The sequence below is a fragment of the uncultured Clostridium sp. genome (assembly GCF_963527835.1).
Classification (GTDB): Bacteria; Bacillota; Clostridia; order Clostridiales; family Clostridiaceae; genus Clostridium.
Genome location: NZ_CAURTC010000005.1, coordinates 115343 through 169122, shown reverse-complemented (window position 1 = coordinate 169122; position 53780 = coordinate 115343). Strand labels below are relative to the sequence as shown.

Sequence of the window (53780 nt, the reverse complement as noted above, 5' to 3'; positions counted from 1 at the left end):
CCCATTACGGACTTTCACCGATTAGTACGTGCCCATGCTGGGCACACAACAAAAAGCAGATAAGATTTTAAGTCTTATCTGCTTTTTCAAAATTTCATACCTAATGGTGTGAATTCATCTCATACTACCAAATTTTTAATCTATCTTGTGGACTTACATACATCTCATCACTTTCTTTAATTCCATATATTTCATAGAATTTATCAAATTGTGATAAAACTACATTTGCTCTTACCTTATTAGGTGAATGTACATCATTTTGAAGTTTAAGTTCTTCATATTCCTTTGTACTAATTTCACGCCATACATTAGCATTACTTTCGAAGAAATCCTTGTAATTTGCATTTGGCATTTTATTTAACATATCTAATGCACAAGCTATTCCTCCAATATCAGCTATGTTTTCTCCTACAGTAAGATCTCCATTTACGTTTTTGCCATTATTTAATTTTACATTATTATAAAAGCTTCTTACTTTATTAGTTTTCTCTTCAAACTTTTTATAATCTTCAGTGCTCCACCAACTATTTAAGTTACCATCACCATCAAATTTAGCTCCAGTATTATCAAAAGCATGACTAATTTCATGACCTATAACAGCACCAATAGCACCTAAGTTATGTTCTTTTGTAGCATTTACATCATAAAATTGTTGTTGAAGAATTCCTGCTGGAACTGTGATTGAATTAGCTGTTGGATTATAGAATGCATTTACCATTTGTGGTGGACATGCAAATTGTGATTTATCTACATGTTCATTTAATACACTTAATTGCTTTTCTTCTGCAAATTTACCTAAGTTCATTAGATTTTCCCAAAGTGAACCGCCTTCTTCATATGATCTTATCTTTAATGAAGAGTAATCTTCCCATTTTTCAGGATATCCAATTTGAACACTTATTTTGTTTAGTTTTTCTTTAGCACTCTTTTTAGTTGAATCACTCATCCAATCTAAATTTTCTATTCTCTTTTCGTAAGTTTTAATTATTTCATCTGTCATATCTTTAACATCATTTTTAGTCTTTTTTGAAAAATATTTTTCAACATATATCTTACCAAATGGCATTGATAATGCTGAATTAACTATATTTATAGCTTCTTCATCTTTTGGAGTTTCTCCACTTGAACCTAAATAAGCATTAGTAAATTCTTGTGCTGCTTTTTGAAAATCATCACCTAAACAACCTGCTGCACCTGCTAAATTTCTAATTTCTATATAGTCCTTAATAAGTGGTACATTTTCTTCAGTATAAATATCATTCATTGCTTTTAACCAATTAGGTTCTGTTAAAATTATTTTATTGGCTTTATCTATTTTTAAATCTTTTATAAGATCCTTTATCTTTAAATTTGGAGATACATCATTAAGCTTATCTAAAGTATATACATTATATTCATCATCTATTGCATTATGATTTTTTGAACTTTCTTCTTTTCCTATTATTGATGGTGCTATCATGTATTCTAATTTATAAAAATTATTAACCTTTGCTTTTGCTTCTTCTGGAGTATACCCTACTAAAGTTAAAATCTTTCTATAATAATCTTCAGAAAGTCCCTTAACTCTTGCAGTATTTTCTGTTGGTTTTACATATTCATCTGAGTTTCCCAAACTAAGAGAAGTTGGAGCAACATATGCAGCATATCTAGTTGCATCTTTTAAATCAACACTACATCCAATATTAATTAATGGATTTCCTATATCAAATTTATTAAGTTCTCTAATGTCATCTAAAGTCTTAATGTCTTTAATCTTATCTAGCATTCCCTTAATAGGTTCTATACCTTGCTTATTTCTCTCTTCTGTATTCAAAACATTCTTATATAGATTAATCATTTTTTTCTCATCACTATCTTTTGAATAGTTCTTTTCATTAGCTAATAATTCTTTCATTATTTCTTTCTTTTGCTCTGTTAATGCCTTATCAGCTTCATTGAATGCTGAATTAGATACTTCACCAGCATCAATCTTAGCAGTATTTAACCACTCTTTATTAGTTACACTGTAAAAGTCATCTTGTAATCTTACATCATCAGATACTACTTTATTTTCTAAATTAACTGTGTTATTTACTTCAGCTGCTTTAACATATGTTGCTTGTGACATAAATAATGAAAATGCTAAAGCACATGCTATAAGCCTACTCTTTTTAAATTTTGCCATTTAAGTCTCATCCCCTAATCTTAGTAATTTTTTAAGCTATATACTAATATACCACTTTTGGTAATATAAGTATATATCATGGTGATTATCACGGTAACAGTCACCATTATTATTGCAGTCATAGTCACCAGTTTGTATATTATTAGCTTGCACCAATATATGATTATTATTATAATAAATGTGTATAATGAGAATTTTATAATTTGGGACATCAAAAAACAGATAAGACTTTTATATCTTATCTGCTTAAAGTGGTAACAATCACTAGCTCTACTAATTTCTAATCTTTACATACCTCAATCATGTAAAATAATAGCCTCATCGGCATTTGAAAATCTACTTTTGATTGAAATTCTAGTAATACATAAAATATTACTTCTTCACCATTTATATTTACTTTATATCTTAAACTTTTGAACTATCTCATTAAGCTTTTGAGCAAGCTCTGCTTGGTTTTGTGATGTTAATGCTACTTGTTCTATTCCTTTTGTAGCTTCATCCATACTTCTCTTTATTATTTCTGCTCCCTCACTTGATTTTTGTGAAGATAATGCCATATTTTCAACAGCTTCACTTACTTGTCCAACTGTAGCTGTCATTTCCTCGGACATAGCAGCAATTTCCTCAGACATTTTGCTTACAAAATTCGAATCATTATAATATTTTTTACCTATTTCTCCATAGTTATTAAATTGTTCATATACCTTTGTATTTATAAATTCTAATATATCACTACCTGTGTCAATACTACTTTTAAATGCTTCTTGAACTTTTACGATAGTATCTTTAATTTTTATTACTGCTTGTGAAGATTCTTCTGCAAGTTTTCTAACTTCTTCTGCTACTACTGCGAAACCTTTTCCATGCTCTCCTGCTCTTGCTGCTTCTATTGCAGCGTTTAATGCAAGTAAATTAGTTTGCTCTGCTATACCTCCAATAGTATCTGCCATAACTTTTATACTACCTACTACTTTACCATCTTCAATAGCCTTTTCCATATTTGCTTGTTTTTCTTCAGTTGTTTTTAGGGTCTCCTCAATAGCCTTTTGACTATTATTTTTAACTTCTGAAGCTCTCTCTTTAGACTCATTTGCATTATTACTACCTTCAATAGCTTTTGAAGAAAGTATATTAATACTTGAGTCTACTTCCTCGGTAGATGCACTTATCTCCTCTGTAACAGCACTTGATTCTTGCATATCAGAAGCAATATTATTTATGGCCTCATCTATAGTTATAGCTTTTGATGATAATTCTTGAACCGTTGCTGAAAGTTCTTCAGATGCTGCACTCATATCCTGTGAATTTTCCATAATTACTTTTATCAATGTATTTACATTTTCCTGTGCAGTATTTAATGCATTTCCTGTTTGTCCAAATTCATCTTTTCTTGTAATAGTAATTGGAATTGAAAAATCATAGTTTGATAATCTCTCTGCAAGTTCTTTTATTTTATTTAATGGATTTATTATATTTTCAGTCAATATGTACGCCATTAAAATTATAATTAAAAATGCCATACCTGTATAAATTATAATTATATTTCTAGCATTATTAAATTCAGTTATGTTATTTAAATTTGCTCTCTCTGCTGATTTTTCATTTATATCAATGCATTTTTCTAAATTTTGAAGCATAGAAGTCATTATTGTAGTTAATTCTGAGTTAGTAATTTTGATTGCCTCATCATTATTATTATTTTTAACGAGGTCAATTACATTACTTCTTAATTTTCTGTATTTTAATAAATCACTTTTAAAATCATTATAAGTTTCAGTTTCTTCTGATGTTAAAGATAAACTTTCATATTCTTTCATAACTTCTCGATTTTTTTCAGTTAAATTATCTATGTTTTTTATTTGTTCATCTAATTTAGAGCTATCTGTTTCAAAAACAATTCTAATCATATTAGCTCTCATATCATGTATATTTCCTTTGATTTCTCCTAGATCCTTAATGGATATTAGATTAGTACTGTATATATTCTTAGAATCCTTATTTATTTTTGATGAGCTTAATATACCCTCAAATCCTATCAAACAAATAAAAATACTTACTACTAAAAATACTAATACAAATTTTTTCTTTACCCCTAAATTAACAAAAAATCTCATTTTATCCCTACCTTTCATTTTTCATAATATATTTTTTGAGAATCATCTACAGAAAGTGGGCTGCTATAATAATATTCTTGAATTATGTCACCTCCATATCTTTGCATTTTTTAATCTAATACGCTTGATTAATACCTTCTTTCACTAACTTCATCTCTAAAATATCAGCAAAATTATCAAAGATATATGAGAATCAAAATGTGTAAATACGGACCTATCGTTAACAGAATTTAATAACATTGATTCTACTTGATTTAATTTCATATTATCAACTTCATAATCCAAAATATAATTAGTGTTGTGAAATAGCCTAAATCTATAAGTATAACTGAATAATTACCATTTCCCTTATCTCATATTTCTTTAAAAAGAATTTAAGTTTTATAACTTATATTGAAACTTATACTATATTAATATAAGAATAAATAAATATATGATTTTTACTAATCAAACATTATTTTTACATATATGTTACCGCTTCCCTTTTTCAAATGTATATTATACCACTTTTTTTATTTAATTGCTCGTTTTCTAAATATTAAAATTTTTTAATCACACCTTTTAATCCTTTATTGGAAAATAAATACTTTTAAAAATCCTCTATTCAATTCTTGCTCTTTACTTTTTTAATCCATATTTAAAATCCAAAGCTTTAATATTATTCAAAAAAAGCAGATAAGACTTTTATATCTCATCTGCTATATGAATTAAAATTTTTTCTTTTTTACGTCATCATACTTTTTTTAATTTTTCGATTTCTTCATTTAATTTTACTTTAAATCTGATAAATCGACTTCTATCATCTCTAATGACTTATCTCTTTTCTAATAATATTTATTTTTTCATCAGTTAAACCAGTTAATTTAATTATAACCTCATTATCCATTCCCATTTCTATAGCCTTTATAGCTGTTTCTTTTGCTTTTTTTTCTATCCCTTTTTCTATTCCTTTTTTCTCTACTTGTGGATCATATAATGTCTTTGTCATTGTAATCACCTCTTCTTCTATTTTTTCATCATTGAAATAATTCCTATTTAAATATTCAATTAAGTTTTGTATTGCTAATAACATTTTATGAAAATCTTCACCTACTATTTCATCCTTTTCAAATAGTTCTTTAGACTCATTTGCTATTATTGATGCAATTTCCTTTGCTTTAATTGATAATTTTTTTATCTCTTCAATATTGTTTCTTTTTCTAAAATATTCTAATTCTTTTCTAAGATTAAATAATTGCAATGGTAATAACGGATACATCTTATTTTCTATAAGTTCTTTATCAGTATATTCCCAATACTTCATTACAGGAACTGAATAGATAAAACTCTGTTCATCAGGTAATACTATTTTCAATTTTATATCATCTTTTATACTATTATTACGCTCAATAAATATTACTTTTTGTTTTGGAAAATATATAGTTTTAAAATCATCTCTATTTCCAGCTTGTTCTTTACCTTTTTTAAATCCATATTCAAACATTCTTATTACCATTGTACTATCATTTTTAGTCTGAAACTCTAAATGATAACTAACTTTATTACTACTTTGATTATTTAATATATCAAAAAATATATCTCCTCTTAGTGTATCAAATGTATCCATTATAAATTCATTATTACTTATTGATAAATCAACATCATCAGTACTAAAATTCTCTTCAAAAATTCCATTTAATAAATTAACCAACACTTTTTTAGATGTAGAAAATAAAAATTTCAATACCTCATCAAGCTTCACTTTATCATTACTTACTGCCAATCTACCACCTACCTTACTATATCTTAATTATAACCTAAATTTCATATCCTTAAAACAATTAATAACCTTAAACTTGTACCTGTAAATTTTTACACCCCAGGGGTAATTTACATCTGTCATGGTGACAGTCACCAGCTTGAACATTTTCTAAAATTTACACTTTAGAGGCTATCTATACTCCTTGAACAACTTCAATTTTTTTCCCCTTAAACACAATTGCAAGCTTTAATATATTATTTATATTTCTTTCCTTAAGTTCAGTTTCATATTTATTTTCTTCAATTTGATTTAAAGCTTCTTCAATTCCCTTTTCTATGCTTTTGCTCATAAAATCATCAATCTTTTTAAACTCCATTATAATTCCAAGCTTTGAGGTATCTTTTGGAATTAGCATAACATCATATCTACCGTATCCACTTTCTTTATTTGACTTCACTTCATATTTATCAGAAAGAGATACAATCATGCCAAGTACAAAAGCATGATACACCTTCTCTGGTTCCTCTCCTGATACATCAAAATAGCTTATATTATTTAAAACAAATTTTTTGAAAAAACCACCAAAAGTTTCAACATCCCCAGTTACTAATGCATTCAGCATAATAGCATACTTTTTGCTTGTTAAACTTTCCTTAAACCACTTTTCAATTAAGTTTTCATAAAATATGTTTACTTCTTCATTTGGTACTTTTAATTCACAATTAAACTTTCCTCTAGTAAGCTCCACATTTACTGGCTTCAAATATCCGCTTAAAGTTAAAAATCCCCATAGATTTTCCTCATCATCTTCTACATCTTTCATAACAACATGATCATCTACTATCTTTTTTATAGAATTTCCCTTTATAAGTTCTTCAAGATTTTTCTTAGTATCTTCATTTCCCTTAGAAAGTAATCTCTTTATTAGATCATTACTACTACTATTTATCCAATAAGGCATAAATCCCATTGTATTGTTTTTAATATAATTTAAAACTGACCAAGGATTATATATGATCTTTCCTCCAAATATATATCCATTGTACCATTTCTTAACCTCATCACTTTTTTCTGAAAGGTTATAATATTCTAATAAATTTATGACCTGGTCTTCTGTAAATCCAAACTTATCATTAAAATTAATGCCTAAAATACTATCTACCTCTATATTATTAAGCCCTGAAAAAATACTTTCCTTTGCAACTCTAAGTATTCCAGTAACTAAAGCTTTTTCTAAATATACATTATCCTTAAGTGCAGCTGTTAAAATATTTCTTATTGAAACAACTCCTTCTTCGTAATATCCCCTTAAATATGATTCCTGAATTGGCACATCATATTCATCTATAAGTACAATTACTTTTTTATCATAATGCTTGTTAAGCAATCTCATTAAATTGCTTAAACCATTTAAACATTCTATAGGAGTTACTTCTTTAGCTATAAATCTTTCAATTTCTCTTTTATCAATATCTAATATTTTATTACTTTCTAATAAATAATCATACTCCCTATATAAATCTGAAAATAATATTATTAATCCCTCTTGAAGATTTTCAAAACTAAGATGTTTTTGATTCTTAAAAGTAAGAAAAATAACTGGATACGCCCCTTGCATCTTCATTATCTCTTCTTCATTTTCTATTTTTAATCCATTAAATAACCCTCTATTTTCATCTTTCTTTTCTATATCAAAAAAGTATTTTAGCATACTCATATTTAAAGTCTTACCAAAACGCCTTGGTCTTGGTGTTAATATAACTTTTGCTGCATTTTCTATAAACTCTTTTATTAATAAACTCTTATCTACAAAATAATGATTTCCTTTTATAATTTCTCTAAAGTCTGATGTTCCAACCTGAATACTCCTTTTCATTACCGCACCTTCCTTATAAAATATCTATCATATAAATTCTTAATTGAATTTTTATTCATATATCTTATATTATAACCTATTTATAATGTACTTAAAACAAATAAGAGTATTCAAACTTATACCTGTAAATTTTTACACCCCAGGAGTAAACTAAACCTTAAAGGTAGTAATTAATTTTCCTGCTGGTGGTTTATCACTAAATCCACAGATTTCAACAACATCATCCTCATCATCCCAGATTGAAATAATATCACAGGCTTCATCTTTCTTCTTTGGCTTATTTGGCTTATTCCTCTTTTTCTTATTCTCATCTTTACTAAACACAAATTCTTTATCTAAATCCACTTTATCTTTTTTACTGACATCATTCTTTAATAAGTTCTTATTTAAAGTTGATTTATCATTACTCTCTGAAAGTTCTGTAACATCTATATCTTTTTTTCTATCTAAAACTATTTTATCTTGACTTTTCTCTTTATTATCTAAATTACATTTACTATTTTCTGATTTATCATTAACTATAATTTTCTGAATATTAACCTCATTTTCAATATTTCCTAATGCATCTACTTTATCTTCTACACCATAACTATTATCTGTATTCTCTATAATCTCTTTGTTAACTATGCCATCAATATCACTAGACTTATCCACTGCACCTTCCATATTATCTACAGTTTCTAATCTATCTATATCATGCTCTTTTTTCTTAGACTTAATATTTTGATGTTTAGCAAAATTCCTAACTCTATAAACATTATCCTTAGTTAATTCAACCATTTCTAAATCCATAAATATCTTTAAAGCTAATTGAACTTTTTTAGCACTTCTATTAAATTCTAAAGCTAGAGTTTCTATACTATAAGGAATACTTTTTGAAAGATATAAATCTCCCTCTAAATTGACCTTTCCAGCCAAAGTTAAAATCCTAGCCCAAAGATAATGAATAAGATCCCTATCATCCATTGTATCTATTATTTTGAACTTAGTATCACTATACATATCCACCCTTAGTTTTACTATTTTACGTTCCATATTATAAACGTCTCCTTCTAATTTTTAATACATATACATTGATTTTTATTTTTAAATTCGTATACATTTTCTCGTACAAGTTATGTATCTTAAGATTCCAAATAATATATATGCATTAGAAAGAAATATTACATAAAAATATAAAACTTTTTATAAAAAAATAGATAAGACTCTTAAATCTTATCTGTTTCCATTTTTTACACCCCAGGGGTGATTCCCTAATTTCATCGCAATATATCTAACTCCAAAGTTAGGCAATAAATTAAAAATCACTTTTATATTTTTATCCTCTAAAGCTCTTTTAAAAACATATTTAGCTAATGTAAATCCACTTTCATTACCTTTATATTTCATTAAATACGAATTTTCTTTAAAAAACACACCAGTATCATAATACCTATTATAAAGTTGTTTAAATGTAAAATCATGAGAATGATAAACTTCTGAATCTGCACAATACTTAATTCTATATCCAGCATGAATTAATTTATGTGCAAAATACATATCTTCATTGGTAGGCATATCCTTACCATCATAAGCATTAAGCTCTCTATAAATTTTAGCATTTACGGCTGATGATGCATCTGAATAAAAGAATGTTAATAATCCATATTTCTCTATGTCTTTTTTAGAAACTACTCTAGATTTTTCCGGATAATTTTTTTCCCTAGTATACTTTTCTATACTGTTGTTCTCACAAATTTGTCTGCTAAAACTCGCTTCACATTCTCCACTTATTATTGGAGTAACTAAATTTTTAAGCCATAATTTATTTTTCATCTTTACATCTTGAGATATAAAAGCTATTATGTCACCACTAGCTTTACCTGCTATCATTTCTCTAGTTCTGCTGTGAGAAAAGTCCTTTGGCTCTATTATACAATAATTACAGTTTAATTCTTTTAATATTTGTTCACTTCTATCTTTACATCTAGTTAAAACATATAATATCTCTAATTCTTCATTGGAATCTCGTTCTTGACTTAATAAATTTTTGTTTAAATTAATTATATAATTTTCTGCATTATATAATGGACAGATAATTGATATTTTCATATGTAATATCCTTTCTTATGCGGTCTTATATCAAATACTTTTAATATTCATATGGCTATCTCAAACATCCTCTTATATACTTTTTTTAATTTATTGTTTTAACTATAATTTTTAAATTAATTACTGTCTTAAATAATTCTACGAAATATTAATTATATTATATCTATAAACATTAAGTAAAACCAAAATTATTTATTAATATATCTGAATATTATTTACATTTCATCAGTCATTTCTAATATCAATCCCTTGAACTATTTAGTGATTTTTTACTAATAGCTCAATATTGAATTATTAATTTTAGATTTAATCATATTTATAAATATATGATTAATGCTACAACACTTATTACTATTAAAAATATTTCTATAAATAAAATTACAAATTGATTCATCTGAATGTATTATATATACTACAAAACTAAATGTAGACAAGTACTTAATTACACTTAATTTTAGATTTATTTTAGCTTTTCATCTAACTAAATCTAGAAGCTCTGATTCAGCATATACACTTATCAATGAAGCTAAAAATTGTGGAGAACCAACCTATTTTATAACCGATAGATTGCCTTCATACAACCAATCTGCCGCCACGGTATTGCCAAATACCAAACATATACCAGTAGCTCCTATGTCTAGTGATACAAATAATAACTTAATTGAATCATTTAATAAGACTTTTAAAGCCTGGTATAAAGCTAAAAAAGGCTTTAATTCTTTTGAGAAAGCTAATAATTTAGTATATTTATTTATCTTTCACTATAATTTCATTAGACCACATGGATCATTAAACAACTATACCCCAGCTGAAGTTGCTGGTTTCGCTAGCGATAGCTTAGATAAAAACTCTTGGTTTTCAGCAGCGCAATTAAACTTAATACTTTTGATTAATCTGCAAAAATCACTTTTATTGCAGGCTTGTTTGCCATGTAATAAAGTATTCAAACTTATATAATTTTCAAAGAGTGAGTAATTATATAAAAACTCAAGCTGTTTTTTCATGTTAGCTTAACAGATTCCATAATAAATATAATATAAATCTATAACTTAGCAATTTTTATTTTCTTCCAAATTTTGCTAACAATAACATTAATTATGCACGATAGCGGAATTAGAAATATAAATACCCATGATACAATCAATATTGGCAATTTAAAAAAATATCCTGCTTGTTGTATTTTATAAATTCCCATAAAAAACATCGCATGTAAAAACCAGATATTTAAAGAATGTTGGCTCAAAAATGCAAAACTTTTATTTATTTTATTTATATTTATGCTATTTATAATATTTATAATAAAATAAATAAATATTGGTACATATATTATATCTAAATTAAATACTCCAAAAGACTTTTTATAGGTACGTGCTATAAAAATGATAATGCAAATCCAATTATATATAAATATGTTGTCTAAATTCAATTCAACTAATTTCTTTTTCATATATCTAAAAATATTAAACTTAGCAAAATTGTATCCTACTAATGCTATAGGTGCCCAATTACAAAATTCATAAATATATTTAAATATTGATATTTTTTCATAACTATATTCTACTATAAATATATTAATTAAAATAAATGGGAATATTGAATAAATAATAGCATAAATAAATTTATCTTTTATTATTTTTACAAATAAAGGAAACAAAATCATTAGTTCTATATATAACCTAACATACCAAGCAAAAGTTATATATGTAGTCTTATATGCAAACATATTTAAAAGAATTTCTTCTAAATTAAAATTAAATTTATTAAAGTATATTTTTATAGGAATAAAAATTAAAAATAAAATAATCCAATAATTTAATAAAAATTTAAATATTTTTTCTAGTGTTCTTTTTAATATATAATTGCTTTTATAAAAGTAATACATTCCATATCCAGTTATAAATAAATACATTCCTACACATATTTTAAAAAACAAAGCTATTGTTACTTCTATAGGAGCATTTCCTAAAGTTAAACCCATAGAAGTATATTCGTTAGGATATATTATCCATTTGGGGAATCCAAAAAAATGATGAAATACCATCATTATTATCGCTATTCCTTTTATTGTTTGTGATGAATGTTTATCAAATGTAAATTCTTTACTATTCTTAGTCATAAAACACCAAATCCTTTAGTTTGTTTATTACTTAAAAAATACTAATTCTATATAAAGTTATAAATATTCTAACTAAATCATGTATGCTTTTCGCTACACTAAATTCAATTTAAATTTCTAATATAAAAAATTATTTTTATGATTTAATCGCACTATACACTCTTTCACAATTATTACCATCTGTATATTTATAAAATCTATTTACCCTATTTACATATACTTCTTTCATTTTACACTCATTTTTCATATAATTGATAATCATATTAATAATTTCATCATATTCTCTACACACTTCACCCATCCCCATAATTTCATAATCAAAATATCCTTTTTCATAATGATTTTCATACCATTGATAATAAATTACTGGTTTTTTCATATAAGCAAAATCAAAAGCTATAGATGAATAATCCGTTATTAATAAACTTGATTCTGTTAATAATTTTTGATAGCTTGTTTCATGTTCTATGAATTTAACATAATTATTTCTTGAAAAATCATTAATTTGTTGATAAATTTCTGGGTGTGGATAAAATAATATTTTATAGTTATATTTTTTAGCATATTCGATTAATTTTTTGTCATTTATTAAAGAATTATATATCTTAAAATAATCACTTTCTATAAATTTAGGATTATATATCCTCATTCTTGTATTAGGATCAATAGGTCCTACAACATCTTTTTTCCATGTAGGAATTATAAATATTTGCTTTTTATCATTATTTATAAGTTTATCATATCTAGGTAATCCTGTTAGTTTAACTATACTTTCATCATAATAATAATTTTCATTTAAAATCGACTCATATTCCTCTTTTGCAGATGTAACAAACATCTTAAATTGAGTATTATATCTATTTAAATGGATTGATAAATCATCCTTAATAATACCATGTTGTAAAAATATAAAATCAAAATCAAGCAAATTTCTTAATAATATTCCTTTTCCATCAAATTGATGTCTTGCAAAATCTGCTGTATGAGAAGAAATCATTTTATTACATAATATAAATAGTATTTTATGTTTGACAGATCCATATTTGACAACCTTACCAATTTTAGATAATCTATCCCAATCAGAACTTTTCTTATCTAATATAAAGTACTTTCTTACATTATCATTTTGCAAGTTGGCATATTTAAATAAATGTTCTGCGTTATCATCAGCTCTATCCACTCTATCCATAAATAACCATATTGTTTTTTTATTAAATTTCTTCATTATTTCAATAATTAATCTATATACAATAAACTTTCCTTGACCTTTTTTATATAATTCTTTAGCAAAAGCTAATTTTCTTCCTAACCTAACTTTTATGTTATTTTTTAACACAACAAAACAATTATATGTAAATACTATACAATATTTATCTTTAACATAATATGATTTATCTATAAAACTATATAATGGTACATTTCTGTCAATCCATATTTTAGGTCTAAATTTGTCATTATCTATTTTAATTGCAAATTTTATATCTCCATAATTTGTTTTTTTAATATCTATATTTATCTTGAAACCTCTTCTGTCAATTATAGGCTTATCCCATACTTTAATGCATTTATCACATCTCTCTACATATTCAGAACAAATTTCATTTTCATTAACTATTGCTATAATTTTATAATTATATCCTATTATAGGTATTTCTGTATATCCTTCTATTGTAATAATGTCATTTTGTATATTAAGAACTTGTATTCCTAAAACAGAATTTTGCATTTTATAAATTATTTCTTCATTACATAATACATCGCACTTATCATTTAAAAAACTCAATCTATACTCTAACTTATCATTATGTTTCATATTTAACATAAATATCTTATACCATATTTTGCAATCAGTTTCCAATATTACATCATTATCTATGTTTTGTAATATTTTATATATATCGTTTTTAAACTCTATTTCTTCACTTTCAGTCATTTCACTATCTTTTAAAGAGCTGATTTGCACCCTCCACTTCAAATCGTACATAATTAAGTATTGAACATATTTAATTATAGTTCCATAAACCTCAATGCAATATTTTATTAAACCAAATGAATTTTCATTAAGAAAGTCTATATACCAATCTTTTGTTTTTCCACTATTATCTATCGCTGAAGATGCATCATTTCTTTTTCTATAAAAATATTTAGCAGATCCTACAGCTCCATATTTACCCTTCTGTAATATTATTTTAGTTATAAATTCTGCATCTTCACCATATCGCAATTTTTCATTAAATTTAAAACTTTTAGCTTTTTCTAATTTTATAAATGAACTACTTGATGATAAAACAATATTTTTAAATTGTTCATTTATATTAATTATTTTATTACCATTAAATTTGCTATTTAACGGATGCTCACCAGTTTGTGCTTCAAAAAAATATAATGGTATATTTACTAAATCAATTTCGCTATAATTTTTATCAAAAAATTCAACAACTGTTAATAAGGTATCCTGTGATAATTTATCATCAGGATCTAAAAAATTAACATATTGTCCTTCTGCGTGCTCTAACCCTTTATTCCTTGCTGTACTCACACCACCATTTTCTTTTTTTATATATACTATATTATCCGGATATAACTTTTCATATTTTAAACATATTGCTTCACTATCATCAGTACTACCATCATTAACAAGTATAATTTGACAATATCTTTTAAAATCTAAATTTTGATTTATTACACTCTCAATTGCTTCTTCTATATATTTTTCAACATTATATACAGCCATAATCATAGAAATTTTATATTTATATATTAAACATTCTTTTATCATTCAAAATCCTTCTCTCTATGCTCCCCATACTAATTTTATAATTAAATTTTCGATTTTAGAATTATCATTGTACTTAATTAAATACAATAAAAACATACACTTTTTATTAATTCTGTTATATTTATATATTACAAAATTATCAATTTTTTTTAGAGCATACTTAATTTTTTTTATATACTCAACCCATTCTTCCTTATTTAAAGTAAACTTAGCTTTTCTTCCAATACTTATTCTCCAACTTAAATCATATAAAATTACATATTGTAAATATTTACTTGTTGATCCAGTCTTAAGGTGTGACTTGTCTAGTATATCTAACGTAAATTTATTAATGCTACCCAAAAACCATTCCTTATTTCTCCATGATTGTTGCATCGTAGACTGCATACTCTCTCTATATCTATAAAAATACTGGGCTTCCTTAACTACTCCATATTTTTCATCATTAAATATAATTTCATTAATTAGTTTAGCATCTTCACCATATTTAAGCTTTTCATTAAATTTTTTACCTTCTAAAGCATTTGATTTAATGAATGTACCACTAATAGACATCTGTATAAAATCAAAATTTTTATTTATATCTATAATGTCATCATCATTAAATTTGTAATTTAGTATATGTGGTTCATTCTTTGCTTCAAAAAAATAAATCGGTACACTTACTACATTAATTTCATTATTATATTTTTTGTGGAAATTTTTCACTTTTATTAATGTGTCTTTTGACAACAAATCATCAGAATCTAAAAAGTTTATATATAACCCATTTGCATGTTTTAGTCCTAAATTTCTAGCTGAGCTTACCCCCTTATTTTCTTGATTAAAATACTTTATATTTTTAGGATATTTCTTTGCATATTCTTTAATAATAAGATGGCTATCATCAATACTTCCATCATTAATTAATATTATTTCTACCTCTTTTTCAAAATCAATCTCTTCTTGTTGTAATATGCTTTCTATACATTCCCTTAAATACATGTATGAATTATAAACAGGAATTATAATGCTAAATTTGTATAACATTTTTCTTAATCTCCTAATAGTTTTTATAAATATGCTTCATATGCATCGCATACCTCTTTGGTATTTCCCACCATTTTAACTTGACCTTTTTCTAACCAAACTACTTTAGTACAAAGTCTTCTTATTTGTCCTAACGAATGAGATACAAACAATACTGTAGCATCTGATTTTATTAACTCCAGCATACGTTCTTCACTTTTTTTTCTAAATCGTCCATCTCCTACTGAAAGAACTTCATCTACAATTAATATTTGTGGAATTTTAATTGTAGCAACAGAAAATCCAAGTCTTGCTTTCATACCAGAAGAATAGTTTTTTATAGGTACATCTATAAAATCTCGTATCTCTGCAAAATCAATTATTTGATCCATTTTTTCATTTATAAATTTTTTATCATATCCTAATATTAATCCATTTAAATAAATATTTTCTCTTCCTGTAAGGTCATTATCAAACCCTGCTCCAAGTTCTAACAAAGGTGATACTTTCCCCTTAATTTCAACCTTACCAACTGTAGGCTTTTGTACTCTGGATGCAATTTTTAGTAATGTACTTTTTCCGGCTCCATTTAGTCCTACAAATCCTACTACTTCACCTTTTTTTATTTCTAAATTTATATTATTAAGTGCTATAAATTCTTCGTATTTAATTTGTCTTTTAATTTTTCTTACTACGTATTCTTTAAGCGAATCCACTTTTTGAGTAGATTTCACAAAATACATTCCAACATTCTCAAGTTTTATCACAATATCTTTCATAATTGCCTCCTATATATGTAGAATAAATTTATCTTGTTTCTTATAGAATACTATAACTCCAATTATCAATAATATTACAGCATATATTGGACATAGCGCCCAACTTTTAACCGCTGTTATTTGTCCATATAAAACACAGTCTCTAAATACTTTTATAACTGGAAATATAGGATTTAAATTTAATATAGCTACATATTTAGGATTGATAATATCTGCTGAATAGAATATAGCTGATGCATACATAATAATCATTAACACAACTGAATATAAATGTTGCATATCTCTAAAAAATACATTAATTGTAGCTAAAATTAATCCTACACCTAAACAAATAAAGAATAAACATATCAATGGATAAAAACTTAATAATATTACCTTTGTCACTTTTACTTTAGTAACGACCATTATTCCAATCAATGGAACTAGAGAAATAAGAAATATTATAAAAGATGATATTACTCTAGATAGTGGATATAAATATTTAGGTACATATATCTTTTTAATCAAAGAACTTTTTCCTGTTATACTATTCATACATTGATTAGTTGACTGTGAGAAAAAATCATAAATTAATCTACCAGCTAAGCAATATACAGGGAAATTAGGAATTTTACTTTTAAATAAAGTTGAAAATAAAAAAGTTAATACAAGCATAATTAGAAGCGGATTAAGCATACTCCATACTATACCTAAAATAGAATTTCTATATTTTAATTTTATATCTTTTTTTACAAATTCCCATAACAAATATCTATATTCTTTAAATGTTTTTATTTGTGTAATCATTAAACTTCTCCTTTTACTTATGTATATATCTTTTTATTTTTTTCATTATTCTATTATCAGACCATTTTAAAATATTCATTAGTGTTCCAATTCCAAAGCCTTGGTTATTTAAATCATCTCTCAAATATCTATTTCTTATAATTGTATCGTATTTTAAATGTAGTTTTCTCTTAGATGTTACTGTATTTTTAAATGCTTCATTTATATTATTGTTTTTACGGATATGATAGTTAGCTAAAATTTCTTCAATTACTTCTATATCATATTTTATTAAAAATCTTATATTAAATTCCCAATCTTCTAATACCTCTAAATCTTCATCAAAATAACCAATTTCTTTATATACTTTAGTTCTGTAAACAAAAGAAATTGGTGAAAATAGGTTATTCTTTATCATATCATATAAACTAATCACATCTTTTAAATCAGTATTAAATGGTTTTACTTTTTTTACTTTTATTTCATCATTTACTACCTTTTCATAAACTTTATTGCTATGAGTAATTACTCCCATACAACTTTTTTTATATTCAAGATATCCTACAGTTTTTTCTAAAAAATTATTATCCCAAGTATCATCATCATCATGCATAACAACATATTTAGTTTCTACTGCCCTTGTTCCTAAATTAATAGCCTTATGTAACCCACTTTGACCTTCATTATTTATAATAGTATATTTATCTGATGCAACTTGATTATTATCTATAATATTATGTATTTTATTTAAATCACCTTTATCATTAACTAATATAATTTTCCACTTATTATAAGTTTGATTCATTATATCTTTAATAGCTCTATCTAAAAAAATATATCTTGTTGATGTTCTAACAATAATAGATATAGTGTACAAAAAATACCCTCCTTTTAATTCTAAGATAACTTTTCTTTTATTAAATTATATAATCTTTCACAATTGTTCTTATCTTTAAACTCAAAAAATGAATCCGCTCTTTTTGAATATTCTTCATTCTGGGTATCTTTCTTTTTTATAATTCTATAAATTTCTGTTATTAATTCATCCTTTTGTTTTATTACTTTTCCAAAACCATCTCTTTCATATTCAAAGTAAGATTTTCCTGCATGTTCTTTAAAAAATTCATTTTCATCAAATTGATAATAAATATTTTTATTGCCTATATATGCACTATCAAAATGTATACTAGAATAATCTGTTATAAAAAGTTTAGATTTCACAAGTAATTCTGCTATATTAATTTGCTCAGATTTATATATTTTTATGTTTTTAGAATCAACTGTAAATACTTCCCCTAGTTTATTAATACCATGATGAGTAATAAATATTAGTTTATAATTTTCTTTTTGTAAAATATCATTAAGCTTTTTATCAATTAATAATGACTGTATATTTTTATAGTAATATGATTTTAAAAAAGCTTCTTTTGCTTTTTCTACATATACTTCATCACAATTAGCCAAATCAAATAGATACCTTCTCCATGTTGGAATATATAATATTATATTATCTTTATTTACTACATCTTTAAGTTCTATAAGTTCATCATATCTTGATATTCCTACATTTGCCACTTCGCTTTCTCTATATCCAAATTTATCTATAACAAATAGTTTTTCCTTATTGGTTGTAGTTACAAACAAATCAATATCTGAAACTAACTTTCCATAAACTTCACTTACATCTTTATCTAAAATTCCATGTTGTAAAAATATTTTTAATTTTTTAGGAAAAATTTCACTGAAAGTTCTGTAAAAAATCCTACTACCCCAAGGTTCAATAATATTTTTTTCTGTCGATGCTACTACTGTACTTTTTAAAAAATAAAGTTTGTGTTTTAAACTTCCTTTAATAATAACTTGTCCGATTTTTTTTGCACTGTCTATTTTATCGCAATGCTTCTCTAATAAATAAACACTTTTTATCTCCGGATGATTTTTATTTAAATATTTAAAAAAAGCAATCCCATTATCCTGAGCTTGATCTTCTCTTTCAGATATTATCCAAATATTATTAGGTAAAAAAGGATATAAAACATACATAAGAATACCAGTTAGGAACATATCTAATCCATTTATAATATAGCTCATGTATAACACTCCTTTAATATACTCTAGTGATTTACTCACTTACATTAATTCATTTTATTAAAACATATTCTCAATGCATCTTTCCAACTTGGTAACTCATTAAATCCATTATCTAAAAGACTCTTTCTACTTAACCTAGAATTTAGAGGTCTTATAGCCTTTGTCTTATACTCACTTGTAAGTATATAATTTATTTTACATTTTAAATTTGCTAATTTCATAATTTCTTCTGCAAATTCTGCCCAAGAACAAAAGCCTTGATTTGTAGCATGATATATACCGTATTTTTCACTTACAGCCATATCACATAAAAGAACAGCTAAATCTGCTGTATATGTAGGACTTCCTATTTGATCACATACTACATTTAAACTTTCTTTTTCTTTGCCTAATTTAAGCATTGTTTTAACAAAGTTATTTCCATTAGCTCCAAATACCCATGAAGTTCTAACTATAAAATATTTCTCTAGATGTTTCTTAACCTCTAATTCACCTTTATATTTTGATCTTCCATAAACGGAAACTGGATTAGGGGTTTCATCTATTTCATGCGGTTTATCTCCAGTGCCATCAAAAACATAATCGCTTGATATATATATCATCTTTGCATTTATTATTTTACATACTTTTGCTATGTTTTCTGTTCCATATACATTTACTTTTGTACAGATTTCTTCTTCATCCTCTGCCTTATCAACAGCTGTATATGCAGCACAATGTATAACACATTCTGGTTTTAATCCTTCTATATATTGAGATACTTCATTATAATTTGTTATATCTAATTCTTTTCTTGTTGTTCCAATACATTCAATATTTCTTTTTTTTAATTCTTTTATAACATCATAACCTAATTGCCCATTAGCACCTGTAACAAGTATCACTTTTTAGTCAACCTTTCTAAATTAAGACTTTAACTTATTAAGCATAATTTTAAATAACCAGTTTGGCATATATTTTATTATAACTTCAAAGTAAGCTTCCTTTTTGCATAAATATCTATATTTTATTATTTCAAATATATCTTTATTGATTCTACCATTACAAAATTTTTTAATGTCTTCTAAGTTTATATTTTCTTCATCAATATAATCCTTTAATTCATTTAGCTTAATCTGTAATGTATCTACCCTTAATTTATAATAATCTTCTTTATTGTTAATACCTTTTAAACTACCTGTTTGATTGTTGCCATGCATTCTATAATTAACTAAAGTTTTATTCGTAAATGATATTCTTCCATAATAGCTTGCTATAGTGCATAACCATTGATCATGTATCATATAGTTTGAAAAAGGAATAGCCTTTTTTGCAACTTTAGAATCTATAAGCATACAGCATCCTGAAACGCAATTTTTAAAGAAAAATTGTGGTAATAAGTTTTCTCCATAAATATAATTCAATCTTGGTTTAGCTTGTATTAAAGTATTAAATTTAACATTTCCATCTTTATCTATAACTTTCATATCACTATAAGCAAGAATAGAATCTTCATTTTTAATTAAATTAATCAAAGTACTAATCTTATTATTTCCCCAAATATCATCTTGATCACAATAAGCAAAGAACTCCCCTTTTCCTAACTTAGTAAGTTCTTCAAATGCCTTATTGGACCCTTTATTTTCATCACATCTAATTAAATTATAAGAAAAGTTTGTAATATATCTTTTAAATAATTCTTCATCTACTGGATATTCAGGACAGTCATCATAAATCAGCACTTCTATATTATCATAATTTTGGTTATTTAGGGAAATAAGTTGCTCTATAAGCCATTCTTTATTAGGTTTATATACTGCTAATAATATACTTACCAAGGGCAAAGTATCATTAACATTCATTTTATTTAAATTACAATTATCTTCTTTAACCATCTTGTTCAATTGACAATGAACAATGAACAATGGACAAATTAGGATGAAATTCCTTTAGAATTTCTAAAATTATATAATATACATTTTTCAAAAATCACGTAATTATTTTGTCCTTCATTGTCAATTGTCAATCGTCAACTGTCCATTCTCCTCTATCTATTTATTAAAAATTTGTGATTGTGCTTCGCACTTTATCTATCTGTGAAAAGTTCTTAATTACAGCATAGCTGCTTTATTTATTGGTGAATAGTTCTTAGTTGCAGCATGACTGCTTTATTTATTGGTGTACATCTTCTCATAGTAGTTTGCATATTCACCACTAATTATATTTTTCCACCAAGTTTTATTATCTAAATACCATTTTATAGTCTTTTTAATACCTTCATCAAAACTTGTAGTTGGAAGCCAACCTAATTCATTATGGATTTTTGTTGGATCTATAGCATATCTCATATCATGACCTTTTCTATCTTCTACAAATTTAATTAAATCTTCAGATTTTTCTAATTCATGAATGATTGTTTTTACTACTTTTAAATTAGTTCTTTCATTGTGTCCACCTATATTGTAAACTTCTCCTACTGTTCCCTTATGAATTATTAAATCAATAGCTCTACAATGATCTTCTACATATAACCAGTCTCTAACATTTTCTCCTGTTCCATATATAGGTAGTTCTTTATCATTTAAAGCATTTGCTATCATTAATGGAATTAGCTTCTCTGGAAAATGATATGGTCCATAATTATTAGAACATCTTGAAATTGTAGTTGGTACATTGAATGTACGATTATATGCTCCAACTAAAAGGTCCGCTGACGCTTTACTTGCTGAATATGGACTTGAAGTATGAAGCGAAGTTTCTTCTGTAAAGAACAGATCTGGTCTATCTAACGGTAAATCTCCATAAACTTCATCTGTAGATACTTGATGATATCTTTTTATACCATATTTTCTACAAGCATCAAGTAAAACTTGCGTTCCAATTACATTAGTCTTTAAAAATATTTCTGGATTTTCAATTGATCTATCAACATGACTTTCTGCTGCAAAGTTTACTATTATATCTGGATGTTCTTTTTCAAACATATTGTATACAGCTTGTCTATCTGCTATATCTATTTTATAAAAACCAAAATTCTCATTACCTTTAACATTTTCTAATGTTTCCATATTTCCTGCATAAGTTAAAGCATCAATACAAATTATTTTATAGTCTTTATATTTATTAAGCATATAGTGAACAAAATTACCACCAATAAATCCTGCTCCACCAGTTACTACTATTTTCATATATTTATCTCCTCTAACCATTTGTCTAAAACTTTATAATAAATTTAACAAAATCTAAATATTCACACTTGGTATAAGTAGTATTTACAGATATTAAGTATAATTTAGAATATCATTAAAAAGTACAATCACTATCTTTTAAAAATGGTGCTTTTTTATCTTTTTCTGAAAGAATAGGATTTTCTATTCCCCATTCAACACCTATTTCCGGATCATCAAATTTAATACTTCTATCACTTTCATAATTATAATAATTATCTGTCTTATATACAAATTCAGTATCATTAGTTATGGTTAAAAATCCATGACCAAAACCTCTTGGTATAAATAATTGCTTTTTATTTTCTACTGAAAGCTCTACAGCTACCCATTGTTTGTATGTAGGAGAATTTTTTCTTAAATCAACAGCTACATCTAAAACTGCTCCTCTAACACATCTTACAAGTTTAGCTTGAGCATGCTCACCATTTTGAAAATGAATTCCTCTAAGAATTCCTTTTTCTTTTGAATATGATTGATTATCTTGCACAAAATCACAAGCTATTTCTGGAGTTTTGATTTTAGAGTAAGTTTCCATAAACCATCCTCTTTCATCTCCAAAAACTTGTGGTTCTACTATATAAACACCATCTAATTTAGTTTTAATTAGATTCATAATAAGCACCCTTTCAACTGATAATTGTAAATTAATACATTATTTTCCCTGCAGCAACATTCTTTAAATGTTCGCCATATGGACTTTTTCCATATTGCTCTGCACTTTTAAGCAAAGTTTCTTCATCTATCCAACCATTTTTATATGAAATTTCTTCTAAACATGCAATCTTAAGTCCTTGTCTAGTTTCAATTACTTTTACATACTCAGTAGCTTCAGTTAAACTATCAACTGTTCCTGTGTCAAGCCATCCATATCCTCTTCCTAGATTTATTACATCAAGCTTACCGTCTTCAAGATATATCCTATTTAAATCTGTAATTTCTAATTCACCTCTAGCTGATGGCTTTAAGTTTTTTGCATATTCACAAACCTTATTATCATAAAAATAAAGTCCTGTAACTGCATAATTAGATTTTGGAACTTCTGGCTTTTCTTCTAAAGACATAGCCTTGCCATTTTCATCAAATTCCACTACGCCAAAACGTTCTGGATCGTCTACATAATATCCAAATACCGTTGCACGGCCTTCATTTTTAACTGCTTTTTTAAGATGAGCTGTTAAACCATTTCCATGAAATATATTATCTCCAAGTATCATTGCACAACTATCATTTTCTATAAACTCTTCTCCTAATGTAAAAGCTTGAGCTAATCCATCTGGAGATGGTTGAACCTTATAAGATAAATTTATTCCATATCTTGATCCATCCCCTAATAATTTTTCAAAATTAGGTAAATCCTTAGGAGTTGAAATTATTAATATATCTTTAATTCCTGCTAACATTAAAGTTGATAGTGGATAATAAATCATAGGTTTGTCATATACCGGTAAAAGTTGCTTTGATGTTACCATTGTCAATGGATAAAGTCTTGTCCCACTTCCACCTGCTAACACTATTCCCTTCATAAAACTCCTCATTTCATTTTAGTTATTTAGATTAAACATTATTACAATTATTTTAACATAAAGCTATAAATAAACAAATTTTATTTACAATTTTTTACGGTTATTATTTCTTGATTACACTAGAATTGCATTTGCATTGCAAATTTATGTATATAATGATATTATCAAGCTATAAAAAAGTATGTATCAGTCCAAAAGTTCCAATCTAATAAGCATATTGGTCTGCTATTTTTAATATTTTTATAATCTTATATAAAGGAAGATGTTAATGATAAAAGAAAATCAAAATTTATTGAATAAAAGTAATGCATTTTCAGATATTTTAATTTTATTTATATCTATGACTTTAGCATATTTCATTCGTTTCTATATATTTTCACCAGAAACTGATTATATTAAATTGATTAAATATATACAATTTACATTCCTTATTGTTCCAATAAATTTAATAATATATAATTTCTTAGATCTTTATCATTCTTTTAGAACAACTGCTTTTAAAAAAGAATTTATTCAAATAATTAAAGCAAATACAATCTTAACAGCTATTTTGTTATCGCTATTATTTGTTTTTAGATTAGTTGATATTTCTAGATGGGTTGTTGTAATATTTTATTTTGTTAATATAACTTTAATCGCATCTAAAAGATTTATTTTAAGGCAAACTTTATCTAAAATGCGTTCTAAAGGGATGAATTTAAAGCATGTAATAATTATTGGTGCTGGAGAAGTTGCTAATGAATATTTAAATATAATTAATAATAATAAGAGCTTTGGATACAGTTACTCTGGATATGTAGCTAACTCATCAAATTTTCAAGGTAATAAACTTGGAGATTATAATGATTTGTTTGCTGTTTTAAATAAATACAATGCCGATGAAGTTGTTTGCGCTCTTGATATTGAAGATGCAAAATATTTAGAATCAATAGTTTCTGCTTGTGAAAAAAGTGGAACAAAAATTTCTATAATACCATTTTGTTATAAGTATATTCCTAGTAAGCCTTATATAGACCAACTAGGTAGTATTCCGCTTATTAATGTAAGAAGAATACCTCTTGATAACTTCGGTAATGCATTTATGAAAAGAACTATAGATATACTGGGCTCTCTTGGATTAATTATATTGACAAGCCCTATAATGATAGTTGCTGCATTAGTAATAAAATGTACTTCTGAAGGACCTATTATATTTAGACAGTCTCGTGTTGGTTTAAACAAAAATACCTTTACAATGTATAAGTTTAGATCAATGAAAGTTAATTCCGAAGAACAAAGCGGTTGGAGTACAAATAATGACCCTAGAAAAACTAGATTTGGAGCTTTTATTCGTAAATTTTCTATTGATGAATTACCACAATTCTTTAACGTATTAAAAGGAGATATGAGTTTAGTAGGTCCAAGACCTGAAATTCCTCATTTTGTTGATGAATTTAAAAATGAAATACCTCTTTACATGGTAAAGCATCAAGTAAAACCAGGAATAACTGGACTAGCCCAAATTAATGGATTTAGAGGAGATACTTCAATTAAAAAGAGAATAGAATACGATATTCACTACATTGAAAATTGGGATATACTATTAGATATATCAATACTATTCAAAACAGCATTTAAAGGCTTTAAAAATAATGAAAAGCTAGTAATAAAAAATAAATCAGTAATTGAAAACCCTGAAAATGTAAATAACAATAATATAAATATATAAAAAAACAAGCATGTCCTACACAACTAACTCAGCTATGTAGGACATGCTTATTTTTTAAGTTTATTCAAATTCAACAAATCCAACTATTATATTAATAACTTCTATTAAAATATCTTGTGATACTCTTTCCACAAAATCCTCATTCCTCATTCCTCATTCCTTGCAACACTTATATTTAAAATGATATAATATTATTTATTAATATTGTCTATTTTTAATAAGCAAATTAATTTAAAATTATATAAAAATAAGACTATTCGTAATTAGGATATATTTTAAATGTATGTTGATATATCTAGTAGAAAAAATTATATTCTATTGTCAGATATCAACTTTAATAAATATTTTTTTGATTAATTATTTATATTTTATTATAATTGCGAATTGGCATTAAATTTTCTTTTTAGAATTCTTAATAAAGATTTGTTGAATTAATTGCTTGTCACAATTTTATATTGGGAGCATGCATTAATTAGACTAAGCTTTATTTTAGTATTCTTAAAGTAAATTTCTCAGTCCAATGAGCTTTATTATAAAATATAAATATTACTGAATAGAAAAAAATAATATTTTTAGGAGTGTTAAGTATGTATCTTCTTGAAAGAATTGAAGACAATTTAAAGAAAAAATCCATTGGATTTTTCTTACCTATTACATTTATATTAACCATAATTCCACTTATTGTGAGACTTAAAATGGTTCAACTTGATGATGCAGGTGTAGATTTATATGCAGTAGCTGAGCAAGCTGATTTCTTTTCACAAAATAAAGCTCTTTGGTTAGCTATTTTTTCTGTAATACTTTTTATATTTGCTTTATTTTCATTTAAAAAGTTATTTGAAAAAAGAGATAAAACTACTACTGCAATTTTAATTTGTACTGGTGTATTTTTAATCTTTACTTTCCTTTCAGCAATGTTTTCACAATATAGACAAGTTTCTTTCTTTGGATTTTATGATAGAGCTGAAGGATTTATTACTATTGCATGTTATATGATTATTTTTGTGTATTCTATATATGCATTTAAGAGTACACATTGTTATAAGTACATGATAATACCTATATTTATTGTAATTTTAGTTAATTCATTTTTAGGAATTTTTCAATACATAGGTAATGATTTAATTAATAGTAAATTAGGTATTGCATTAGTTGTTCCTAGCAAATATAACCTAGGTGAAAATGGATTAAATTTACTATATGAAAAAGGAAAACTTTATGGTACTTTTTATCATTACAACTATGTTGGTAGCTTTGTAGGTCTTGTTTTACCAATATTATTTTCTTTAACTATATTTGAAAAGAAAGTAATTAATAAGATTGTCTTAGGAGTATTTTCATTGCTTTCAGTATGGTTATTATTCGGTAGTACATCTCGTGCTGGTATAATTGGTTTATTTGTAGCTATAATTTTTGGGCTTATCATCTTTGGAAAAGTAATATTTAAGAGCTGGAAACCTCTTGTTATAACTTTAGCTTGTATTGCAGTTTTAGCTGTTGGAGGTAACGTTGCTACTAAGGGCCAACTTTTTGAAAGAGTACCTTCTTTAGTATCAGATATATTTAGTGTTTTTAATAATAAAAGTAATGTAGATTATAGAGCAAATACCCCTATAAGTGATATAAAACATGTTGATAAAAGTGTAGAAATAACTGTCCCAAATGATGTTTTAAAAATATATTTTGAAGATAGTATTTATGTATTTAGAAATTCCAATAATGAAACTGTTCAATACGATATGGTAGATGGCATTTATAAAACCTCTAATGAAAACTTTAGTAATATTTCATTTAGATTTGGTAAGTCAAGTAAATCTTCTAGCAAAGCAGATTTATTCATGTTACAAGTTAATGATAATCCAACGCTCATGTTTAAATTAAAAGAAGACAACAGTATTCATTTAAGAGATTCAAATGGAATGAGATTTATTGATGTAGAATATCCTGAAACCTTTGGATTTAAAGGAAATGAAAAATTAGGATCTGCAAGAGGATATATTTGGTCAAGATCAATTCCTTTAATGAAAGAAACTTTATTATTAGGTAAAGGGCCAGATACCTTTGCTTATGTATTCCCACAAAATGATTTAATGGGTAAATACTACGCTTATGGTACTCCTAATATGATTGTAGATAAACCTCATAATTTATATTTACAAATTGCAATAAATAATGGCTTAATAGCGCTAATCGCATTCTTAGGTATAATGTTAATCTATATTGTAGATAGTATTAAATTATATGCCTTAAAGAAAGAATACAATGAGTCTCAAATACTCGGTGGAGTAACATGTCTAGGAATTGTAGGATACCTTTTCGCAGGCATGTTTAATGACTCAGTAGTCAGCGTTGCACCAATGTTTTGGATAGTATTAGGTGTTGGAGTTGCATTAAATTACTTAAATAAAAAGGAAACTAAATAATTTTAATTTATATAATTTAAACTATACTTGAAATTAAAAATCCAGAGTTATCACTTGATTCTCTGGATTTTTTTACTCTTCACTTTTAAACATTATTTCACCTATATTAATTTATTTATATAGTAAACATATTCTTTAAAATCTTCTAAATGATTTTCTATAATAGCTTGAACAATTTTCATACTTACAGCTTTATAATCATGTACAGCTATATTTCTAAACCCCACCATAGATTTCATCTTTTTAGTTAATTCATCATCTAATATTTTATTTGAATTAAGTACTTCAAAAGCATCTCTACTATTTTGTGGAATACCTAAACGCTTTTCTGCTATAATGTGCATTGCTAAATCAATTGTGGCTTCACAAGCTCTTTGTATATTTAAAATTATTGAATCTTGCTTAGTATAATCACATAAATTACTAGGATCATTATCATAAACTTCATATATTCTATTTAATGCTCTATCAATTTTTTCACTTCTATTTAAAATAACATCATTAATCAAATTTAATTCTCCTTTTTTTAATATTATCTATCCTAAGTTCAATTACTCAATCTATTTTACTTATACACATATAAATAATTTGTTCAAAAAAGGTACTCCCACATTGGGAGTACCTAATATATAAACTTTAAATATGATAAAAAGCTTAATTTAAATTATGCGATCCAAGCTCCGTTAGCTCCTAAAACATAACCATTAACAGTTGTGTTTGAAAGCATTTTTCCTGAACCATCTAAGTAGTACCAAGTACCATTATCATTTAACCATCCAGTTTGCATAGCTCCTGAAGCGTTAGTGTAGTACCAAGTTCCGTTATCGTTGATCCAACCAGTTTTCATAGCTCCTGATCCTTGCATAAAGTACCAAGTACCATTAACGTTTTGCCATCCAGTTTGCATAGCACCTGAAGCGTTAGTTAAGTACCAAGTTCCGTTATCGTTGATCCAACCAGTTTGCATGATTCCAGCTGCATCTAAGAAGTACCAAGTACCGTTTAAGTTTAACCATCCAGTAGCTTTAGCTCCATCTTCTTTAATGTAACTCCAAGTACCATTTTCAGCTTGAGCCCATCCAGTTGTTACTTCTGGTTTTTCTTCTTCGCCATCTTTAGCTCCGATTACTGAGTAAACTTCATCTTTTTCATTCCAAACAACCATGTTGTCTTTGTTGTAAACTGACATTTGATCCATTGATCCGTCTACTTTGTAAACTTTATCCCAATCATCTTTATTATCGAATTTGTAAACAAATCCTGAATCTAATCTCCAAAGGTTTCCGTCTGCATCAACATCTACAGCTACTGCATCTTCATCATCAGCTTCTTTAATATCGATGTAGTTAAATCCCTTGCTTGTTTTGAATTCGATAGTTTGAGCATTTACTGTTTCTGAATCTGAATCAAATGTATGAGCTATAACTTTTCCACCAACTATGTTGAATTTTGCATTAGCAAGTAATTCTTTATTTGCTCCCTTGTCGTTAGAAATAACATAGTTAGTTACTGTTTTAGCATATTTAGCTCCATCGATATCTCCTGAAGCTTGAGCTTTAGATATCTTTTGGATAACTTCGAATGATACTGTTTTGTTTCCATCTTTAGATTGGAAAGTTTCTGCATCAACAGTTACATCAATTCCATTGATTTCAGTAACAGTGTTATCTCCAGCATTAACTGTGATAGTTGCGATTCTGTAGATGTTATTAGAATCTTGTCCTATAACTTCAGCACCTGTAACTTTTGCTGATAAATCACCTTTAATTATTCCCTTATATTGAGAATCAGTGTTTTCTATTGTTACAGCTGCACTAGTAGTAGCTCCGTCAGTAACTTTTACTTTAATTTTTCCTAAGTTGTAATCTGCATCTATGTAGTTACCTTTTGCATCTGTATAAACATTTAATGGAGCTCCAGCTTCTCCACCATTTGTAGCTTCTTCAGATTCATAAGTAGTTTCGTACCAAGTTTCACCAAACTTGTTTCCAGCCATTTCTTTTAATGAAGAATCTTTAGGTTGACCATGATCAGAATATCTGTCATCAGCATTGTTTTTGATTTTCTTTCTTAAAGCTGTTGCAACTTCATCAATGTCATTTTCTTTTAAATCTTCATCTGTTACTTTACCGTTTGATAAGTCAACAAAGTAGTCTCCACCATCAACAGAAAGATATTTTTCTCCGTATGTTCCATCGAAGTCTGCTCCTGTATCGATGTCTTCTAATTCAGTGTATTTTCCGTTATTTAAGAAGTATACAGCATCTGTATCTTCATCTTTAACATTACCATCTATAACAAAAGCTCCGTTTTTGTAAGCTTGTGCACTATAAACAGTACCATCTTTAGATTCTATTCTCTTATAATCAGCAGCATTAACTCCAGTAGCTGGAACTAATGATATTACAGCAGCCGCAGCTACTAATAAAGCTGTTGCTTTGTTTGCTCTATTAAACATATTTTTTCCTCCTAGTTTTCCACTTTAAATTTCTTTTTCTTTAGTTTTTCTAAACTTTTATCTTTAGTCTTTGTGGAATATTATTCACTTTTTTCTTTTCGTAATATAATACATCCACTTTTTTATATTTCGGTACTTTTTTTGTAGTTCTTTATACTTTTTTGTAATATTTCTAAGTTTTTTTTAATATTTTTATGTTTTTTCCTTATAAATTTTAGATGTATTAAAAATACTTTCATAAAATGTAATAAAAATACTTAGTATTTTTATTAAAAAACACCAAGTAAATAGAAGTTATTTAATTTTATTCAATTTTTGTATATAAACTTATATTTAATATAATTAAAGGCTATCTCATAGACATTAATATCTAACTTGAGATAGCCTGTATATTTGTTATTTTAATTTATATTGATATTTAATTACGAGGGAAAGTTGTAATTTAATACAATACCAATTTTAAAGCGTAGATTTTAATTCACAACTATTATCTAATCCAAGCTCCATTTGCTCCTAATGTATATCCATTTACACTTGTATTAGAAAGCATTCTACCTGAACCATCTAAATAGTACCATGTTCCATTATCATTTAACCATCCAGTTTTCATTGAACCATTGCCGTTTAAATAGTACCAAGTTCCTCTATCATTTATCCAACCAGTCTTCATAGCTCCTGATGACTCCATGAAATACCAAGATCCATTTATATATTGCCATCCAGTTAACATGTTTCCACTATCATTTAGATAGTACCAAGTTCCCCTATCATTTAACCATCCTGAATGAGCCATTGATCCATCGGCATTTAAATAGTACCAATTTCCAAAAGGATTTACCCATTTGTTTGATTGCATTATTCCATATTCATCAAGATAATAATACGTTCCATTTACATTAACCCATTCATGTTTAACTTGATTTCCTTCATTGTCAAAGAATATCCAATTTCCATAGTTATCTTTATCCCAGCCTATTTTGTTTTCATGTTCATCATCTTTATCTTCATCAGATGAATTTTTCTCACTTATTATTGAATATACTTCATCATCTTCATTCCAAGTAACTATATTATTTTTATCATAAACTGATAATTTTTCCATAGAACCATCTACTTTGTAGACTTTGTCCCAATCTTCATCATTATCAAATTTATAAATAAATCCTCCATCTAAAGCCCATAAGTTACCATCTACGTCTATATCATATGATTCTTCATTATCCAAATCTTGATCTTCTTCTTTAGACATATCAGTGTAATAATGTCCACTTCTTGATTTTAATTCTATAGTTTGAGCATTTATATTATCTCCATCTACCTTATATTCAACAAGCTTTCCACCTACTGCTGTAAATTCTCCATCTAATAAATCTTCTTTATCACAATCTTTATCAGATATAACATAAGTAGTTACATTCTTTGAATAATAAGCTCCATCTATTTTTTTAGAATCTTGTGATTTTGATATTTTTTGTATTGTTTCGAAACTTACAGAACCATTTGCACCTTTTGTAAATACATCACTATGCTCATTTATCTTATTTCCATTTATTTGTTCTATTATAATGTCAGAAGTGCCATCACCCTTTGCTTCAATTGCTGCTTTTTCAATTAAAGTTGCATCTGCTATTGCTGTTTTTTTTGCTGCCATTGCTGCTTCAATTGCTTTTGCATCTTTTGCTACTGCATCTCCAATTGTATCATTATATGCCTTTTCTGCAGCTTTAATTATTGCATCTTGAACTGCCTTTATAATGCCTGTTGCTGATTCTGTTTTAGCATCTCTTATTCCTTCAAGTGTTGTTATTGAATCTGCTGTTAATTTATCAGCTTCTTCTTTTACAATACTTACTGCTGAAGCCGTTGTTTTAACAGTTTCAATTGTTGCTCCTTCTAGACCAGCTTGTTTATCAACTTCATTCTTTATAGCTTTTTTAACGCTACCGTCTACATTAATTCCCTCTATACCATTTATTGCCATTTGTATATCATTTATTGTTGCTGTTCCTGCAGTACCTTCAGTAACAAGTGAAGGATTAATATAAACTGTTACAGTAGCTTTTCTATATATATTATTAGAATCTTGTGCTATAACATCTTGATTAGAAACCTTAGCTTTTAGTGCCTTTTTTACACCTGCAACTTCAAATTCTTTATCAGTATTATCTATACTAATGCTCTTTCCATTTGCTGTTACTCTAACTTTTCCTAAATTGTAGTCAGCATCGATGTAATTTCCTTTTATATCTGTATAAACTGTTAAATCAGATGCAGTGTTTCCATCTCCACCATTAGTCTTTTTATCATCTGCTTCATAAGTAGTTTCAAACCATGCTTCACCATATCTTGAACCCTTAAGTTCTTTTAAATCATTTTTTGATTCATCATGATCTGAATATCTGTCATCTGCTTTATTCTTTATTTTTTTTCTTAATGCATCTGCTGCATCATCTTCCCCATCATCTCTTAAATCATCATCATATACTTTACCATTAGTTAAATCAACAAAGTAATCTCCACCATCTAAATCAAGATATTTTTCATTAAATATCCCATTAAATTCAGAACCAGTGTCTACATCATCTAATTCTGTATACTTTCCATCATTTAAGAAATAGATTGCCTCAGTATCTCCATTTTTTACATCACCATCTATAACAAATTTTCCATCCTTATATGCTTGAGCACTATAGACTGTACCGTCCTTTGACTCTATTCTTTTATAATCTGCAGCATGTACACCAGTTGATGGCACTAACGAAGTTATTCCCGCTGCTACTAATAATAATGATGTTATTTTATTTGCTCTTTTTATCATATTCCTTCCCCTTTCCATGTGCGTGTTTGCAATTTAAAATTTAAACATTATCCTGTACGATTTACATTTATCTTTTTATTAATCTTTTTTATTAATTCTTCTTAATATATATCTCTTCTTATCAAATTCTTTTTATCAATTTTTCTTCTTATCAAAACTCTTTTGCTATGTTTTAAATATGTGTTTATATATGTAATGAGTAAAGTGGCATTGTAATTGGACTTTGAGAATCCTTAATTAGTATTCCTAAGTTTAATTACTCAGTCCAATTTGCTTATACATATATCAACATGCTACTAAAACAGAGCCATTTATTTGTATTTTTCTTTTTATTAATTTTTCTTCTTATCATATCTTAATTACTAATATTTTATTCTTTATCTTATCTGTAATTATTCAATTATTTTTGTAAATAATTTTAATCTCCTAATACACTATTTAACTTATTAAGTTCATATATAGTGTTTAAATCATTAAAATTTCTATTATTCTTCATCTTTAGGTATTATCTTAAAGCCTTAAATTTTTATTTTTTATATTAAAGCTTAATTCTTATATTCTATTATTTTTATTTGCTTTTATAGTACTTTTATTTTTAGCTCTATTTTAATTAAATGTTAATATTTTCGCATAATAAGCGTAGTTGTAATCTCTTATTTACTTTTAGAGTCCTATCTACTAGTTTTACACTATAATATCTAAACATTTTTAAAATCTAGCATATTTTATAAAGTTTAATTATAATGGCTTTTTCTTTAATTATTGTAGGATATAGCTTAATTTACTACCATGTTAACTATTATAAGCAAATTTTTCTTTTTGGTACCTAAAACTTTTTTGATTTTTTTGTCGACAATACTAAATAGAATTACTAATTACTTAATAACTCTAAACAGATTTATTAATCAGTCTATAATTCTAAAAAGAATTATAATTTAAATGACTTTAAGATAAGATTTAAGATAAGAAAAATAAATAAATTGTTTTTATTTACACTATACATTACAAATTTGATTTTATATTTTGGGACCTATTTGGGTATTTTTTCTTCTATTAAGGTTTTCTTAAGAAAAAACTCAAAAATTCTTAACATATTATATTCATTTTTATTACTGATTTAATTTTATATTAAAACAAGCTAAAATAGGACTATGCTTGTTTTAGTATTCCTAAGTTTAATTACTCGATCCATGAGCTTTATAAATGAAAATATATGTTTAAAATATTTATATATACAATAAGTAAGATGGCATTGTAATTGGACTTTGAGAATACTTAATGAGTATTGTCACATTTATTGCTTGTCTCCAATTTCATATTGGGAACAAGCTAAAATGGGACTATATTCATTTTAGTATTCCTAAGTTTAATTACTCAGTCCATTTTGCTTATGCATATATAAATATATGAGATATTTTAATTTTTACAAATTTAACCTAGTATTAATTTTGTATTTATTCAAATAATATTACTGTAAATATTAATGCCTCCAAATAAATATTATTTTTAACTTATTTTAATTTCTTTAATATATTTTTTTAATATATTACTTTTTTTAAAATATTAAGGAAGTGATATTCTATGAATAATGAGAAGTCACCTTATCTACCTAAGGTAAGAACAGACTATCATCCAACACAAGACAAAATAGAAAGTATCTCAGAGGATGGATCAGTTGCGGTTAATCTACCTAATCCAGCTGTGGATGATATCGCGGTAAACAATATAGCTTCCATGGAATTTGACTATACTCAAGATATGACGCCTAGTGAAGCTTTTGATTTAAACAGCACTAATCCAGAACAAAATTATTTTAAACATTGTAACAAATAATTTAAAACTCCTGAGAAAAGAAAACAGGGTACTTAATGACATATATCATTAAGTACCCTGTTTTTTATTAGACTATACTTATTTTATCATTCCTAAGTTCAATTACTAAGTCCACTTTGCTTATGCATATACAAACATCTCTATCTTATATATGTTCGATATTGTTTTATTATTTATATTCTAATATAAGAGCACAGTGGCATTGGAATTTGATTTTCTAGAATTCTTAATAAGTTAAATTACTAAACTCACCTTTATTATTCATATATATAGTATATCTGTTTTATCTCATGTTCAATTTAAAATTCTTATTTGTATTTTGTAATATGTTGATATATGTAATTAGTAAAGTGGCATTGTAATTGGACTTTGAGAATACTTAATGAGTATTGTCACATTTATTGCTTGTCTCCAATTTCATATTGGGAACAAGCTAAAATGGGACTATACTCATTTTAGTATTCCTAAGTTTAATTACTCAGTCCATTTTGCTTATGCATATATCAACATTGTACTAAACATAATTTTAATATTGAACATTCCATCCATCTTCTGTTGCATATAATGAAACGCCATCTTTAAGTCCTGTTTCAAATAAAGATACTCTTCCTGTTGTTAAATTAGTATAAGCAGCATTTTTCATTATTTGATTAGTTGCTCTAGGAATTATACCAATATCTGCTCCAACATAATTTACAAACATATAGCTTGAAGATGTATCTATTCCATGATGTGGAACTTTTAATACGTCTACTTTTGATTTTGCTAAAAGATCTGATTCTATTATATCTTTTTCTGCTAACCATTCTATATCACCAGTAAATAATGCACCTAAATTATTGTAATTTAAATATACTATAGCTGATTGATTATTTATTTCCCAATAGTTTGCTGATACTCTTTTATCAAGAGGCTTTGCATAGTACACATCTCTATTAACAAATTTTAAAATACCTTCTTCATCAATACCTTGTCCACTAACTGCATTTATAACTTCTATATCAAGATCTTCTATTAAGTCCATAGTCTTTTTAAATACTCTATAGTCTTCTTTCATAATCTTTATATCACTAGATTCAGATCCAGTTTCCTTTAAATCTAAACAATCTTCTAAATAACTTTTTTCTGGCATATATATTTTTTCTACATTAAAATTCTTAAGAATTTTATATAAACCTCCAATATGATCTGAATGAGGATGAGTTATTATAACATGATTTATTATTTTTTTATCATCTTCATCTTCTTTCATATCTTGATTTTCTAAAAAGTCTATTACTTTCTTTTCACTATCTTTTGTATTTAATCCAGTATCAATTAATGCAGTTTCACCATTTGGAAGTTTTATAAATATACAATCTGCATTTCCAACATCTAAATATTCTACATAAAGATACTCATCTATTTTTCCGCCACCTTTATATAAACCACTATCAGTAAAGCTTTCAGCTTCACCATCTATAACTATATTACCTATTGCTAATTCTCCGTTTGCTTTAACATAATATTTTTTATCATTATTTTCTATCCATTCATTGGATAACATTTCACCAGTTTTATTAGAGTAACATTGCTTACCATCTTTTTTGTAAAATCCTGTTTGCAATATTCCACTTCCATTAAAATAGTACCATTTATCATCTATATTCATTTTTCCAGTAGCCATTTCACCAGTTTTATATAGGTAATATTTGTCCATTCCTAATTCTAGCCATCCATTTTGCATTACTCCATGATTATCTAAGTAATACCATTTGTAATCTATATAGTTCCAATTAGTTCTCATTGCACCATATTCATTAAAATTGTACCATTTACCACTAAAATCTTTCCATCCAGTAACAACTGAATGATCATCCTTAAAATAATAAGTGTTCTTATTAAGTACATAATTAGGATCTTTACTAGGATCTACTATTTCATACTCATCTTCTTTAGAGCTTGTACTATCTGAATCAATATCATTTTCTTCTTTATTATTTTCAAGAGAGCTTTCTTCTTCCCCCTCTTTATTGTCTTCTTTTACTTTTTCTGAATCCTTGATATTTTTATTGCTTTTCTCTGAGTCTTTAAGTTCTTTATCTTCTATTTTATCTTCAGATTTTAAATCAGTTTTATTCTCATTATATTTGTCTTTTTTATCATTATGCTTATCAACTTTACTATTTGTTTGTTCCTTCTTCTTTAAAATTGGTTCATATACTTTAGGACTAGATTCCGTTCCTATATATATGTACTCTTCAATTTCAAACCAGCCTGTTTTTTGTAACATTCCATCTTCCGTAAAATAAAATCTTTTTCCATTAATAACATGCCATCCTGGCTCTGGAGTTTTTTCCTCTTCATCTAGAACCTCATCAACATCTTCTTTTAAATCCTTTTCTTTTAATTCACTTTGAGATAACTTGTCATCTTTCAAATTATTTTTTTGTGAATTCTTTTCTTCTGATTTACTCTCTTCAGCATTGTTTTCTTGCTTTTTAACTTTTGACGATTTATTTTCTAATGAGCTATCTTTTTGTGACTTAGAAAGATCACTTGTAGCCGCATATGCATTTACATTAGGAAAAATACCACTTATAAATGTTGTAGCCATAATTAGTACTATAACTTTTTTCTGTAAATTAAAAATAACAATCCCTCCCTCAAAAATTTCCTGCATATATTATAACCTTATTAGAATATTTTCTCAAATAAATATGCACTTTTTGTAGTAATATTATTAAATTGTCATGTAATTTTTTATGAAAATATCATTAAATTAGTATATTATCTTGTTTATTTAATGATATTCTTATCAATTTAACAACATCACCTTGGAAGTATATCTGTATTTTTTGCATTTAATATTTATTTATTCTTCAGAACACATTCCTGATATTTTGCCTAAATTTGTAATTTAAATTATAATGAAGGTCTTTAATGAAACAACTTTACTAAGAACAAAAAACGTGGCTGATACCACGTTTTTTATATTTTAAACATATTATCTTAAATATTATTTTAATGCACAATCAAATTTTTCATCCATAAATTTTTTAGTATTTTTAATTACTTCTCTCCAATCATGATTTCCAACATACCAAAATTCTGCTGTGAATTTTCTTACTCCAAGTTCCCATGATTTTTTAATTATTTCTTCAAAGTTAACATGCCCTGTCCCAAAAGTAATTTCTCTAAACTTTCCTGGTACAGTTTCTTTTAAATGCACTGCTGAAATATGGCCTCTTCCTTTTTCAAAATCTCCAACAGCAGTTGTACCATAATCTAATGTAGCATTAGTTACATTTCCACAATCCGGATAAATTTGAAGATATGGTGAATTAACTAATTTAACAAATTCCATTGCTTTTGCTACTGTATTCATAAACTCTGTTTCCATAGTTTCAAATGCAAGTATTACGCCTTTATTAGCTGCCATATCAACAGATTTTTTTAAGTTTTCTTCAAAGTACTTTCTTGTTTGTTCACTTCCTTCTTCGTAGTAAACATCATATCCAGCTATTTGAATTATTCTGATTCCTAGATCTGAAGCTAACGTTATTGCTTTTTTCATAATTTCCATACCTTTATTTCTGGTACCTTCATTCATACTTCCTAATGAATATTTTCTATGTCCACTAAGACACATTGTTCTAATACCAATTCCTGTTTTGAACATTAGATCTATGAGTTCTTTTCTCTCATCTAATGTCATATCCAATCTAGATAATTTTTCTTCTGTTTCATCTATACTTATTTCAACTGTATCGAATCCACATTCTTTAGCACAGTTTAACTTTTCTTCCCATGATAAAAAATTTGGCATTGATTTTTCATATAATCCTAATGTATATTCTTTCATAATATCACACCTACTTCTTTCATAACTTCTAATTCAAATAGATCACTTCAAAAAATATCTATATATATCTGAGATAGTCTCCTTATTTCTTTACTATATTTTAAATGTATATTGATATTGCCTCTTCTATTGTCCATAATAAGCATTAGGTCCATGCTTCCTCATAAAATGCTTATTCATAAGTTCCTTAGACATAGATTCAATATTTTGTTTGGCTAAAACTTCTGTATTCCAAGCCATCATTGCAACTTCTTCTAATACTACTGCATTGTGAACTGCTTCCATTGCATTCTTTCCCCATGTAAAAGGTCCATGATTTTTTACTAATACAGCTGGTACATGTGTTGGGTTTATATGTTTAAATGTATCTACAATTACTCCACCTGTATTGTATTCATAATTTGCCTTGATTTCTTCTGGTGTCATATCTCTAGTACAAGGAATTTCATCATAAAAATAATCCGCTTGAGTTGTACCATATGGATTTATTGATCTTCCTGCTTGAGCAAATATAGTTGCCCATCTTGAATGAGTATGAACAATTCCTCCTATTTCTTTAAAGTCATTATATAACTTTACATGAGTTTGAGTATCTGATGACGGTTTATATTTTCCTTCTACCAACCTTCCATCTAAATCAACTACAACCATATCTTCTGGTGACATTTTTTCATATTCAACACCTGATGGTTTAATTACTATAAGTCCTGCTTCCCTATCTATTGCAGAAACATTTCCCCAAGTAAAAGTTACTAAATTATATTTAGGTAAAAGCATATTAGCTTCATAAACTTCTTTTTTTAATTCTTCTAACATAATTAATCCTCCTAACAATGTATTTTTAATATGTGGTGACAATCACTAAACTGAAATAATTCATTTCTACTTCATTAATTAAATAATCAAATAAATTACTAATCTATTTTTATTTATTTTAAGTTGCAATTTTCCTAAAAAAGGGTATTAAAACTGGAGTATGAAGTTTTATACTCCTTCACACTCATTATTTTATATATATTTAATTGTGAATTTAAATGGTCAACTTATGAGTTTTAATTTTAGGTGATAGTAACCAATTTACCTGTTGTACTATCACCAATTTTACTAATTTTATTAATCAGTTACAAAATATAGGGCTGCTTCCCCAAGTTCTCTATTAGCTGAAATTATAATATCTCTATCTTCATCATGTACAACTGCTACATTACTTGGACCTGTGCCAGCTTCAATAACTTCTGTTTTAAAAGTAAGCTTTTCTTTATCTTCACATTGAATTACAAATAACTCTTTTTCAACTCTTCTGTATCCACCAATTATGCTTGGAACTCCCCTTAATTTTCCACCCCAAACGACATGTCCAAAATCCATTTCTTTAGGATATTTATAAATCGACCTATATTCACCATCAATTTTCTTATTTATTAAAAAGTTACTGCCATGAAAATCTTCTATTGTAATTAATTCGTCTTCACCATCTTCATCAATATCAACTACTGCAATATCACTAATTGGTCTATTCATTATTTGTTCAACACGCCACTCTTCACCTTCACTTTGAGGTGGAGTCACTACAAATGCTCCTTCTTCTGAAGTAACTATACCTGCCATTTTTCCATCCCAAGTAGTTCTGCAATATCCATGATTTTTAGTTAATCCTTCTTTTATAACCTTAAGTTCTATAGGTTTACTTAAATCCTCTGGTAATACTCCAACATAAATCTTGCCTGGATCTGACCAATCATCCTTAAACTGTTTTGAATTACATAAAACTGATCCTAAAAAATAATTAACTCCATTAGCGCTTAATATATCAAATCTATGGACATATGGTAAGTCTAAGATTTTCTTCACATCCCAAGAACCATTTTCTGTTGGTCTTGCCCAAACTATTGTAGCTTTTTCTGATTGAAAAGTTGGGAAAAAATTTTGTACTGCTAAGAAATCTCCATTCTTTCCTGGTATAGGTATCATAGACATTGTTCCACCTGGTCCATCCCAAACTGTGGTCTGTTTAAAATCTTCTCCTGTATAACTATAACAAGCCCCTTCCCCTTCAGTTGCTAGTAATATATGTCTTTCACCATCTACAACAGTGCTACCAGTTGCATAACATCTGTGTAGTTCTGTTAAAAACTTCTTTTCAAATTTCATAATTTATTCCTCCGATTAAATCATTCTTTAAATTGCCACATCTTAACTTATCTACATTCTATTTTAATTTAATATCAACATCTTTTATTTTCTCATCCCAGTAATTTTTACTTTTTATTCACTACATTTTCTATAATTTTTTCTTCAATTTCTTTTTCTGATAAAACATTTCTTAATCCTATAATTATAGTTCCTGAATCTTCTGCTCTTTTAAAGTTTGATTTTAATACTTCTGAACAAAATACTACATCAAAGCTAGAAGCCTGGCTTTTAGCTTCTCCAACACTATTATGTTGAATTGTTACATCTATGCCTAATTTTTTAAAAACCTTTGCTATTTTCATCTTTATTATTTGGCTTGATCCCATTCCACTTCCACATGCTGCTATTACTCTTAACATAATTAACATCTCCCTCAAAAATTATTTTTTATTGTTTTATACTAAGCTTCCATTCCCTTTTCATTAAGATATTCATCATAATCTTCTGCTATTTTAAAGTATCCTTTTTTATTTTTTCTATACTGAAATTGTGGTATGACTAATAGTGCAACTAGTGCTATTCCAAACCCTACATAGTGTAAATTATTCATTAACACTCCAATTACTGGCCATACTGTAGCAAAATCGAAGTTTCCATGCCATCCTCCAAATTGTGCTAATCCAAAGTAGTATGCTGCAAATGCTCCTCCTAATACTTGAATTACCCCCGATATGAAAGGAATGATCATAGCTGCTTTTAATCCACCTTTTTTATTTGCATACACTGCAAATGTTGCATTATCAAAGAATACTGGTACGAAACCTGTGATTATTAGTACTGGACTCTTAAATACTATTAATCCTATAATTGATATAAATTGTCCTAATGCTCCAAATAAGAATCCAATTGTTACTGCATTAGCGTGCCCAAATCCATAAGTTGCAGCACAATCTACTGCTGGCATTGATCCCGGTAAAAGTTTATTTGAAATACCTTGGAATGATTCAGTAAGTTCTGAAACGAACATCTTAACTCCAAGTTGTAATATACTTAAGTAAACTGCAAAGTTTAATGATTTCTCCATTATATAAAATATAAAGTTTCTATCTGCATTAAACCCTTTATCTATTTGATGTAATAAATCAGGTCCTAATATTCCCATGATTATTCCGAAGAAGAACATCATTAATATACCAGTTGCTACTACATTATCGTTAAATATTGATAAGAATCCAGGTAATTTTAAATGTTCTATTGATTTTTCTTTATTACCAATCTTTCCTGCAAATTTATCTGTTAACCAAATACCAAACATTTGTTGATGCCCAATTGCAAATCCTCCACCTTCAGTTAACTCTTGAGTTGCTTCAACTGTAAGGTTTGATGATACTGCCCAATATGTTCCTAGTAATAAACCAAGCATAATTACTGCCTGTGTATCAATTATGTCTGGGAAACAGAATAGTACTACCCATAAAGCTGTTGATGATTGTTGTACCATTATGTGTCCTGTAATAAATACAGTTCTTATCTTTGTTTGTTTTCTAAATAAAACCAATATTATGTTAAAAATAAATGCTATCAAAAGTACTATCATCATAAGTGAAAATGATCGTCCTACATTTTCCACTGCCGATTGTGCCGCTGTCTGTCCAAAGTATGGATCAATAACTGCTGCTGTTAAATTAAAACGATCTTTCAACCCTGCCAATATTGGACGGAAGTTATTTACTAGTCCACCAGCGGCTACATTAAGTATTAAATAACCAACTGTTGCTTTTATAAATCCTGCAATTGCCTCATATATAGGTCTCTTTAATAGCAGATAACCTATAAGTACAATAAAACCAATGAAAAATGCTGGATTAGTCAAAATATTAATTTGGAAAAAAGTCCATATCGATAATAATAAATCCATTTTTATTCCCCCTAAGAATTTAATAAATTATTGTTTCTTAATATTAATCCCTCTTGGTCTTCAGTCTATATATTATTTATTATAAAATTTCAAGAATTGCTTCTAAGTCTTCTTCACAATTAGATTCTACTAATCTCTTTAATACATCTTCATTTTCTATCAAATCAACCATACTAACTAAATTTTTCATATGAAGTTCATTATCCGTTGAAGCTAATACAAAAAATAATTGTGCATCCTGCTCTGCGTCATCACTAAAATGAACTGGTTTTTCAGTTTTCATGAAACAAATGGCTGTATCATTAACACCAACACCTTCCTGTGCATGTGGTATACATACATTCGGTGCTATTACTATATAAGGACCATACTTATTTACATTTGCTATTATTGAATCAACATAAGATGGTTCTATAACTCCCTCTTCTATTAAAGGTTTACAAGAGGCTTTCACTGCATCCTCCCACTTTGTAAATTCTTTGTGAAATGAATATCTTTTTTTCTCAATTAATCCCTTTAACATAATGTCCCTCCTGTTTTAACTGGGGAGCTATCAACTCCCCATATAATTTTTATCAAATGTTTAACCTTGTTAATTTTCTTATCTCTTTATTATTAGAAAATAAGGCTTCATCTTCGATAAATTTAACTAGAGTGCAAAACTCTAACTTAAAGATTTTATCTTATAAGAATGATGTGTATGGTAAATTTATTTCTGTTTCAAAACAGTCATCAAATCCTCTTGGATAATGATATTCTCTCTTTTCATTATCTACTGGGAATGTAAATTTTCCTCCTACTTGCCATATAAATGGATTGAATTTATATTGTAGCCTGTCCTTTCTCATATCAAACAATTCTAATATTTCTTTTGTGTCTGCTTGGAAATTTGACCAAATATCATGATGGAACGGTATAACTACTTTTGTATTTAATGATTCTGCCATTCTCAAAATATCTATTGATGTCATCTTATCTGTAATTCCTCTTGGATTTTCTCCATATGAACCTAGTGCAACATCTATCTTATGTTCATTACCATGTTTTGCATAGTAGTTTGAATAATGTGAATCTCCACTATGATAAAGATTTCCACCTGGAGTTTTTATTAAATAGTTAACTGCTTTAATATCCATATTAATTGGCATTGTTCCTCTTAAGTCACCTTCTGGTGGGGCTGTTATTAATGCTGTTCTATCAAATGCTTCTAATGCAACTATTTCTATATCTTTAACCTTTACTGTATCTCCCGGCTTAACAACTATACATCTTTCTTTTGGTACTCCCCAGCCAATCCATTTATCCACACATGCTTGTGGTCCAATGAATGGTATACTTGAATCACAGTTTTGCATAACTGCCGCCGCAACGTTTACATCAATATGATCATTATGATCATGTGTTGATAAAACTGCATCAATTTCTTTTATTCCAAATGGATCTAATACAAAAGGTGCTACTCTTAAATTTGGTTGGAGTTTCTTTCCTCCACACATTCTAGCCATTTGATGTTCTGGATTTATATATGGATTAGATTTTGTTTTCTTTCCACTTCCACACCAAAAATCTATACATATATTTGTACTTCCTTCACTCTTAACCCATATTCCTGTACATCCTAACCACCACATGGAAAAGGTACCATGTTTTACATTTTCTTTTGCTATCTCTTCATTTAACCAAGTTCCCCATTCTGGAAATGTATTAAGTATCCATGATTCTCTTGTAATATTTTGTACTTGTGACATTTTGATCTCCTCCTAATTATACTAGCTTTTATGTTTATTTTATATATTTTTTGATTATTTTCGATGTTTTTCGATTTTTTATAATGTTTTTTACTTTTTTTATTGAACGTTGTGATTTATATTTCTGAATCTTTTGTTTGTTTATGAATCTATCTTAACCTAAACATTCAAATAATTCAAGTATTTTTTGAATTATTTTAATATTTTTATTTTAAAATGTATTTTTTGAATGTTTCAATTGAACCTTATGATTATTTGTATTATAATTATATTGAGAATTAAATTATATAATGAAATTTTAAATACACTTATATAATTAACAATAAATCTAAGATAGGATATTAGTTATAATAACTACTTTCAAGGCATTAAAGAAATTCCTTATATGGTAGATAAGATTGATTATATTATTTATCGGTTTTATAAAAATTAATGATAAATTAAAATATTAGGCAAAGGTGACGATTATTATGAAAAAAACACAATCTATAGTTTCTAAAAGAAGAGATAAGATTTTAGATTACCTTAAATCAAATGAGAGTATTAATACTAATGAACTAGCAGAAAGATTACAAATATCTCCACTTACCTTAAGAAGGGATTTGCAAGTCTTAGATGACGAAGGATTAATCATAAGATATTATGGGGGTGCAAGGTTAGTAAGTGATGTAAATGACGATGTTAAACCTACTTCAAAAGAAAAACATGAAGAATCAGTGCTTATTCAAAAAAAGAATTGTATTGCAAAATACGCTGCTTCTCTAATAAAAGATGGTGATACTATATTTATAAATTCTAGTTCAACTGCACTTTTAATACTAAAATATCTAGATGATAGAAGAGTTAATGTCGTTACTAATAATGGTAAAGTTTTGCAATCAACTATTGGTCCAAATATTGAACTAGTCTTAACTGGCGGTCAGGTTTATGAAAGAAAACAATCATTAGTTGGAGAATTTGCTACCTATATACTTTCTAAAATAACAGCTGATAAATGTTTTTTAGGTGTTAGTGGTATAGCATCAGACTCTGGAATAAGTACTTCCGTGCTTCAAGAAACATTGATTAATCATGAGATGATAAATCGCTGTAATGGTCCTGTATATATATTAGCATCTAGTTCTAAAGTAGGTAGACATAATAATTTTTCTAGCGGAGATATAAATGAAATTTCTCATCTTATCACAGATTCTGATATTGATAAGACTGAGGCTGTTGCCCTTAAAGATAAAGGTGTTACTGTAATAACTTTAGATTATAAAGAATAGAGAATTCAATTGTTAACTAATAAATACTTATAAAAAGAATAAAAAATTAACTATATTCTAAAATTATAAATATATTAAAAAATTACACCCCAAAATCTGGGATGTAATTTTTTTAACTTCATGCATTATAATATATGAATATTTTTTAATGTTTTTAATGTTTTTAAAATATTTAAACCTACTACTTTTTCCAAGCTATCTAGTATAAAACTTTATTAAATCTCTTTAGTAATAATATAATTAATACTTATTTTATTTCACTATAATATTAATTCAAAACATCCTTATAATGAAAGAAATTCAGTAAATGCTTTTATTGTATATTCATTATCTTTAACACTTGCAAGTTCTCTTACTGAATGCATTGAAAGTAATGGTGCACCCATGTCTATAACTGGAATGTTTAATTTAGATGCAGTTATTGGTCCTATTGTTGTTCCACCTTTAACATCTGATCTATTTACAAATTCTTGACATGGTACATTTGCATTTTTACAAACTTGCTTAAATATTGCTGCTGCGTAGCTATCTGTTGAATAACTTCCTGACGCAGCTATTTTTATAACAGGTCCTTTTCCAATAAGTGGTCTGTTTGTTGGATCATGCTTTTCTGCATAATTTGGATGAAGAGCATGAGCTAAATCTGCTGAAATCATAACTGAGTTTGATAATGATCTCTTGAAATCTTCTCTGTCTTTTCCAAGTGCTAATGTTATTCTTTCTAATATATTTTCAAGTAATGAAGAATTTGCTCCTTGAGATGTTAAACTGCCTATTTCTTCATTATCAAGTGCAACTAAAACTTTTGTTGCTTTATTAGATTTACTTTGAAGTAATGCTACAAGGCCTGCATATACCATCCAAAGATCATCTAATCTTCCTGCTGAAATAAACTCTTCATTCATTCCAAATAAGCATCCTTTTTCATACTCATATACGAATAAATCAAAATCTACAATTTCTTTTTCTTTTACATTTAAACTTTCTGCAATTAACTTAAGTAAGTAACCATCTTTTTCTAACTTATCAGTAGCCATTGTAAGTAATGGTAATGTATCTTTTTGTCTATTATATTCATAGCCTTCATTAATAGTTCTATTCATGTGTATTGCTAAGCTTGGTATTATTAAAACAGGCTTATTTAAATCTACTAATTTAACTTGTGGTTTTAGTGGATTGCTTCCTTTTAATGTAACTCTACCAGCTACCCCTAATGGTCTATCAAACCATGTGCTAAGTATTGCACCACCATAAACTTCTGTGTTTAATTTAACGTAATGATCTTCTACTGTCATTTCTGCATGTGGTTTTATTCTGAATCCTGGAGAGTCTGTATGAGCTCCTATTAATCTAAATCCTTCTTCTGTTATATCTCCACTTCCAATTTCAAATCCTATTATTGCAGATTCGTTTTTCATAACATAGTATTTTCCACCATGTTTTAAATCCCACTTATCACATTCTTTAATTTCTACAAATCCCTCTTTATCTAAGATTGATTTAACTTCATGAGCACCATGAAATGCACTTTTGCTATTATTTATAAAATTTAATAAATCTTTTGCTGTGTTCATAAATTTTCTCCTCTCGATATAATAGCTTAAAAAACCATCACATAAAGTATAACTTTGTAAAAATGTATTACTAAAAACATACAGCGTTATACTTTAAGTAATCATTTACTATCATTAATTACATATACAATAAATATATGAATATAGTCATATTATCAAATCATATAATTTAAATCAAACGACCTATAGTACAAAATACAATTTATACCTTACTTTATATTTCAATATAAAAAAATTATATTAATTTTTCTAACATTTATCAAACTAATACTATGAATTTATATTAATTTGATACTATAAATTTATTTTATATTTAAAACTCTACATAAAGCATATTTTATTTTTAAACATCCTTAATGACTATATAGAATGTCTAAGTTTCATTTTCAAATTCCATCAAACTTTACTTATGAGCGTATCATATCCCTGTGCTAAAACAAAACATATATCTTAATTAACACTTTAAAAACATTATTATAAGAATATTATATTTTACAAATACTAATTACTATATTAGAATTAAGTTATTTAATATATATGATAGGGGCGATTTTATGTTTTCTCAATTTCTTGTTAATAAGTTTATTAAGGATAATCATAATATAGATGATGATAAAGTAAGGAATTCTTATGGTATTCTTGGAGGACTTGTAGGAATCTTTATTAACTTCACATTATTTTTAATAAAAATTTCTGTTGGACTCATTTCTTCAAGTATAGCTATTGTTGCTGATGCATTTAATAACTTATCTGATGCAGCATCTTCTCTCATAACTATAATAGGCTTTAAGATGGCAAGTAAACCTGCTGATAAGGAACATCCTTTTGGACATGGACGAATTGAATATATTTCTGCTTTAATTGTTGCATTTATGGTTATGCTTGTTGGTTTCCAATTTATAAAATCATCATTAACTAGAATTACAAATCCTGAAGTAGTTAAATTTGAACTTATACCTTTTATTCTTCTTTTAATTTCAATAGGACTTAAATTTTGGCTTTCTGGTTTTAATAAATTTATGGGAAATAAGATCAATTCTTCTGCATTAAAAGCAGCTTCTGTAGATGCATTAGGAGATGTTTTTACTTCTACTACTGTTGCTATTTCTTTCTTGGCTTCTAAATTTACAAAGATTCCTATAGACGGATTTATTGGACTTATAGTTGCTGGATTTATAGTTTATTCAGGTTTTTCATTGATAAAAGAAACTCTTAACCCATTACTTGGTGAAGCTCCTGACCCTGAACTTGTTAAAGGAATAAATGATATGGTATTGTCTTATGAGCATGTTACTGGAGCTCATGATTTAATAATACATAACTATGGCCCTGGAAAATGTATGGCTTCTATACATGCTGAAATTCCTGCTAATATTGATATAATGAAGATTCATGAAATAATTGATAAAGCTGAAAGAGAAATTTCCGCTAAACTTAGAATTTATCTTGTTATACACATGGATCCTATCTGTATAATTGAAGGTGAGGTTAAAGAAGCTCATGATGAAATATTAAAACTAATAAATGAATATGATTATATAGATTCTATTCACGATTTTAGAATTGTTGGTGATGGCAATCATAAAAACTTAATTTTTGATTTAGTTTTAAATGATACTTTTAAAGATGATGATATAATAAATACCATTGCATCAAGAGTTAAATCAATTCATCCTAAATATAATTGTATAATTACCTTAGATAAGCATTATCTATAATAATTCTTAATATAATGTAGCTCTAACCATAAATTTAATTAGAATTTCACTGAAAAAGTGTAACTGTTGTGAACATTAACTATCAAATAACTATAATTGTACAAAAAAATTACTAAAAATATAAATCTATATTAATTTGTAAAATATACCTCATATAAAGCATAAAATACTTTATATGAGGTATATTTTTGTTATTTTTATACTATATATGTTATGAATTTATTTATAAAAAATAATTGATTAAGTTCTAATAAAAAGGAGGTATTTTTTTATGAAGTGTCCTTACTGTAACAAAGAGCTGGGAGAAAAAAATGATTGTATAACTTCTACATGTTATGCATTTGAGAAAGTATTCCCAAGATATGATTTAGAAGAAAAGGAATCTTCAAAAGATAATGAAACTTTAAACACTACTAAAGAAAAAATTGATAATTCTAATATTAGTTCAAAACTTGAAGAAATTGAAAAAAATGCAACTAATCAAAAAAGTATCCCTGAAGAAGATTCTTCAGAAACAGGAACAAGTACTAATACTGGACTTTACATTTTAATTGCAATAATTATCTTATTAGTTATTGGCTTTGTTTTTTTCTAACTAACTATTCCTACCTTATTAAAGAGGCTACTACACCAAACTTTAAAATTAAAAGTGGATAAGTATGAGTTAAGAGTTTTATTAAAAGCAATAGGACTAAAAAATCTCTTCTCTAACTTTCCACTTTTATCTTTTATTTTTCCTTAAGAGCCTCTTTACACTAAAATCTTTTTTAAAATATGTTGATATATGCAATAAGCAAAGTGGCATTGTAATTAAACTTTGAGAATATTTAATGAGTATCGTCACATTTACTGCTTGTCTCAATTTTATATTGGGAGCAAGCTAAAATGGGACTATTCTAATTTTAGAATTCTTAAAGCAAATTTCTCAGTCCACGAGCTTTATACTAAAATATCATATTTTTCTAGAACAATGTTCTTACTTTTTATTTTTTAATGTTTTGAATCTATCTGCTGCTGCAACTTTTTCTGAACCATCAGTTATTATTTCAACTATTATAGGTTCACTACAAGAATATAACTCATCTTTTATTTCATTAAGTTGACTTAAATCTGTTATTTCATATGATTTAATTCCAGCTGCTTCTCCTATTGCCTTTATTGAAACTCTATCTTGAACTACGCCATTAATAGATCTTCCAAATAAGAATGTCATACCTTGATCAACATAATTTAATTTTGCATTATTTATTACAAAATATACTATAGGTAATGAGTATTGTTTTGCTGTTAAAATTTCACTACCATTCATAAATACTGATCCATCACCAACAACTACAGCATATTTTTCTGTATTGCCACTTAAAGCTGCACCTATTGAACCTGCCACGCAGTTTCCCATAGCTCCATAATTTAAGCTAGCAATAAAATCTGATTCTTTTGGAATGAATAGATATTTATACATATAATTCATAAATTCACCTATATCGCACATATAAGTAGTGCTAGGATTTAATATATTTGGAAGCATATCTGCTAATCTTCTAACAGATATTCCTGTATGATCTTTTATATATTCATTATTTAATTTTTCTGCTTTATTTAAAGTTACATTTTTATCTTCTACTTTTTCATCTATTATTGATAATGCTTCTGATAATTCATAATATACTTTAAATCTATCAATATGGTTTTTATTTAGACTCTTTTTCCTGTTATCTATTTGAATAACTTTATTTCCATCATTGAATAATGCATCACTAAAGTTTCTTGTTGCACTCTCTCCAAGGCTTGATCCTAATACTAATATGCAGTCTATTTCTTCTGTATCTGAATAGTTTTGCGCAAAATCAGTACTATTAAATCCATAGTTTCCTATGTTAAATTCAAATTCACTATCTATTGAACTTTTTCCTTGAGGTGTAGTTGCTACATACCATCCTAATTTTGATGATAATTTCTTTATAAGTTCATTATTTCCTTTAGCACCTCTACCAACTAATATGATACCTTTTTTAGCATTATTTAACATATTAATTGCTATATTTAATGATTCTTCATCATAATTATAATTTATTTTTTCAGCTACATAAGTTTTTATATCATCTTCATTTATTTCTGTTGTAGGTAAATCCATTGATATTGATAGATGAACTGGTCCTTTTGGATCTTGCATTGCTAATTTTACTGCTTTATCTAATTCAGATAATACATCTTCTTTTTTAGTAATTGTTTTACTATATTTTGTTATGCTTTCAGTTATAGGTGCTGTATCCAATTCTTGAACGCAACCTTTACCTATACTATCACTTGCTGCATATCCACTAATAACAAGCATAGGAATATTATTTATGTATGCATCTGCTATTCCATTTATTGCGTTAGTAATACCTACCCCTCCGCATAAGATTGAACAACTAAGTTTTTTACTTAAATCTGAATATTTTCCTGCTGAATAAGTTGATCCTGCTTCATTTTTAGTTACTACAAATTCAACTTTAGTATCATTAAGTGCATCATAAATACTTGCTACATTTCCTGATGGTATACCAAATACGTATTCTACACCACAACTTTCAATATATTTTGCTATAGCTTTAGATAATTTCACGTTTAAACATCTCCTTAATACATAAAATCTTATTATATTTTTTTACAATATTTATTGCTTCTGATTTTTCTTCTTCTGAATATTTATGTTCTTCTTTAAATATTGGCATAGTAATAAAGAAGGCTATTTCATCATTTAAGAAAAATGGTATAAGGCAAGTTGATACTATCCCAAAATCTCTTAAACAACTTGGTTTGCTTGTATCTACAGAAAGCTTGTCTACAAATAGTGGTTTTTTTGTATTCATCATTTCAGATAAATACATATCATCAACTATTTTAAGCATTTTTGAAGCATGGTATTTGCTCCAATCTTCAAATGAAATATCTGTTAATTGTTTGTAATATGGTTTTATATAAGAATTATCAACTATTTTGTGAATTCCTACATCTTCATAATATATTACATCTTCTAATTCTTTGAATAGATTATCTAGTAATTCTCTCGTACTCATAATATGTTCCTTTCTGAAATTTAATATTTAACTAAAAATATTATTTATAAAAATACTCTAAATATAGTATGGTTATTATTATTTTACCATAATATTTCATAGTTTGTATAAATATTACATTATTATTATATTAAAACATATTTTCACAAAAATACAACATATTATTTTAAAAATAATACGTTATATTCATTAATAAAAATCTCTTTAAATTTTATAATCTTATATATATTTATATAAAATAAGGAGCTATTACAAAATGACTTTTTTAATCATTTTGAACTGCCCCCTTTTACTTATGTATTAATTTTTTATTTATATATTGATCTTTAAAATCTAATTAAACCTTTACATAAAGCTATATAGTTTGTTTTTATAATTAATATAAATACTTATTAATTATACAGCTTGATCAATACTTGAAATCACTTTTATTTCATTAAAAAATTTTTCATCTAATTTTTTAATTTGCATTCCAGCTATTGCACTTGCAGGCATAAGCATATACTTCTTTTTAAAATTCGAATTAATATAAAGATCACTCATTTTATCATAAAATGGCTTTACATCTGGGAAAGATGTTTTTAATTCTGCATTTTCTATTACTAATATTAAAGAAGATGTATTATTAGATTTTGTAAATGTAACAAAATCACTTATGTAATTTTCAGCATCTTCTTTTGAAAACATTCCCTTTGATGAAAGTATTGCTTTGTTTCCCACAATCGCCATAGAATAATTAGACATAGTATTTTTCTTTTCTATTTTCACTTATTATCCCTCCAAAAAAATTCTAATAAAACTACTATTATTAGTAGCAGCTTCTTTCCAATTATAACATATAAATATACAATATTCCATAATATATTATGATTATACATTTTTCTTATAATTTTAATAAATATTGTCGGTTTTTAAGCGTGGAAATAGTTTTTAGTAAAAATATATCATATAGTGTATTCTTAATTCTATTTTATAATATTTATATCTGAGATAACTTTTATATAATTAAATACTTTGTT

Annotated in this window: 40 protein-coding genes and 2 pseudogenes (1 of these 42 cut by a window edge); 7 read left to right on the top strand and 35 right to left on the bottom strand. The window is 26.7% G+C overall.

Annotated elements, in window-relative coordinates; all coding sequences use genetic code 11:
- Window positions 1–124 precede the first annotated feature (124 nt).
- The 7 genes and pseudogenes from RYM86_RS05065 to RYM86_RS05035 all read right to left on the bottom strand — a co-directional run bounded on the left by RYM86_RS05065 (window position 125) and on the right by RYM86_RS05035 (window position 9986).
- On the bottom strand, window positions 125–2164 hold the full coding sequence (locus tag RYM86_RS05065; protein WP_315078325.1) for a M13 family metallopeptidase: 2040 nt from the start codon (window positions 2162–2164) through the stop codon (window positions 125–127).
- Between the two features lie 283 nt (window positions 2165–2447).
- Window positions 2448–2567 (bottom strand): annotated as a pseudogene (locus RYM86_RS05060) (Rpn family recombination-promoting nuclease/putative transposase); the annotation flags it as partial.
- A complete protein-coding gene (locus RYM86_RS05055; protein WP_315078323.1) occupies window positions 2563–4278 on the bottom strand; it encodes a methyl-accepting chemotaxis protein in 1716 nt (571 codons plus the stop codon). The gene RYM86_RS05055 and the pseudogene RYM86_RS05060, both read right to left, overlap by 5 nt.
- A gap of 805 nt (window positions 4279–5083) precedes the next feature.
- Window positions 5084–6040 carry a hypothetical protein gene (locus tag RYM86_RS05050; protein WP_315078321.1) on the bottom strand — a complete coding sequence of 319 codons (957 nt, stop codon included), beginning with the start codon at window positions 6038–6040 and terminating at the stop codon, window positions 5084–5086.
- 172 nt (window positions 6041–6212) lie between these two features.
- On the bottom strand, window positions 6213–7895 hold the full coding sequence (locus tag RYM86_RS05045; RefSeq protein ID WP_315078319.1) for an AAA family ATPase: 1683 nt from the start codon (window positions 7893–7895) through the stop codon (window positions 6213–6215).
- A 150-nt stretch (window positions 7896–8045) separates the two neighbouring features.
- The gene (locus RYM86_RS05040) at window positions 8046–8930 is read right to left on the bottom strand and encodes a phage replisome organizer N-terminal domain-containing protein (RefSeq protein ID WP_315078317.1); all 885 of its coding nucleotides are present in this window, start codon (window positions 8928–8930) and stop codon (window positions 8046–8048) included.
- A gap of 180 nt (window positions 8931–9110) precedes the next feature.
- Window positions 9111–9986, bottom strand: coding sequence for a glycosyltransferase family 2 protein (locus RYM86_RS05035; RefSeq protein WP_315078315.1), 876 nt, complete (start codon window positions 9984–9986; stop codon window positions 9111–9113).
- A gap of 453 nt (window positions 9987–10439) precedes the next feature.
- Between RYM86_RS05035 and RYM86_RS05030 the strand changes: the two are divergent.
- Window positions 10440–10850, top strand: a pseudogene (locus tag RYM86_RS05030) (integrase core domain-containing protein); the annotation flags it as partial.
- Window positions 10851–11028: 178 nt separating this feature from the next.
- Here the strand turns inward: RYM86_RS05030 and RYM86_RS05025 are convergent.
- The 12 genes from RYM86_RS05025 to rfbA all read right to left on the bottom strand — a co-directional run bounded on the left by RYM86_RS05025 (window position 11029) and on the right by rfbA (window position 24256).
- Window positions 11029–12102: an acyltransferase family protein gene (locus RYM86_RS05025; RefSeq protein WP_315078314.1), complete on the bottom strand. Its 1074-nt coding sequence runs from the start codon at window positions 12100–12102 to the stop codon at window positions 11029–11031.
- 136 nt (window positions 12103–12238) lie between these two features.
- Complete coding sequence (locus RYM86_RS05020; RefSeq protein WP_315078312.1) at window positions 12239–14881, bottom strand: CDP-glycerol glycerophosphotransferase family protein; 2643 nt, start codon at window positions 14879–14881, stop codon at window positions 12239–12241.
- A gap of 15 nt (window positions 14882–14896) precedes the next feature.
- On the bottom strand, window positions 14897–15910 hold the full coding sequence (locus tag RYM86_RS05015; protein WP_315078310.1) for a glycosyltransferase family 2 protein: 1014 nt from the start codon (window positions 15908–15910) through the stop codon (window positions 14897–14899).
- A gap of 23 nt (window positions 15911–15933) precedes the next feature.
- On the bottom strand, window positions 15934–16668 hold the full coding sequence (locus tag RYM86_RS05010) for an ABC transporter ATP-binding protein (RefSeq protein ID WP_315078308.1): 735 nt from the start codon (window positions 16666–16668) through the stop codon (window positions 15934–15936).
- A 9-nt stretch (window positions 16669–16677) separates the two neighbouring features.
- Window positions 16678–17454 carry an ABC transporter permease gene (locus RYM86_RS05005; RefSeq protein WP_315078306.1) on the bottom strand — a complete coding sequence of 259 codons (777 nt, stop codon included), beginning with the start codon at window positions 17452–17454 and terminating at the stop codon, window positions 16678–16680.
- A 13-nt stretch (window positions 17455–17467) separates the two neighbouring features.
- Window positions 17468–18310: a glycosyltransferase family 2 protein gene (locus RYM86_RS05000; RefSeq protein WP_315078305.1), complete on the bottom strand. Its 843-nt coding sequence runs from the start codon at window positions 18308–18310 to the stop codon at window positions 17468–17470.
- A 20-nt stretch (window positions 18311–18330) separates the two neighbouring features.
- Window positions 18331–19524, bottom strand: coding sequence for a CDP-glycerol glycerophosphotransferase family protein (locus tag RYM86_RS04995; RefSeq protein WP_315078304.1), 1194 nt, complete (start codon window positions 19522–19524; stop codon window positions 18331–18333).
- A 44-nt stretch (window positions 19525–19568) separates the two neighbouring features.
- A complete protein-coding gene (gene rfbD, locus RYM86_RS04990) occupies window positions 19569–20408 on the bottom strand; it encodes a dTDP-4-dehydrorhamnose reductase (RefSeq protein WP_315078303.1) in 840 nt (279 codons plus the stop codon).
- A 21-nt stretch (window positions 20409–20429) separates the two neighbouring features.
- Complete coding sequence (locus tag RYM86_RS04985; RefSeq protein WP_315078301.1) at window positions 20430–21398, bottom strand: glycosyltransferase; 969 nt, start codon at window positions 21396–21398, stop codon at window positions 20430–20432.
- A 273-nt stretch (window positions 21399–21671) separates the two neighbouring features.
- A complete protein-coding gene (gene rfbB, locus RYM86_RS04980; protein WP_315078299.1) occupies window positions 21672–22691 on the bottom strand; it encodes a dTDP-glucose 4,6-dehydratase in 1020 nt (339 codons plus the stop codon).
- A 115-nt stretch (window positions 22692–22806) separates the two neighbouring features.
- Window positions 22807–23346: a dTDP-4-dehydrorhamnose 3,5-epimerase gene (gene rfbC / locus RYM86_RS04975; RefSeq protein ID WP_315078297.1), complete on the bottom strand. Its 540-nt coding sequence runs from the start codon at window positions 23344–23346 to the stop codon at window positions 22807–22809.
- A gap of 31 nt (window positions 23347–23377) precedes the next feature.
- On the bottom strand, window positions 23378–24256 hold the full coding sequence (gene rfbA, locus RYM86_RS04970; RefSeq protein ID WP_315078295.1) for a glucose-1-phosphate thymidylyltransferase RfbA: 879 nt from the start codon (window positions 24254–24256) through the stop codon (window positions 23378–23380).
- Between the two features lie 268 nt (window positions 24257–24524).
- On the opposite strand from rfbA, the gene RYM86_RS04965 reads away from it, so the two are divergent.
- On the top strand, window positions 24525–25964 hold the full coding sequence (locus RYM86_RS04965; RefSeq protein WP_315078293.1) for an undecaprenyl-phosphate glucose phosphotransferase: 1440 nt from the start codon (window positions 24525–24527) through the stop codon (window positions 25962–25964).
- A gap of 587 nt (window positions 25965–26551) precedes the next feature.
- The gene (locus RYM86_RS04960) at window positions 26552–28387 is read left to right on the top strand and encodes an O-antigen ligase family protein (RefSeq protein WP_315078291.1); all 1836 of its coding nucleotides are present in this window, start codon (window positions 26552–26554) and stop codon (window positions 28385–28387) included.
- Between the two features lie 101 nt (window positions 28388–28488).
- On the opposite strand, the gene RYM86_RS04955 is transcribed toward RYM86_RS04960, so the two are convergent.
- The 3 genes from RYM86_RS04955 to RYM86_RS04945 form a co-directional block, all read right to left on the bottom strand.
- Window positions 28489–28896 carry a type VII toxin-antitoxin system HepT family RNase toxin gene (locus tag RYM86_RS04955; protein WP_315078289.1) on the bottom strand — a complete coding sequence of 136 codons (408 nt, stop codon included), beginning with the start codon at window positions 28894–28896 and terminating at the stop codon, window positions 28489–28491.
- Between the two features lie 155 nt (window positions 28897–29051).
- Window positions 29052–30845, bottom strand: coding sequence for an N-acetylmuramoyl-L-alanine amidase family protein (locus tag RYM86_RS04950; RefSeq protein ID WP_315078286.1), 1794 nt, complete (start codon window positions 30843–30845; stop codon window positions 29052–29054).
- Between the two features lie 487 nt (window positions 30846–31332).
- Window positions 31333–33663 (bottom strand): N-acetylmuramoyl-L-alanine amidase family protein, encoded by a 2331-nt coding sequence (locus tag RYM86_RS04945; protein WP_315078284.1) that lies wholly within the window; start codon window positions 33661–33663, stop codon window positions 31333–31335.
- A 1581-nt stretch (window positions 33664–35244) separates the two neighbouring features.
- On the opposite strand from RYM86_RS04945, the gene RYM86_RS04940 reads away from it, so the two are divergent.
- On the top strand, window positions 35245–35496 hold the full coding sequence (locus tag RYM86_RS04940) for a hypothetical protein (RefSeq protein WP_315078282.1): 252 nt from the start codon (window positions 35245–35247) through the stop codon (window positions 35494–35496).
- Window positions 35497–36022: 526 nt separating this feature from the next.
- On the opposite strand, the gene RYM86_RS04935 is transcribed toward RYM86_RS04940, so the two are convergent.
- The 8 genes from RYM86_RS04935 to ulaG all read right to left on the bottom strand — a co-directional run bounded on the left by RYM86_RS04935 (window position 36023) and on the right by ulaG (window position 45139).
- Entirely contained in the window at window positions 36023–38092 is a 2070-nt protein-coding gene (locus RYM86_RS04935; protein ID WP_315078281.1) for an MBL fold metallo-hydrolase, read from the bottom strand.
- A gap of 402 nt (window positions 38093–38494) precedes the next feature.
- A complete protein-coding gene (locus tag RYM86_RS04930; RefSeq protein ID WP_315078279.1) occupies window positions 38495–39340 on the bottom strand; it encodes an L-ribulose-5-phosphate 3-epimerase in 846 nt (281 codons plus the stop codon).
- Window positions 39341–39466: 126 nt separating this feature from the next.
- Window positions 39467–40156: an L-ribulose-5-phosphate 4-epimerase gene (locus RYM86_RS04925; protein ID WP_315078277.1), complete on the bottom strand. Its 690-nt coding sequence runs from the start codon at window positions 40154–40156 to the stop codon at window positions 39467–39469.
- Window positions 40157–40453: 297 nt separating this feature from the next.
- Complete coding sequence (locus RYM86_RS04920; RefSeq protein ID WP_315078275.1) at window positions 40454–41491, bottom strand: hypothetical protein; 1038 nt, start codon at window positions 41489–41491, stop codon at window positions 40454–40456.
- 107 nt (window positions 41492–41598) lie between these two features.
- On the bottom strand, window positions 41599–41892 hold the full coding sequence (locus RYM86_RS04915) for a PTS sugar transporter subunit IIB (protein ID WP_315078272.1): 294 nt from the start codon (window positions 41890–41892) through the stop codon (window positions 41599–41601).
- Window positions 41893–41933: 41 nt separating this feature from the next.
- Entirely contained in the window at window positions 41934–43391 is a 1458-nt protein-coding gene (locus RYM86_RS04910) for a PTS ascorbate transporter subunit IIC (RefSeq protein WP_315078269.1), read from the bottom strand.
- Between the two features lie 79 nt (window positions 43392–43470).
- Window positions 43471–43914, bottom strand: coding sequence for a PTS sugar transporter subunit IIA (locus tag RYM86_RS04905; protein WP_315078267.1), 444 nt, complete (start codon window positions 43912–43914; stop codon window positions 43471–43473).
- 160 nt (window positions 43915–44074) lie between these two features.
- Window positions 44075–45139, bottom strand: coding sequence for an L-ascorbate 6-phosphate lactonase (ulaG, locus tag RYM86_RS04900; RefSeq protein WP_315078265.1), 1065 nt, complete (start codon window positions 45137–45139; stop codon window positions 44075–44077).
- Window positions 45140–45609: 470 nt separating this feature from the next.
- On the opposite strand from ulaG, the gene RYM86_RS04895 reads away from it, so the two are divergent.
- On the top strand, window positions 45610–46407 hold the full coding sequence (locus tag RYM86_RS04895) for a DeoR/GlpR family DNA-binding transcription regulator (RefSeq protein WP_315078263.1): 798 nt from the start codon (window positions 45610–45612) through the stop codon (window positions 46405–46407).
- A gap of 284 nt (window positions 46408–46691) precedes the next feature.
- On the opposite strand, the gene RYM86_RS04890 is transcribed toward RYM86_RS04895, so the two are convergent.
- Window positions 46692–47981 carry a M18 family aminopeptidase gene (locus RYM86_RS04890; protein WP_315078262.1) on the bottom strand — a complete coding sequence of 430 codons (1290 nt, stop codon included), beginning with the start codon at window positions 47979–47981 and terminating at the stop codon, window positions 46692–46694.
- 554 nt (window positions 47982–48535) lie between these two features.
- Between RYM86_RS04890 and RYM86_RS04885 the strand changes: the two genes are divergently transcribed.
- Both RYM86_RS04885 and RYM86_RS04880 read left to right on the top strand, forming a co-directional pair.
- Window positions 48536–49699, top strand: a complete 1164-nt coding sequence (locus tag RYM86_RS04885; RefSeq protein WP_315078261.1) for a cation diffusion facilitator family transporter — start codon at window positions 48536–48538, stop codon at window positions 49697–49699.
- 271 nt (window positions 49700–49970) lie between these two features.
- Window positions 49971–50294, top strand: a complete 324-nt coding sequence (locus tag RYM86_RS04880) for a hypothetical protein (RefSeq protein WP_315078260.1) — start codon at window positions 49971–49973, stop codon at window positions 50292–50294.
- Window positions 50295–50675: 381 nt separating this feature from the next.
- Here RYM86_RS04880 and RYM86_RS04875 read toward each other — a convergent pair whose 3' ends face one another.
- From RYM86_RS04875 to RYM86_RS04860, 4 genes are all read right to left on the bottom strand, one after another.
- Window positions 50676–52307, bottom strand: a complete 1632-nt coding sequence (locus RYM86_RS04875; RefSeq protein WP_315078259.1) for a thiamine pyrophosphate-binding protein — start codon at window positions 52305–52307, stop codon at window positions 50676–50678.
- Entirely contained in the window at window positions 52294–52761 is a 468-nt protein-coding gene (locus tag RYM86_RS04870) for a hypothetical protein (RefSeq protein WP_315078257.1), read from the bottom strand. Before RYM86_RS04870 ends, RYM86_RS04875 begins: the two co-directional genes overlap by 14 nt.
- A 396-nt stretch (window positions 52762–53157) precedes the next feature.
- Window positions 53158–53529 carry a hypothetical protein gene (locus RYM86_RS04865; RefSeq protein ID WP_315078255.1) on the bottom strand — a complete coding sequence of 124 codons (372 nt, stop codon included), beginning with the start codon at window positions 53527–53529 and terminating at the stop codon, window positions 53158–53160.
- Window positions 53530–53726: 197 nt separating this feature from the next.
- Window positions 53727–53780 carry the 3' end of a hypothetical protein gene (locus RYM86_RS04860; RefSeq protein WP_315078253.1) on the bottom strand. 318 nt of this gene lie beyond the right edge of the window, so only the last 54 of its 372 coding nucleotides appear in the window; its start codon lies beyond the right edge, outside the window; its stop codon occupies window positions 53727–53729.

What these genes read in the sequence shown, in the direction of transcription:
- RYM86_RS05065 (WP_315078325.1), bottom strand. Translation starts at nt 2,164, where the DNA reads ATGGCAAAATTTAAAAAGAGTAGGCTTATAGCATGTGCTTTAGCATTT.
- RYM86_RS05055 (WP_315078323.1), bottom strand. Translation starts at nt 4,278, where the DNA reads ATGAGATTTTTTGTTAATTTAGGGGTAAAGAAAAAATTTGTATTAGTA.
- RYM86_RS05045 (WP_315078319.1), bottom strand. Translation starts at nt 7,895, where the DNA reads ATGAAAAGGAGTATTCAGGTTGGAACATCAGACTTTAGAGAAATTATA.
- RYM86_RS05040 (WP_315078317.1), bottom strand. Translation starts at nt 8,930, where the DNA reads ATGGAACGTAAAATAGTAAAACTAAGGGTGGATATGTATAGTGATACT.
- RYM86_RS05035 (WP_315078315.1), bottom strand. Translation starts at nt 9,986, where the DNA reads ATGAAAATATCAATTATCTGTCCATTATATAATGCAGAAAATTATATA.
- RYM86_RS05025 (WP_315078314.1), bottom strand. Translation starts at nt 12,102, where the DNA reads ATGACTAAGAATAGTAAAGAATTTACATTTGATAAACATTCATCACAA.
- RYM86_RS05020 (WP_315078312.1), bottom strand. Translation starts at nt 14,881, where the DNA reads ATGATAAAAGAATGTTTAATATATAAATATAAAATTTCTATGATTATG.
- RYM86_RS05015 (WP_315078310.1), bottom strand. Translation starts at nt 15,910, where the DNA reads ATGTTATACAAATTTAGCATTATAATTCCTGTTTATAATTCATACATG.
- RYM86_RS05010 (WP_315078308.1), bottom strand. Translation starts at nt 16,668, where the DNA reads ATGAAAGATATTGTGATAAAACTTGAGAATGTTGGAATGTATTTTGTG.
- RYM86_RS05005 (WP_315078306.1), bottom strand. Translation starts at nt 17,454, where the DNA reads ATGATTACACAAATAAAAACATTTAAAGAATATAGATATTTGTTATGG.
- RYM86_RS04995 (WP_315078304.1), bottom strand. Translation starts at nt 19,524, where the DNA reads ATGAGCTATATTATAAATGGATTAGATATGTTCCTAACTGGTATTCTT.
- RYM86_RS04985 (WP_315078301.1), bottom strand. Translation starts at nt 21,398, where the DNA reads ATGGTTAAAGAAGATAATTGTAATTTAAATAAAATGAATGTTAATGAT.
- rfbB (WP_315078299.1), bottom strand. Translation starts at nt 22,691, where the DNA reads ATGAAAATAGTAGTAACTGGTGGAGCAGGATTTATTGGTGGTAATTTT.
- rfbC (WP_315078297.1), bottom strand. Translation starts at nt 23,346, where the DNA reads ATGAATCTAATTAAAACTAAATTAGATGGTGTTTATATAGTAGAACCA.
- rfbA (WP_315078295.1), bottom strand. Translation starts at nt 24,256, where the DNA reads ATGAAGGGAATAGTGTTAGCAGGTGGAAGTGGGACAAGACTTTATCCA.
- RYM86_RS04965 (WP_315078293.1), top strand. Translation starts at nt 24,525, where the DNA reads ATGATAAAAGAAAATCAAAATTTATTGAATAAAAGTAATGCATTTTCA.
- RYM86_RS04960 (WP_315078291.1), top strand. Translation starts at nt 26,552, where the DNA reads ATGTATCTTCTTGAAAGAATTGAAGACAATTTAAAGAAAAAATCCATT.
- RYM86_RS04950 (WP_315078286.1), bottom strand. Translation starts at nt 30,845, where the DNA reads ATGTTTAATAGAGCAAACAAAGCAACAGCTTTATTAGTAGCTGCGGCT.
- RYM86_RS04945 (WP_315078284.1), bottom strand. Translation starts at nt 33,663, where the DNA reads ATGATAAAAAGAGCAAATAAAATAACATCATTATTATTAGTAGCAGCG.
- RYM86_RS04940 (WP_315078282.1), top strand. Translation starts at nt 35,245, where the DNA reads ATGAATAATGAGAAGTCACCTTATCTACCTAAGGTAAGAACAGACTAT.
- RYM86_RS04935 (WP_315078281.1), bottom strand. Translation starts at nt 38,092, where the DNA reads ATGGCTACAACATTTATAAGTGGTATTTTTCCTAATGTAAATGCATAT.
- RYM86_RS04930 (WP_315078279.1), bottom strand. Translation starts at nt 39,340, where the DNA reads ATGAAAGAATATACATTAGGATTATATGAAAAATCAATGCCAAATTTT.
- RYM86_RS04925 (WP_315078277.1), bottom strand. Translation starts at nt 40,156, where the DNA reads ATGTTAGAAGAATTAAAAAAAGAAGTTTATGAAGCTAATATGCTTTTA.
- RYM86_RS04920 (WP_315078275.1), bottom strand. Translation starts at nt 41,491, where the DNA reads ATGAAATTTGAAAAGAAGTTTTTAACAGAACTACACAGATGTTATGCA.
- RYM86_RS04915 (WP_315078272.1), bottom strand. Translation starts at nt 41,892, where the DNA reads ATGTTAAGAGTAATAGCAGCATGTGGAAGTGGAATGGGATCAAGCCAA.
- RYM86_RS04910 (WP_315078269.1), bottom strand. Translation starts at nt 43,391, where the DNA reads ATGGATTTATTATTATCGATATGGACTTTTTTCCAAATTAATATTTTG.
- RYM86_RS04905 (WP_315078267.1), bottom strand. Translation starts at nt 43,914, where the DNA reads ATGTTAAAGGGATTAATTGAGAAAAAAAGATATTCATTTCACAAAGAA.
- ulaG (WP_315078265.1), bottom strand. Translation starts at nt 45,139, where the DNA reads ATGTCACAAGTACAAAATATTACAAGAGAATCATGGATACTTAATACA.
- RYM86_RS04895 (WP_315078263.1), top strand. Translation starts at nt 45,610, where the DNA reads ATGAAAAAAACACAATCTATAGTTTCTAAAAGAAGAGATAAGATTTTA.
- RYM86_RS04890 (WP_315078262.1), bottom strand. Translation starts at nt 47,981, where the DNA reads ATGAACACAGCAAAAGATTTATTAAATTTTATAAATAATAGCAAAAGT.
- RYM86_RS04885 (WP_315078261.1), top strand. Translation starts at nt 48,536, where the DNA reads ATGTTTTCTCAATTTCTTGTTAATAAGTTTATTAAGGATAATCATAAT.
- RYM86_RS04880 (WP_315078260.1), top strand. Translation starts at nt 49,971, where the DNA reads ATGAAGTGTCCTTACTGTAACAAAGAGCTGGGAGAAAAAAATGATTGT.
- RYM86_RS04870 (WP_315078257.1), bottom strand. Translation starts at nt 52,761, where the DNA reads ATGAGTACGAGAGAATTACTAGATAATCTATTCAAAGAATTAGAAGAT.